Source organism: Pseudomonas salomonii, from assembly GCF_900107155.1.
In the GTDB taxonomy this organism is placed as follows: domain Bacteria; phylum Pseudomonadota; class Gammaproteobacteria; order Pseudomonadales; family Pseudomonadaceae; genus Aquipseudomonas; species Aquipseudomonas salomonii.
On sequence record NZ_FNOX01000005.1, the window covers coordinates 171,360 to 229,030 of the forward strand.

A 57,671-nucleotide genomic window follows, 5' to 3' on the forward strand; every position below is an offset into this window, starting at 1 on the left:
TGCTCAACGCTGATGCCGCACAACTGCGTGACCATCTGCGGCGTGTAGTCATGCACCAGTCGCTTCAACTCGACCAACCCCTCGGTATGTGCCTGGATAAAGTCGCGGTCGATCCAGTCTTCCCACAGCAACAGGTGCAAGATCCCATGGAACAGCGCCACGTCTGTGCCCGGCAGGATCGCCAGGTGCAAGTCGGCCAAATCGCAGGTATCCGTGCGCCGTGGGTCGATCACCAGCACTTTCATTTGCGGACGCCGTGCCTTGGCTTCCTCAAGGCGTCGGAACAGTACCGGATGGGCGTAGGCCATATTGCTGCCGACGATCATCACGCAGTCACTCGACTCCAGGTCCTCATAGCTGCATGGCGGCGCATCCGCACCCAGGCTGCGTTTGTAGCCGACCACCGCCGAAGACATGCACAGCCGCGAATTGCTGTCGATATTGTTGGTGCCCACCAGTGCGCGGGCCAGCTTGTTGAAGCTGTAGTAGTCCTCGGTCAGCAACTGGCCGGAGATGTAAAACGCCACACTGTCCGGCCCATGTTCGGCAAGGGTGTCGGCGAACACATTGGCTGCGTGGTCCAGGGCGTTGTTCCAGTCGGTGCGGGCACGGGCCAGGCCTTTGCCCAGGCGCAGTTCCGGGTACAAGGCGCGGGCCTCCAGGTCGCCGGTCAAGTGCAGGCTGGCGCCCTTGCTGCACAACTTGCCAAAGTTTGCCGGGTGGCTCGGGTCGCCTTGCACACCCAGGATCTGCGTGCCGTCATGCTCAATCAGCACGCCGCAACCCACCCCGCAATAACAGCAGGTGGACGCGGTGGTCTGACGGTTCATCAACCGGCGTCCCGCAGGGCCAGCATCACCCGGCCGTTTTCCACACGGGCGGGGTGATGATGGGCGCAGCCGATGTCCGGCGCCTGAGCTTCGCCTGACGCCAGGTCGATCTGCCAGTTGTGCAGCGGGCAGGCCACGCGTTTGCCGTAGATCAAGCCTTGGGACAGCGGCCCGCCTTTGTGGGGGCAGCGGTCATCGAGTGCGAAAACCTCATCGTCACTGGTACGAAAAATCGCAATATCGCCTTTTGGCCCATTGATGATGCGTGAGCCCAGGGCGTTGATCTCATCGAGGGCGCAGATATCCAGCCAGTTCATAGCGACACCTCCAACTGCTTGACGGGGATGACTTCGAATTCCTTTTTCAGCAGCGGCTGTTCCAGGCGTTCTTTCCACGGGTCTTGTTCGAATGACAGCGAGAATTGCAGGCGTTCGTTGAGGGCTTGGCGCCGGGCCGGGTCTTCCAGTACGGCTTTTTTGATGTGCTCCATGCCCACCCGCTGCAGGTAGTGCACGGTGCGTTCCAGGTAGAAGGCTTCTTCGCGGTACAACTGTAGGAAGGCGCCGTTGTATTCGCGCACTTCCTCGGCAGTTTTTAGCTTGACGAAGAACTCCGCGACTTCAGTTTTGATCCCGCCGTTGCCGCCGATGTACATCTCCCAGCCGGAGTCGACGCCGATAATGCCGACGTCCTTGATGCCCGCTTCCGAGCAGTTGCGTGGGCACCCGGACACCGCCAGCTTGACCTTGTGGGGCGACCACATGTTGAACAGGTCGTGCTCCAGCTCGATGCCCAACTGTGTGGAGTTCTGCGTGCCGAAGCGGCAGAACTCGCTGCCCACGCAGGTCTTCACGGTGCGGATGGATTTGCCATAGGCGTGGCCGGAGGGCATGTCGAGGTCCTTCCACACACCGGGCAAATCCTGTTTCTTGATGCCCAGCAGATCGATGCGCTGGCCGCCGGTGACCTTGACCATCGGCACGTTGTACTTGTCGGCCACGTCGGCAATGCGCCGCAGCTCCGACGGATTGGTCACACCGCCCCACATCCGCGGGACTACGGAGTAGGTGCCGTCTTTCTGAATATTGGCGTGGGCGCGTTCGTTGATCAGGCGCGATTGCGGGTCGTCCTTGGCCTCGCCGGGCCAGGTGGAGATCAGGTAGTAGTTCAGGGCCGGGCGGCAGGTGGCGCAGCCGTTGGGGGTGCGCCAGTTCAGGTAGCTCATGGTGCCGGCGATGGTCAGCAGGTGCTGGTCGCGGATGGCCTGACGGATTTGCCCGTGATTGAGGTCGCTGCAGCCGCAGATGGCTTTTTCGCTTTTGGGTTTGACGTCGGCGGCGCCGCCCACGGTGTTGATCAAAATCTGTTCCACCAACCCCGCGCAGGAGCCGCATGAGCTGGCGGCCTTGGTGTGTTTTTTGACGTCATCGACACTGAACAATCCGTGTTCCTGGATCGCCTTGACGATGGTGCCTTTGCACACGCCGTTGCAGCCGCAGACTTCGGCGTTGTCGGCCATGCTCATGGCTTTGTCCTGGCCTTGGTGGCCGACATCGCCTAAAGCATTTTCGCCAAACATCAGGTGATCACGGATCTCGCCAATTGCGTGGTTCTCACGGATCTGGCGGAAATACCAACCACCGTCGGCGGTATCGCCGTACAGGCACGCGCCGACCAGGATGTCGTCCTTGATCACCAGCTTCTTGTACACGCCGCCAATCGGGTCGGAGAGGGTGATGGTCTCAGTGCCTTCGCCACCCATGAAATCCCCGGCGGAAAACAGGTCGATGCCGGTGACCTTCAGCTTGGTCGAGGTCACCGAGCCTTTGTAAGTGGCAAAGCCCAGTTGGGCCAGGTGATTGGCGCAGACCTTGGCCTGTTCGAACAGCGGCGCCACCAGGCCGTAAGCGATCCCACGGTGGCTGGCGCACTCGCCGATGGCATAGATGCGCGGGTCGTAGGTTTGCAGCGTGTCATTGACCAGAATCCCGCGGTTGCAGGGGATGCCGGATTTCTCTGCCAGTTCGGTGTTGGGGCGGATACCGGCGGCCATCACCACCAGGTCGGCGGGGATGATGTCGCCATTCTTGAACTGCACCGAGCCGACGCGACCATTGCCGGCGTCATGCAGGGCCTGGGTTTGCTCGCACAGGCGAAACACCAGGCCACGGCTTTCCAGTTCGGTTTGCAGCAACTGGCCGCTGGTCTTGTCCAGCTGGCGCTCCAACAGCCATTCGCCGATGTGCACCACGGTCACGTGCATGCCGCGCAACATCAGGCCGTTGGCGGCTTCCAGGCCGAGCAGGCCACCGCCGATGACCACCGCGTGCTTGTGGGTTTTGGCGGTGTCGATCATGGCCTGGGTGTCGGCGATATCGCGGTAGCCGATCACCCCCTGCAAGGTATTGCCGGGGATTGGCAGGATAAACGGCGTCGAGCCGGTGGCAATCAACAGGCGATCGTACTCGGCCTCGCTGCCGTCCTCAGCGATGACGATGCGTCTTACGCGGTCGATCTGCACCACTTTGCGGTTTAGCAACAGCTTGATGTGGTTGTCCAAGTACCAGTCGAGGTCGTTGAGCACGATCTCTTCGAAGGTCTGCTCGCCGGCCAGCACCGGTGACAGCAGGATGCGGTTGTAGTTGGTGTGGGGCTCGGCGCCGAACACCGTGATGTCGTACAGGTCGCTGCTCAGCTTGAGCAATTCTTCAAGGGTGCGAACCCCGGCCATGCCGTTGCCGATCATCACCAATTTGAGTTTTTTCATGTCGTTCTCCGCAATGGCTCGACAAATCGTGCGCAAACAAAAAAGGCGCCCCCACCAGTTACCTGGCGAGGACACCTTTGTCCGGTCCCGTTCTCTCGGGAAGCTCGACCCTTCGACGTTGAAGGGGCGGCTATATGTGAGTTGTTGGTGAAGCTAATGCAGCGGTTGTGCCAAGTCGCCAGGCGCCCGTTTTATTGGGATGGCCATCGTTACTGTGTGGGAAATCGCCCCCTAGTGGTGCAGCAGCCAGTACAACAGCACCAGATTGACCAGCAGCGAGACGGTCGCCAGGGTTTGCCAGACCTTGAGCGGCTCGCGCTCCAGCAAGGGTTTGGGGCGCACGCTCAATTCACGGCGGTCGGCCTGTTCCAGCACCAGCAACCATTCCTCGGCGGTTTCATAGCGCTCTGCGGGCTGTGCGGCCACAGCGCGTTCCAGGCTTAACGGCAACCAGTCCGGTAAATCGGGGCGGTAACGACTGGCGCTGACGGGCTGGGCGAAACGTGGCCGTTGGAAGGCTTCGATTTCACCGTAGGGGTAATGCCCGGTGAGCAGGTAATAGAGCGTGACACCGACACTGTATAAATCCTGTTGCGGCGTAGGACGTTCGCCACTGAAGGCTTCGGGCGCGATAAAACTCGGGGTGCCAGGCAGCAAATGGGCGCGGTCCTCGGAAAGCCCCGGGCAGTAAGCCAGGCCGAAATCCAGCACACGCAACTCGCCATCATCGCCCAGCAGCAGGTTTTCCGGCTTGATGTCACGGTGCAGGATCTGCCGTCGATGCAGCAGGCCCACTGCCCGCAGCAAACGCTCGGCAATGGACTGCCATTGCGCCAGAGGCAGCGGGCCTTGTTGCTGGAACAGTTGGGCGAGGGTCTGCCCCGAATATTCACGCATCACGTAGTACAAATGCTGACGCCCGCTGGCTGCATGCACTTCAGGAAATGCGCGGCCCGCCACTCGGCGCAGAAACCATTCTTCCGACAGCAAGGCTTGGCCGGCATCGGTGTCATCGTCGCGGTTGAGCGGCAAGGTTTTCAACAGCCAAGGTTGCTGCTGGGCATCGCGCACGCGGTACAGCAATGACTGTCGGCTTTGCGCCAGCAGACTTTCAACCTGCCAGCCTTCAAAGCGTTGCCCGGCCTTCAGGGGCGGTGGCAGCGGCCATTGCTGCAACTGCACCAGCGCATCGCCCAGGGTCGCGGCGCCGAGCTGGTCGATACGCACCAGCAGCGCGCTGGCATTGTCCTGGCTGGCGGCCAGGTGCGCGGCATTCACTAGGGTGTTCACCGCCGCGTCGAGATCGGGTTGTTCGCGCAGGGTCGCGCTGATGCTGTGGTCGCCCAACGTGGCCCACACGCCATCGCTGAGCAGCAGGAAGCACTCGCCTTCGCGCAGTTCACCGTCGAGAAAATCCAATACCAGGTGTTGATCCAGGCCGAGGGCGCGCTTGAGCACGTGCTGCATGCCCGGTTGCTCCCACACATGGTCTTGCGTGATGCGCTGCAACTCGCCATCCAGCCAGCGATACACCCGGCAATCACCCACATGCGCCAGGGTGAAGCGTTGGCCGCGAAAGACCAGGGCGCTGAGGGTGGTCAGCAGCGGCTGGCCACCGCCGTTGGCCTGCAACCAGCGGTTCTGCGCCAGTAACAAGCGCTCCAGGGCCTGGGCCACGCCCCAAGTCTGCGGCGTGGCGTAGTAGTCCAGGGCCAGCGCCTGCAAGGTCGAACGGGCGGCCAGGCCACCGTCGGCGCATTGGCTGACACCATCGGCGATGGCGCACAGGTAACCCTTGCTCGCGGCCAGTTCCGGCATGGGCGTGACCACCCGCAGAGCGTCCTGGTTTTGTGCGCGCGGGCCGATGGCGCTGGCCTGGGCAACGCTCAGTTGCAGGCTCATCAGACGCGTGCGGCGGTCACGGCGGCCGAGCCCCACGTCGTTCTCCAGCGACGCTTGACGCCGTGCAGGCCGAACCAGGCCAACACGCCCAGGCTGGCAAACAACCACAAGGCCAACTGATAACTGCCGGTGCTTTGTTTGATTGCGCCCATGCCTGCCGCCAGGGCAAAGCCGCCGATGCCGCCCGCCATGCCGATCAGGCCGGTCATCACGCCGATCTCGCGGCGAAAACGCTGGGGCACCAGCTGGAACACCGCGCCATTACCTGCGCCAAGGCCGAGCATGGTGCAGACGAAAAGCGCCAGTGCGGCGTAGGAACTGGGCAGGTTGAAACCCACGGCGGCGATGCAGATCGCTGCCACGCCATACATGCCGAGCAGGGTGCGGATTCCGCCGAAGCGGTCGGCCAGCGCGCCGCCCAATGGGCGCATCAGGCTGCCGCCAAATACACAGGCGGCGGTGTAGTAACCGGCGGTCACCGGGCTCAGCCCGTATTGATCGTTGAAGTAGCCGGGCAGGGCGCTGGCCAGGCCGATAAAGCCGCCGAACGTCACGCTGTAGAAGAACATGAACCACCAGCTGTCGCGGTCGCCCAGGGCCTTGAAGTAGTCGGCCATGGATTTGGCGTTCGGGCGCTCGGGCGCATTGCGCGCCAACCAGGCGAACACGATCAGCGTCAGCACCAGTGGGATCAGCGCGAAGCCGAACACATTGCTCCAGCCAAATGCGGCGGCCAGCACCGGCGCCAGCAATGCGGCAAACACGGTGCCGGAGTTGCCGGCGCCGGCGATACCCATGGCTTTGCCTTGGTGCTCGGCGGGGTACCACTGGGAGGCCAACGGCAGCGCAACGGCAAAGGAAGCACCGGCCATGCCCAGGAACACGCCCAGCAACAGGGCTTGTTCGTAGCTATGGATGCCGAGTTTCCAGGCGCCGAACAGGGCGGCAATCACAATCACCTGGCCGATCAGCCCGGCGGTCTTGGGCGACAGCTTGTCGGCCAGCATGCCCATCAAAAAGCGCAGCACCGCACCCGCCAGAATCGGCGTGGCCACTACCAGGCCGCGTTGCTGGGTGGTCAGGTGCAGGTCGGCGGCAATCTGCACCGCCAGTGGCCCCAGCAGGTACCAGACCATGAAGCTCAGGTCGAAATACAGGAACGCGGCAAACAGGGTCGGGGTGTGCCCGGATTTCCAGAAGCTTGATTTCATCACGCACCTCAACGGTTGGGGGTCTTGTCAGAAGGCCTGTTGGCCCCATTCGCCGGGGCCAAAACGAAAAAAAACGCCGCCATCGAGTTCGCGAGTGCAAACCGGATGGGCGACGTCTTTGTCGTAGAAGGGGCAACCGCCGTTGGCTACCTGTGTTGAATGCTTAGCAAGAGCTGCGCCAGTTCAGCCGAGCAGTTCGCTCATGGCGATGATCTGCTCGGCCACCTGGATCAGTTTCTGCTGGCGGCTCATGGCCTGGCGGCGCATCAGGGTGTAGGCCTCTTCCTCATTGCAGTGCTTCATTTTCATCAGCATGCCCTTGGCCAACTCGATGCGTTTGCGCTCGGCCAACTGTTGGTCGCGGGCCTGGAGCTGGGCGCGCAAGGCCTGGTCGCTTTCAAAACGGGCCATGGCCACGTCGAGAATCGGCTGCAGGCGCTGGGCCTGAATGCCTTCGACGATGTAGGCGCTGACCCCGGACCGGATCGCCTGGCGCATCACGTTCGGGTCGTGCTCATCGGTGAACATCACGATTGGGCGCGGCTGGTCGCGGCTGACCAGCACCACTTGCTCCAACACATCGCGGCCAGGTGACTCGGTATCGATCAGGATCACGTCCGGGCGCACCGTTTCGACGCGCGCCGGCAGGTCGATGGTCAGGCCGGACTCATCGATCACCTCGAAACCGGCTTCGGTCAAGGCGGCTTTGAGGCGCCCGACCTTGCGCGGGGTGTCGTTGATCAACAGGATTCGTAACATAGTCGTGGTCCTGTCAGCGCAGTGCCTGGCGGCTGGTAAGGTCCGCCAGGGCATGCAGGCGGAAGCTGCGGGCGTAGGCGGCGGGGTCGGAGCCGTCCCAGATTTTGCCGTCGATCAACTGGCTGCTGCGCATGTCTGGGGCGCCGGCCGGGACGCCAACCGCAGCCGCGGCTTGGCGGTACAGGTTCAGTTGCTGCACCTGGCGGGCCACGCCCAGGTAGTCCGGGTCTTCGCGCAGCAGGCCCCAGCGGCGAAACTGAGTCATGAACCACATGCCATCGCAGAGGTAGGGCAGGTTCACTTCGCCATCGGCAAAAAAGCGCAGGGCGTGCGGGTCTTGCCACTGGCTGCCGAGGCCGTCGTCATAAGCTCCCAGCAGGCGCGGTTCGATGCAGTCGAGCGGCGCATCGAGGTACTCGCGGGCGCTGAGCAGTTGTGCGGTGGAGCGGCGGTTTTCCTGGCTTTGTTCGATGAAACGGCTGGCCTCGAGGATCGCCATGACCAGTACGCGGGCGGTGTTCGGGTATTGATCGACGAATGCCTGGGTGCAGCCGAGCACTTTTTCTGGATGGTTCGGCCAGATCGACTGGGTAGTGGCCAGGGTGAACCCCTGGTTTTGCTTGACTGCACTGGCGCACCAGGGCTCCCCGACACAAAAACCGTCAATGCGCCCGGCTTGCAGGTGCGCGATCATCTGCGGCGGCGGCACCACCACACTGTCGACATCTTGCAAAGGGTGAATGCCTTGGCTCGCCAGCCAGTAATACAGCCACATGGCGTGGGTGCCGGTGGGAAATGTCTGTGCGAACGTCAGCTTTGTCCGGCTTTGGTGCACATGGCGGTCGAGTGCCTCAGGAGTGGTCACGCCTTGCTGTTGCAGGCCGTGGGACAGGTTGATGCTCTGGCCGTTCTGGTTGAGGCCCATCAGCACCGCCATATCGGTGGGCGCTACCCCGCCGATGCCCAGGTGCACGGCATAGATCAACCCATACAGGCTGTGGGCGGCGTCCAGTTCACCGCTGACCAGTTTGTCACGCAGGCCGGCCCAGGATGATTGGCGCTTGAGGTTAAGCGTCAACCCGTAAGGTTGGGCAAACCCCTGGGTGGCGGCGACCACCAGCGAAGCGCAGTCGGTGAGTGCCATGAAGCCCAGGTCCAGGCTGCTCTTTTCCGGGGCGTCACTGCCGTTGACCCACGCCAGTGGGGTGTTCACCGGGCTGTTGCCGACCGAGTCGTTCATCAACACCTACCTTTTCTGTCAAAAAAAAAGCATCGCTCCTTCGCATGGCAGTGCAAGCCATTGCCGGGTAACGACGCCTTTGTCTGTAAGCCTGCTCCGACGTTGGTGCGGGCTCTGATGCAGAGTTCATAGCAAGGCACATGCCACGGGTAGACGGGCGTGGGCTGTCGTCACCTTTCCATCAAGATTGAAACTCGAGTGCCTTTCAGTATGGCCGCTTCTTTGCGCCAGACTGCCAGGAACCCCGACGGTGTCTTTCGATTCCGCGATCATCATGCACGAGCATCAAGAGCGACCACCGATGAGTTACCCACGGCTATGCCGCTGGCTGCTGTGCTGTGCAGTGCTGTGGGCCAATGTTTCCGCCTGGGGGCAGAGCTATCAGGCGCGGGATGAAAGCCTGCATACCTTTTTTACCGCGTTGTCGTTGCCCCTGGGGTTGCCGGTTGTCGTCAGCCGTGAAGTGGCGCGTAAACGCCTCACGGGCACTTTCGATCTGGAGGCTGCGCAGCACACGCTGATGACCGTGGCCGAGCAACAGGGCCTGATCTGGTACAGCGATGGGCAGGTGCTGTACGTGTATGGCGCGGGCGAAGCGAAAGGCTCGGCGGTGTCGCTGCGGCACATTCCGGTCGAGCGATTGCGCGGGTTCATGCGCCGCTCGGGGCTGGATGAATCACGTTATCCCCTCAGGGAAAGCGGTGCGCGCACGTTCTATGTGTCCGGGCCCCCCAACTATGTGGATCAGGTGCTGCACCTGGCTCAACTGATGGACAGGCCGCGCTCCGAAGTACGGGTGGGCAAGCAGGCTTTCGGGGTGGTTCAGGTGTTCAACACTCACGTGGCCGACCGTCAGTACGTCATGGGCGACGAGCAGGTCAATGTGCCGGGAATGGCCACGATTATTGAAAACCTGCTGGCCATCGAACAGCAGGATGCCACGCAGCGCCCCCCAGGCCTGCTCGCTGACAAGAGCCTTTTGGTGATGGCTTATCCTGACTCCAACAGTTTATTGATCAAGGGCAAGCCTGATCAGGTCAAGGCGATCGAAGAGCTGGTGGCGGAACTGGACAAGCCCAAGCGGCCGATCGAAGTAGCGCTGTGGCAGATTGATGTCGATCGCCGAGCATTTGACAAGATGGGCGCGGCCTGGGCGCAGGAAACCAGCTTCGGGGCCGCCGTGACACGCGTATTGGAACCTTTGGATGACAGCCGTTTGATGGCACAACTGGGTGTGCTGGAGCGTCGGCGCAAGGCCCGGGTCACTGCATTCCCGGTGATCCTCACCCAGGAGAATGTGCCGGCGGTCTTCCAGGACAACCATACTTTTTACCTGCCCAGGCCCGGCGCCGACAGTGGCGATTGGCGGCCGGTGGGGTATGGTACCGAAGCCAGTGTGCTACCCCGCTTTGCCGCAGCCAATCAGATTGAAATGCAGTTGGTCCTTGAAGATGGCCGTCAACTGGGCAGCGTACACAAGCCCGATTCGGCGGGGGCAGTGGGGCGAGTAGGCATCAGTACGGTGGTGCGGGTGCCCCAAGGCAGGCGCCTGTGGCTGGGAGGTTTTCCTCGTGAGGGCGACGCGAGTCAAGGCCGACGAGCCGAAGTCCGTCTATTTGTGATCCAGGCCCGAGCGGTTGGCGGCGAACCACGGATGTTGGCCGGTGCCGTTGGGCCCCCGCCACTGACACAAAGCCAGCATGCGCGCGTGCAACGCGCATTCGTGCGCGAAGCCCCCGAAGTCCCTGACAGCAACTAACCCTTTGAGCGCCTATTAACGTTTTGACGGGCCTTGGCTGCCGATAGTCGAGAAAAGTCCTACGCACTTCCCGCCGAAAGCTTCGATTTCATAGGGTTTTTCCTAACGTTGTTCTGCTGCCAGCTTTTTATAGTCGCGGGGTTGGCGTATCGGCCGTTTCTGGAAACAAGGAATTCAATGTCAGTAGTCAGGTGCAGAGGTGAATATGACCCTCGTGGATGAAGGGCTGACGGCCGCATGGTTTTTTGCCGGGTGGACCCTGCAGGCAGATGGCCGTTTGACGGGCGAGGGTGTGGATATTCAGCTGCCGCCCAAGGAGTGGCAGGTGCTGCGGTTGCTGCTGGCATCCGATGGTGTGCTGATGACCAAGGATCGTTTACTTGAGCAGGCCTGGTCCCGTGGCGAAGTCGCGGAGGAGTCACTCACCCGTTGTATCTACGAATTGCGCAAGCACTTGAGGAAAGACAAGGGCTTTATCAAGACCATATACGGCAGGGGTTATCGCTTTACCTGTGCCGTCACCGTCCGGCACCACCCAGGGGCGGGGCGCGTGCAGCGCGTCTGTTCGGCCTGTGGCCAGGTGCAACGTGATTAGACGTCTGGGCAAGGGCGTGCTGTTGAGCCTGCTGATGGGCAGTCATCAGGCCTGGGCCAGTTGCTGGGATGACGTTGCCCGTCGCTACGACATCGAGCCGGAGCTGTTGCAGGCCATCGCTGTCGTGGAGTCGGGCGCACGCGGCGGCGCGATGAACCAAAGCAATAGTGATGGCTCGCGGGATATAGGCCTGATGCAAATCAATAGCATGCACTTGCCGCGTCTGGCCAAGCAGGGGATTACCGAAGAAAGGTTGCTGAGCGACCCTTGTTTATCGGTCGAAGTGGGCGCTTCGATCCTGGCCGACTTCATCCAGCGCTTCGGTTACAACTGGACAGCCGTGGGTTCCTATAATGCCGGGCCGGCACCTGGGCGCGAGGCATTGCGCCTGCGGTATGCCGAAAAAATCTGGGCGCAGTATGAGGCGTTGGTTGCACAGCGCCCGTGATGATTGGGCGGCACGCCTCGCACCCGGCGTGCCACCCCGGCTATAATCGCGCCACCTTTCGCCGCCATCCGAGTCTAGCCCGCCCATGTATACCCTGGCCCGCCAGCTGTTGTTCAAACTTTCCCCGGAAACCTCCCACGATCTGTCCCTGGACCTGATCGGTGCCGGTGGCCGCCTGGGGCTCAATGGCCTGGTATGCAAGGCGCCGGCAAAAATGCCGGTGTCGGTGATGGGGCTCGATTTCCCCAACCCGGTCGGGCTGGCTGCCGGCCTGGACAAGAACGGCGCAGCCATCGATGGTTTTGCGCAATTGGGGTTCGGTTTTGTCGAGATCGGCACCGTGACGCCCCGTCCGCAGCCGGGCAACCCGAAGCCACGTATCTTCCGTTTGCCCGAAGCCGAAGCAATCATCAACCGCATGGGCTTCAACAACCTGGGTGTTGATCACTTGCTGTCGCGGGTTCAAGCCGCGAAATACAACGGCATTCTCGGCATCAATATCGGCAAGAACTTCGACACGCCGGTCGAGCGCGCTGTGGATGATTACCTGATCTGCCTGGACAAGGTCTACGCCCACGCCAGCTATGTCACGGTCAACGTCAGTTCGCCCAACACGCCAGGCCTGCGCAGTCTGCAGTTTGGCGATTCCCTCAAGCAATTGCTCGAAGCCTTGCGCCAGCGCCAGGAAGACCTGGCCGTGCGCCATGGCAAGCGTGTGCCGTTGGCGATCAAGATTGCCCCGGACATGAGCGATGAAGAAACCGTGCTGGTTGCCCAGGCCCTGGTGGATTCGGGCATGGATGCGGTGATCGCTACCAACACCACCTTAAGCCGCGTCGGCGTTGAAGGGCTGGCCCATGGTGACGAAGCGGGCGGCCTGTCGGGCGCGCCGGTGCGGGACCAGAGTACCCACATCGTCAAGGTGCTGGCGGCTGAACTGGCGGGGCGTTTGCCGATTATCGCCGTGGGCGGGATTACCGAAGGCAAGCACGCCGCTGAGAAAATCGCTGCCGGCGCAAGCCTGGTGCAACTCTATTCCGGCTTCATCTACAAAGGCCCGGCGTTGATTCGCGAGTCGGTGGATGCCATCGCGGCGTTGCGCTGATAGATCAGCCAATTTCCGCGCATTAAAAAGGGCTCCAAAAGGAGCCCCCTGGGCCGAAGCCCGCCGCCCGGATAGGACGTGCGTGGTTAAGTCGTTACAAAATCTTCAAGGTGGTTGTCGGATTAAGTGCCCCGTGTCAGCCGACGGCGTGAAGTTCGTTGAGTCTGTGGATTCCCGCAGTGCCAGTCATACCGTCCCAGTTGTCGCCGCGTCCTTCTCGCCAGCCGTTGATCCAGGCTTGGCGTACCGACGGTAGAGTAAATGGGCAAAGCTCACGGGATTTACCATGAACGCCATATTGATATCCGCGTAAAAATGCTCTTTCCAACGGATCACGCTTAAGTCTTCTCATAGGGTGTTTCCCTCACTTGTTGACTGTCTAGATATCCTTCGGCCCCGCGTGGGGCCGGGCAGGGTTTTCCTGCCGTTGGTGGGCTCGCTGCCGGCGTGGCGAGCCTATGTGTCGGCGTCGTTACGGCGCCAACCTGTGTTGAGTTCTAACCAATAGGTCACATGGATTCAATGATCGTTTTGTCATAAGCACGTAACGATAACGATGCTATAGCCATAAGCTGGGATGGCTTTTCGCCCCATTTAATAGGCAAACCCAGCTATGATGTGCCCTGCATAGAGGATGGGTTTAATCCTTTAGTGAGAATGCCCGCCCGTTGCAGTCGGTTATTATTCGACGAAGGGTCGGAATATTTCTTTTTGTTGCGATGATTTATTTATCTGCCCCGGCAATAAAGGCTCAAACGCCCGGCAGCCGGGGTGGAACGGCACATTCGTGCCACGCGAGCACTCTTCAAGAAAAGTGCTTGATTGAAAACCGAGCCGGCGATGCGTCGCCCGTTCATTTATTGCTGAAAAGCCTGGAATGCCCCATGTCGGACCGTTTTGAACTCTTCCTCACCTGCCCCAAGGGCCTCGAAGGCCTGCTGATCGAGGAAGCCGTCGGGCTTGGCCTTGAAGACGCGCGCGAGCACACCTCGGCCGTGCGCGGCATGGCCGACATGGAAACCGCCTACCGCCTGTGCCTCTGGTCGCGCCTGGCCAACCGCGTGCTGCTGGTACTCAAGCGCTTCCCGATGAAGGACGCCGAAGACCTCTACCACGGCGTGCTGGATATCGAATGGGCCGACCACATGGTCCCGGACGGCACCCTGGCCGTTGAATTCAGTGGCCACGGCTCGGGCATCGACAACACCCACTTCGGCGCGCTGAAGGTCAAGGATGCGATTGTCGACAAGCTGCGCACCCCGACCGGCGAACGTCCGTCCATCGACAAGATCAACCCGGACCTGCGCATTCACCTGCGCCTGGACCGTGGCGAAGCCATCCTTTCCCTTGACCTGTCCGGCCACAGCCTGCACCAGCGCGGTTATCGTCTGCAGCAGGGCGCCGCACCGTTGAAGGAAAACCTGGCCGCCGCGATCCTGATCCGCGCCGGCTGGCCGCGCATTGCGGCCGAAGGTGGCGCGCTGACGGACCCGATGTGTGGCGTGGGCACCTTCCTGGTGGAAGGCGCAATGATCGCCGCCGACATGGCGCCCAACCTGAATCGTGAACTGTGGGGCTTCACCACCTGGCTCGGTCACGTGCCGGCGCTGTGGAAGAAGCTGCACACCGAGGCCACCGAGCGTGCCGCCATCGGCATGAACAAACCGCCATTGTGGGTACGTGGCTACGAAGCCGACCCGCGCCTTATCCAACCCGCGCGTAACAACATCGAACGCGCAGGCTTAAGCCACTGGATCAAGGTGTACCAGGGCGAAGTCGGCACTTTCGAGCCGCGCCCGGACCAGAACCAGAAAGGCCTGGTGATCTGCAACCCGCCCTACGGCGAGCGCCTGGGTGACGAAGCCAGCCTGTTGTACCTCTACCAGAACCTTGGTGAGCGTCTGCGCCAGGCGTGCATGGGCTGGGAAGCCGCAGTGTTCACCGGCGCGCCGGACCTGGGCAAGCGCATGGGCATCCGCAGCCACAAACAGTATTCGTTCTGGAACGGCGCGTTGCCGTGCAAGTTGCTGCTGATCAAGGTCAACCCCGACCAGTTCGTCACTGGCGAGCGCCGCACTCCGGAACAGCGTCAGGCCGAGCGTGAGCAAGCGGCTTACGATCAGGCCCCGACCGAGCCGGTCGAGCGCCAGTACAACAAGAACGGCAACCCGATCAAGCCGGCTCCAGCCCCGGTGGTTGAGCAGGCGCGCCTCAGCGAAGGCGGGCAGATGTTCGCCAACCGCCTGCAAAAGAACCTCAAGCAGTTGGGCAAATGGGCCAAGCGCGAAGGCGTGGACTGCTACCGTGTGTACGACGCCGATATGCCGGAATACTCCATGGCCATCGACCTGTACCACGATTGGGTGCATGTGCAGGAATATGCCGCGCCCAAATCCATCGACCCGGAAAAAGCTTCTGCGCGTATGTTCGATGCGCTGGCTGCGATTCCCCAGGCGCTGAACGTCGACAAGAGCCGCGTGGTGGTCAAGCGTCGCGAACGTCAGAGCGGCACCAAACAGTACGAACGTCAAAGCGCCCAAGGCAAGTTCACCGAGGTCAGCGAAGGTGGCGTGAAGCTGCTGGTCAACCTCACCGACTACCTGGACACCGGCCTGTTCCTCGACCACCGCCCGATGCGCATGCGCATCCAGAAGGAAGCGGCCGGCAAGCGTTTCCTCAACCTGTATTGCTACACCGCCACCGCGAGTGTGCACGCAGCCAAGGGCGGCGCGCGCAGTACCACCAGCGTTGACTTGTCCAAGACTTACCTGGACTGGGCGCGTCGCAACTTCTCCCTTAATGGTTTCTCTGACAAGAACCGCCTGGAGCAGGGTGATGTGATGGCCTGGCTGGAGGCCAGCCGTGATGAGTTCGACCTGATCTTCATCGACCCGCCGACCTTCTCCAACTCCAAGCGCATGGAAGGCATCTTCGACGTGCAGCGTGACCACGTGCAGTTGCTCGACCTGGCCATGGCGCGCCTGGCGCCCGGCGGCGTGCTGTACTTCTCGAACAACTTCCGCAAGTTCGTGCTGGAGGACAACCTCAGCGAGCGCTACGCGGTCGAGGAAATCAGCGACAAGACCCTGGACCCGGATTTCGCACGTAACGCGAAGATTCACCGGGCGTGGAAAATCACAGCGCGCTGATCGCCACACTCAAGCTGCACCAAAAAGCCGCAAGCCCGGACTATTCCGGGCTTGCGGCTTTTTTGCACTGGTCAAACGCCGGCCTCATGGCTATAACTTAACGCCTAGCCAAAGTGACACCCCCCGCACGCTGGCGTTGTGAGTGTTGCCTATGCCGATGCAAGCCGTTCGCCCGAAAATACTAGGCTTTATCAGTGAGCAGGCGTCGGCTTGGCTGGTGGCATTGGTGGTGTTATTGGCAGGTGGGGCGCTGACGGTCATCGTCGCCTGGGCGACCGCCGACCTCTACCAGCAGCAAGTGCGCCAGCGTTTTCAGTTGATGGTCAACGAGCGCTACACCCGCCTTCAGGAGCGTTTCGAAGACCAGGAGCAACGCCTGGCCAGCCTGCAGCGTTTCTTCGTCAATTCCAGTGACGTGTCCCGCGCCGAGTTCGATGGTTTCGCCAAGCCTTTGCTTCTGCGCGCCCGCGCCTATGCCTGGGCGCCGCGTATATTTCGCGAACAACGCAGTGCTTTTGAACAGGAAGTCTCGCGTCAGCGGGGTACACCTTTCGCCATTCGAGAGTTGAACGCTGCGGGTGAACTGGCGCCTGCACCCGAGCGCGACGAGTATGTGCCGGTGTTGTACAGCCAGACCCAAAGCTTGCTGGGGTCACCCTTGGGGTTCGACCTGTTGGCCCAGCCCCTGCGCCGTTCGGTGCTTGAGCGGGTGCAAAGCAGCGGCCGGCCTGCGGTGTCCCAGCCCATGCAGTTGGTGGGCGTAGAACCGGCTTATGCTGCCGGCGTTTTGCTGGTGGCGCCCGTGAACAAACCCGCCGACACCGAGCCCCATGGTTATGTGATGGCAGTGATCAGCATGCGCCAACTGGTCGCCGATGGTTTGCCCAAGCCCGGCCGCGACAACCTGGTGATGCAGATCGTCGACACCTCCGACACGCAGCAACGTGTGCTGTATGCGTCCAGCAACGCGGTGGGCGACAGCGGCCTGGTCGCCACGCGCCGCCTCACCCTCGGCGACCATGTGTATGCCTTGAGCATTCGCGCCAGCCAGGTGTTCGACCAGGCCAATCACTCCTCGATGCACACCCTCCTGGCCATGGGCGTGCTCCTCAGCCTGCTGCTCAGTGCGTTGCTGTATGTGTTGGTCAGCCAGCGCCAGCGTGCGCTCAAGCTGGTGGAACAACGCACACAGCAGTTGCACCTGCGTGAGCAGGAGCTTCGCGCCGCCCACGGGCAATTGCGCAGTGTGCTGAACGCCGCCACCCATGTTGCGATCATTGCCACTGACCTGCGGGGTGTGATCAACACCTTCAATGCCGGTGCCGAGAAAATGCTCGGGTTCAAGGCCGAGGCGGTGGTGGGGCGACTGACTCTGGAAGGCCTGCATCTGGCCCATGAACTCGAAGCGCGCGCGGCCAGTTTAAGTGTGGCCCTGGGCAAGCGTATTCCGGCGAGCCAGGCGATGCTGGTGGAAAGCCCGGACAACCTGCACGAGGCGCGCGAGTGGACATTATTGCGTGAGAATGGCAGCTACCTGACGGTGAATATGCTCACCACCGTGTTGCTGGACGACTACGGCCTGTGGATCGGGCACTTGGCGATCTACCTGGATGTGACCGAACAAAAACGCGCCTACGAGGCGTTGGCCGCGCGCGACCGTCTACTGAAAAAACTCAGTGCCCACGTGCCTGGCGGGATCTTTCAGTTCACCCTTGAACCCAAGGGGAAAGGGCGTTTCATCTATGCCAGCGATGGTATGCGCGATATCTATGAAATCGACACGGGCGTATTGCAGCAAAACGCGGACAAGGTGTTCGAACGCATTCATCCGCAAGACGTGGAACGGGTGCGCCTGTCGATCCGGCTGTCGGCGCTGCAGTTGAGCCATTGGCGCGAAGAGTATCGGGTGGTGTTGCCGCAACGCGGCCTGCGCTGGATTCGCGGCGAAGCCACGCCGGAGGAGTTAACAGGCGGTGGCACGTTGTGGCATGGCTACGTGTCGGATATCTCCGATCTGAAGCGGGTCGAAGAGGAACTGCGCGCGCTGTCGATTACCGACTCGCTGACGGGCATTCATAACCGCCGTTATTTTCAGGATCGCCTCAAGGCCGAGATGCTCCGGCGCAACCGAACCACGGGCGCATTGTCGTTGATCATGCTCGATATTGATCACTTCAAACGCATCAATGATCAGCACGGGCATGCGGTGGGCGATGGGGTGTTGCAGGAAGTGTGCAAACGCATCGGCCAGCGCCTGCGCCGCACGGATGTGTTTTGTCGTTTGGGCGGTGAAGAGTTTGTGGTGCTGTGCCCGCATACCGATGCCGAGCAGGCTTATTGCCTGGCGATGGAGTTGTGGCAGTCGCTGCGCACCGAACCGATGGAGGTGGTGGGCGTGGTGACCGCCAGCTTTGGTGTGGCCAGCTGGCGGATCAATGAAGGGATTGACGGGCTGCTGCTGCGCGCAGACTCGGCGGTGTATGTGGCCAAGCAAGCGGGCCGCGACCGGGTGGAAGCCGAACGCTTGCGCGTCTGAAGGTGGGCGCTGTGTGGCCTTTAGAGCACTGGCGCTGCGGCTGTCAGCTTCGGCTGGCGATACAAATCCAGCAGCACCTGATCGAGCACCGACGAAGCACCCCATGGCTTCGAGTCGTTGAGGATTGCCACCACCACCCAGGTGTTGCCGTTGTTATCGCGGCTGAACCCCGCAATGGCGCGCACGGTGTTCAAGGTGCCGGTCTTGACGTGAGCCTCACCGCGCAGGGCCGTGGTTTTCAGGCGTTTGCGCATGGTGCCGTCGGTGCCGGCAATCGGCAGCGAACTGATGTATTCCGCCGAGTACGGGCCTTTCCACGCCGCTTGCAGCATGGCCGCCATTTCGCGGGCGCTGACGCGTTCGGCGCGGGACAGGCCGGAGCCGTTCTCCATCACCAGGTGCGGCGCGGTGATGCCTTTTTTCGCCAGCCACTGGCGCACCACACGTTGCGCAGCCTTGGCATCATCGCCATCGGCGTCGTTACGGAACTGCGCGCCCAGGCTCAGGAACAACTGCTGGGCCATGGTGTTGTTACTGTATTTGTTGATGTCGCGGATGATTTCCGCCAGGTCCGGCGAGAACGCACGGGCCAGCACTTTAGCGTCTTTGGGCACCGGCGCCTGGATATCACGGCCCTGGATGGTGCCGCCCAACTCCTGCCAGATCGCACGCACGGCGCCGGCGGTGTAGGTGGCGTGGTCGAGCAGCGACAGGTAAGTCTGGGAGCTGCAGCCATCGCCCAACTGGCCGCTGACCGTCACGGTGACGCTGCCATCGGCGGCGGTGACCGGGCTGTAGCGCACGTCCCCGGTGCATTGCTTGGCGTTGGAGACTTTGACCTGGTTGTCGATGCGGATACTCGCAATCGGCGGCTCGACCGACACGATCACCCGGCCCGAGTCATTGCGGGTGACAAAGCGCAGGGCCTTGAGGTTGACCAGCAGGGCGTCCGGCTTGACCAGGAACGGCTTGTTCTCGTCGTTGCCGTCGTCATTGAATTCAGGCAATTGCGGCTGGTTGAAGAAGCTGCGGTCCAGCACCAGGTCGCCGGTGACTTGCTGCACGCCATTGGCGCGCAGGTCACGCATCAACAGCCAGAGTTTTTCCATATTCAGCTTGGGGTCGCCGCCGCCCTTGAGGTAGAGGTTGCCGCGCAACACGCCACCGCTGAGGGTGCCGTCGGTGTAGAACTCGGTCTTCCATTGATGGTTGGGGCCGAGCATTTCCAGGGCTGCGTAGGTGGTGACCAGCTTCATGGTGGAGGCCGGGTTTACCGAAACATCCGCGTTGAACACGGTCGGCGTGCCAGGCCCGGTGAGGGGCAGCATCACCAGCGACAGCGAAGTATTGGGTATTTTGGCTTTCTGCAGTGCCTGCTGAACATTCGGCGGCAGGCTGTTGTTGATCGGCGCGGCGGTGACGGAAAAGGCCAGTGGTAGAAGAAAACCGGCAAGGAGTACTGAACGAAAAGAGTTGATCATAAGGAATAAAACCCTACTGCTGAGAAGGGTGAAAAAGGTGAGGGGTATGGAAGAAAATCCCTCATTGGTCACGAAAGTGTCGGCATTATGCCCCAAGGTGCATCCAGTTGTAGCTGAACGATAGCGGGTATTTCGGGTTTTTTTGCAGACCAATGCCCGCCCGTCCCATAGAGTCGGGCAAAGGTCGGCTTAAACTGCTAAAGTGCCGGCCGTTATTACTTATGAGGATTGTTCCAATGGCGACTAACCGTTCCCAGCGTCTGCGCAAAAAACTGTGCGTTGATGAATTTCAAGAGCTGGGTTTCGAACTGAACCTGGACTTCAAAGAAGACCTGAGTGAAGAAGCTACCGATGCTTTCCTCGAAGCATTCATCAAAGAAGCCATGGAAGCCAACGGTCTGGGCTATGTCGGCGGCGATGACTTCGGTCTGGTTTGCCTCCAGAAGCGTGGCTCGGTCAACGAAGAGCAACGTGCAGCTGTTGAAAGCTGGCTCAAAGGCCGCAGCGAGCTGAAAAGCGCTGAAGTCAGCCCACTGCTGGACGTGTGGTATCCGGAAAAGCCGATCAACGCGGCTAAGTGATACTAAAAAAACGGCGACCTTAGGGTCGCCGTTTTTTTATGCCTTGCGCCAATTCAGAATCAGCAGCGTCAACACCCCCGCCACAATCCCCCAGAACGCCGAGCCGATGGAAAACAGGGTCAAGCCAGACGCGGTGACCATAAAGGTGATCAGCGCCGCTTCCCGTTCCTTGGGCTCATTCATGGCGATACTCAAGCCGTTGATGATCGAGCCAAACAGCGCCAGGGCCGCAATCGACAGCACCAGTTCCTTGGGCAGTGCAGCGAACAACGCCGCCAAGGTTGCGCCGAACACCCCGGCAATCCCGTAGAACACCCCGCACCACACGGCAGCGGTGTAGCGCTTGTTGCGGTCTTCATGGGCGTGTGGCCCGGTGCAGATCGCCGCGCTGATCGCGGCCAGGTTGATGCCGTGGGAGCCGAACGGCGCCAGTACCAGCGAGGCCAGGCCGGTGGCGGTGATCAGGGGCGAGGCGGGCACGGTGTAGCCGTCGGCGCGCAGCACGGCAACGCCGGGCATGTTCTGCGAGGTCATCGCCACCACGAACAACGGGATGCCGATGCTGATGGTCGCGGCCAGCGAGAAGTGCGGCGTGGTCCACACCGGTGTGGCCACTTCCAGGTGAAAACCGCTGAAATCCAGCAAGCCCATCAGCCCCGACAACAGGGTGCCGATGACCAGCGCGGCCAGCACGGCATAACGCGGCGACAAGCGCTTGATGATCAGATAGGTGAAAAACATCCCCAGCACCAACCCGGTGCGATGTTGCGCGGCGACGAAAATCTCGCTGCCGATCTTGAACAGAATCCCCGCCAGCAGCGCCGCCGCCAACGAGGCGGGAATGCGCTTGACCAGTTTTTCAAAGCTGCCGGTCAGCCCGCACAGCGTCACCAGCACGGCGCAAGTGATATACGCGCCGATGGCCTCGCCGTAGCTCACGCCGCCCAGGCTGGTGATCAGCAGCGCGGCGCCGGGCGTAGACCAGGCAATGGTGATCGGCGTGCGATAGCGCAACGACAGGCCGATGCTGCACACCGCCATGCCGATAGAGATCGCCCAGATCCACGAAGAAATCTGCGCGGTGGTCAAGCCGGCGGCCTGGCCGGCCTGGAACATCAGCACCAGGGAGCTGGTGTAGCCGGTCATCATGGCGATGAAGCCGGCGACGACGGCCGACGCAGAAGTGTCGGCCAACGGGCGCAAAGGCGCTTGGGTGGCGTCGGTCATGGAGAGGTGTTCCTTTTACCTGGGAAAAAGCGAATTCAAGCCTAAACTCAAACGTAACCACTCATTGCAATACAGCCGCCACCACAAATAGCCGTACAGTGTGTTGGCGCATTGGGTTGTGTACAATGTGCCCTGTTTTTAGGTGATACTTGCCAGCAACACGCTGTTGACGTATTACCGTTAATTCGCCGCCGTTCTCCAAACCCGAGTGCCCATGAACGAACAGTTGCAACCTCTCAAGAAACAACCGCGAGCCGGCAAGGCCGGTCGCAGCGGAACCCAGGACGATATCGTCTACGCGCATATCTTCGAGGCGATCCTCGAACAACGCCTGGCGCCCGGTACCAAATTGAGTGAAGAAGCACTGGGCGAAATCTTCGGCGTCAGCCGCACCATCATCCGCCGCGCGCTCTCGCGCCTGGCCCATGAAGGTGTGGTACTGCTGCGGCCCAATCGCGGTGCGGTGGTGGCAAGCCCGAGTGTCGAAGAAGCCCGTCAGGTATTTCTCGCCCGGCGGCTGGTGGAGCGGGCGATCACTGAGCTTGCGGTGCAGCACGCCACGGCCGAGCAATTGGCCGAACTGCGCCAGATGGTCAACGATGAGCGCGACAGCTTCTCACGGGGTGATCGTGGTGCCGGTATCCGCCTCTCCGGCGAATTCCACTTGAAGCTCGCCGAAGCCGCGAAGAATGCGCCGCTGATCAGTTTCCAGCGCAGCCTGGTGTCGCAAACCTCGTTGATCATCGCCCAGTACGAAAGCGGCAACCGCTCGCACTGTTCCTACGATGAGCACACCCAGTTGATCGACGCGATCGAAGCACGCGACGCGACCCTGGCGGTGAATTTGATGATGCATCACATGGATCACATCGACAGCAAGCTCAACCTCGACGAGGAAAGCGCGTCGGATGATTTGCACGCGGTGTTCTCGCATTTGTTGCAGACCAAGAAGCCAGGGCGTTCTTCAGTCAAACTGTAATTTTCCAGGTTCGCCTGGGACTAAAAGTGTGGGAGCTGGCCAGCTCCCACACAAGCCAGCTCCCACATTTTTTTGTGGTGTGGCTCAGATCAGCGTTGATGCACCAGATTGCCGGCCGCGTAGGTCTGTAGAATCGTCCGGTCATCCCCCAACGTCATCAACACAAACAACGTCTCGGCAATGTTATTGGCCTGCTTCAAGCGATAGCTGAGCAGCGGCGTAGCGTTGTAGTCCAGCACCAAAAAGTCCGCATCCGTGCCCGGCTGCAACGTGCCGATCTTGTCTTCCAGGCGCAGTGCCCGCGCACCGCCCAAGGTGGCCAGGTACAGCGACTTGAACGGGCTCAACCGCGCACCCTGCAACTGCATGACCTTGTAGGCTTCATTCAGGGTTTGCAGCAGCGAGAAGCTGGTGCCGCCGCCCACGTCGGTGCCCAGGCCCACATTCAGCTTGTGCTTCTCGGCCATCGGCAAGTTGAACAGGCCGCTGCCAAGGAAGAGGTTCGAGGTCGGGCAGAACGCCACGGCCGAACCGGTCTCGGCCAACCGTGCGCACTCGTCATCACACAGGTGGACGCCGTGGGCAAACACCGAGCGCTCGCCCAGCAGTTTGTAGTGGTCGTACACGTCCAGGTAGCCGTTGCGCTCCGGGAACAGCTCTTTTACCCACTCGACTTCCTGTTTGTTCTCGCTGATGTGCGTCTGCATGTACAGGTCCGGGTATTCGCCCAGCAGTTGCCCGGCCAGCGCCAGTTGCTCCGGCGTGCTGGTCGGCGCAAAACGTGGCGTGACGGCATAGTGCAAACGGCCCTTGCCGTGCCAGCGTTCGATCAGCGCCTTGCTTTCCTGGTAGCCGGATTCGGCGGTGTCGGTCAGGTAGTCCGGCGCGTTGCGGTCCATCATCACTTTGCCGGCGATCATGCGCAGGTCGAGTTTCTCGGCGGCTTCAAAGAATGCATTCACCGACTGCGGGTGCACGCTGCCGAACACCAATGCTGTGGTGGTGCCGTTGCGCAGCAACTCCTTGATGAAGATATCCGCGACTTCTTCGGCGTGGGCCTTGTCGGCGAACTGGCTTTCACATGGGAAGGTGTAGGTGTTGAGCCAATCCAGCAACTGCTCGCCATAGGCACCGACCATGCCGGTTTGCGGCAGGTGAATGTGGGTGTCGATCAGGCCGGGCGTGATCAGCGCATCCTGATAATGGGTCACGTCGATGTCGGCGGGCAGGGTTGGCAGCAAATCGCTGGCGTGGCCCAGGGCGCTGATCTGGCCGTTATCGATCACCAGCAGGCCGTCTTCGAAATACTCATAGGACGCTTCGATCCCCACTTGGGCGGGGTCGGCGATGCTGTGCAAAATGGCGGCACGGTAGGCTTTGCGAGTCAAAGGCATGGTGATCTCAATGGTTTAGATAGCTTGGCTGCGACGCGAGGCGGGCAGCAGTTTGGCAATAGGTTCGGCGCTCGCACTGTGCTGGCCGAAATTCGCGTTATAGGTGGCGATGATTTCGCCGGCGATGGAGATGGCAATTTCCACCGGCAGTTTGCCCTTCACCTCGGTGAGGCCCATGGGGCAGCGCATGCGTTGCAGGTGGGCGGTGTCGAAGCCGCGATCGCGCAGGCGGTGTTCGAACTTGACCCGTTTGGTTTTTGAACCGATCAGGCCGAAATAGGCGAAGTCATTGCGCTTGAGCAGCGCGGCCGTCAGTTCCAGGTCCAGCGCGTGATTGTGGGTCATCACGATGCAGTAACTGCCCACCGGCAGGTCGGCAATTTCGTCGACCGGCTCTTCGCTGATGATTTTACGCACGCCCTGAGGGATGTGTTCCGGAAACTCTTGATCACGCGAATCAATCCAGCGCACCCGGCACGGCAGGCTCGCCAATAACGGCACCAGCGCGCGGCCGACATGGCCGGCGCCAAATACCGCGATCTGCGCCTGCACCTGGCCCATGGGTTCGAACAGCAACACCGTCACGCCGCCGCAGCACTGGCCCAGGCTGGCGCCGAGGCTGAAGCGCTCCAGATGGGTGTTCTGCTGGCCACGCACCAGCATGTCGCGGGCGATCTGCATCGCTTTGTATTCCAGGTGCCCGCCGCCGATGGTGTCGAAGGTGTGCGCGGCGCTGATCACCATTTTTGAGCCAGCGTTGCGCGGCGTGGAGCCAAGCTCTTCGATGATGGTCACCAGCACGCAGGGTTCACCCTGGTTCTGCAGGTCGGCGAGGGCGCTGATCCAGTTGTTCATAGTCACCTCCAGTCAGATCGTTCCCACGCTCCGCGTGGGAATGCATACCGTGACGCTCTGCGTCACAACAGCGGACGCAGAGCGTCCAAGGCGGCATTCCCACGCAGAGCGTGGGAACGATCAAGCCAGTTCAGTCTCAACGGCTTTTGCAGCGCTCAACTGCCGCATCTGCTCACAGCCCCACAACACCCGCTCAGGCGTCGCCGGCGCATCAATCTGCGGCTGATGGCGATAGTCGCCCAAACTCGCCACGGCATCCTTGATCGCACACCACGACGCAATCCCGAGCATGAACGGCGGCTCGCCCACGGCCTTGGAATGGAACACCGTGTCTTCCGGGTTCTTGCGGTTTTCCACCAGCTTCACACGCAAATCCAGCGGCATGTCCGCCACGGCCGGGATCTTGTAGCTGGCCGGGCCGTTGGTCATCAGCTTGCCCTTGTTGTTCCACACCAGCTCTTCCATGGTCAGCCAGCCCATGCCCTGGATAAAGCCGCCTTCGACCTGGCCGATGTCGATGGCCGGGTTCAGCGAGGCGCCCACGTCGTGGAGGATGTCGGTGCGCAACATCTTGTATTCGCCGGTGAGGGTGTCGACGATCACTTCGCAGCACGCCGCGCCGAACGCGAAGTAATAGAACGGCCGACCCCGCGCCTGGCTGCGGTCGTAAAAGATTTTCGGGGTCTTGTAAAAACCGGTGCTCGACAGCGAAACCTGAGCGAAATACGCCTGCTGGATCAGCGCCTCAAAGGTCAGGATCTGATCGCGCACGCGCACGTGGCCATTGTGGAACTCAACGTCCGCTTCACTCACGTCGTACTTGCGCGCAGCAAACTCCACCAGGCGCTGCTTGATGGTTTCGGCAGCGTTCTGCGCGGCCTTGCCGTTCAAGTCGGCACCGCTGGAGGCGGCGGTAGGCGAGGTGTTGGGCACCTTGTCGGTGTTGGTGGCGGTGATCTGCACGCGGTCGATCTCGACCTGGAATATTTCAGCCACCACCTGCGCGACCTTGATGTTCAAACCCTGGCCCATCTCGGTGCCGCCGTGGTTCAGGTGGATGCTGCCGTCGGTGTAAATGTGGATCAGCGCACCGGCCTGGTTGAGGAAACTGGCGGTAAACGAAATACCGAATTTCACTGGCGTCAGTGCCAGGCCTTTTTTCAGAATCGGGCTGTGGGCGTTGTACAGGCGGATCGCTTCGCGGCGCTCGGCGTACTGGCTGCTGGCCTCAAGCTCGGCGGTCATTTCCTCGAGCATGTTGTGCTCGACGGTCTGGTAGTAGTGGGTGACGTTGCGTTCGGTCTTGCCGTAGTAATTGACCTTGCGCACCGCCAACGGGTCCAGCGCCAGATGGCGCGCAATGGCGTCCATGACTTCCTCGATGGCAACCATGCCTTGCGGGCCGCCAAACCCACGATACGCGGTGTTGGACGCGGTGTTGGTCTTGCAGCGGTGGCCGTTGACGGTGGCGTCGCCCAGGTAATACGAGTTGTCGGAGTGGAACATCGCGCGGTCGACAATCGAGTTGGACAGGTCCGGCGAACAACCGCAGTTGCCCGCCAGGTCCAGATTGATGCCGTGCAGGCGGCCGTTGTCGTCAAAGCCCACGTCGTATTCGATATAGAACGGGTGGCGCTTGCCGGTCATCAGCATGTCTTCGACACGCGGCAGGCGCATCTTGGTCGGCTGGCCGGTCAGGCGTGCAACCACCGCGCACAGACACGCGGGGCTTGCGGCCTGGGTTTCCTTGCCGCCAAAACCACCGCCCATGCGGCGCATATCCACGACGATTTTATTCATCGACACGTCGAGTACTTCGGCTACCAGCTTTTGCACTTCGGTGGGGTTTTGCGTGGAGCAGTAGACGATCATGCCGCCGTCTTCGGTGGGCATGACCGAGGAAATCTGGGTTTCCAGGTAGAAGTGTTCCTGGCCGCCGATATGCAGGGTGCCCTGGATACGGTTTTTCGCGGTGGCCAGTGCGCCCGCCGAATCACCGCGTTGGTGGGTGTGACTGTCGAGCACAAAGTGCTTGTTGCGAAAGGCCTCCACCACATCCAGCACCGGTTCCAGGTCTTCGTATTCGATCACCGCCGCCATGGCCGCTTTGCGCGCGGTTTCCAGGTCGCGGGCGGCCACCGCCAGTACCACTTGGCCGACAAACTGCACGGTGTCGATGGCCAGCAACGGGTCGCCGGGCATCAGCGGGCCGATGTCTTTAAGGCCCGGCACATCTTCGTGGGTGATGGCGATGCGCACGCCGTCAAAGGCGTAGCAGGGCGCGGTGTCGATGCTGATGATGCGTGCGTGGGCGCGGTCGGACATGCGCGCATACAGGTGCAACTGGTTAGGAAACTCCAGGCGATCATCGATGTACTGCGCTTCACCGCTGACGTGCTTGGCGGCGCTGTCATGCTTGACGCTGCGGCCGACCCCGGAGGTCAGGTCCTGGGCAAACAGCTCGGCGAGTTCGGCCTGGGTTTTAACGACGGCGTGATGGTTAGACATAAGCGGTCACCCGAGTCTCGATGTGCGGTGTTTGCAGTTCGATGAAGTATTTGCGCAGCAGGTTCTGTGCGCTGAGCAGGCGGTATTCCTTGCTGGCGCGGAAGTCCGACAGCGGGGTGAAATCCTGGGCGAGGGCGGCGCAGGCTTTCTCCACCGTGGCGGCGTTCCAGGTCGCGCCCACCAATACGGTTTCGCAGCTGTTCGCGCGTTTGGGCGTGGCGGCCATGCCGCCGAACGCCACGCGGGCGTCGCTGATCACACCGTTGTCGATCTTCAGGTTGAAGGCCGCGCACACGGCGGAAATATCATCGTCCAGGCGCTTGGAAACCTTGTAAGCCCGGAACAGCGTGTGGCCCTTGGGCACGATGATCTTCTCGATAAACTCACTGTCCTGGCGGGCGGTGACGCGGTAGTCGATAAAGTAATCTTCCAGCGCCAAGGTGCGACGGGTGTCGCCCTTGCACAGCACGATCTGCGCGCCGAGGGCGATCAGCAGTGGCGGCGAATCGCCGATGGGCGAGGCGTTGCCGATATTGCCGCCCAGGGTGCCCTGGTTGCGGATCTGCAGCGAGGCGAAGCGGTGCAACAAATCGCCGAAGTCCGGGTATTCGTGGTGCAGCGCGCTGTAGCAGTCGGACAGCGGTGTGGCCGCGCCGATTTCCAGGCGGTCGTCGAACGACTCGATGCGCTTCATCTCTTCAATGTTACCGACGTAGATCATCACCGGCAGCACGCGGTGAAACTGCGTGACTTCCAGCGCCAGATCAGTGCCGCCCGCCAGCAAGCGCGCCTGCGGGTAGGCGTCGTAGAGGTCGGCCAGGTCGGCCACGGTGAGCGGCACCAGGCAGCGTTTGTCGCCGCTGTTGAGTTCACCGGTTTGCGTGGGCGCGATGGCTTTGAGGCGGGCGATGGTCTCGGCCTGGCGGCTGTCGAACTGATCCACCGGCTTGTTGCAGCAGGCCTGTTCGGCGGCGGCCAGAATCGGGCGGTAACCGGTGCAACGGCACAGGTTGCCGGCCAGCGCTTCATGGGCTTTCTGGCTGTCGGGGGCGTCGCTGTTCTTTTGCAGGGCAAACAGCGACATCACAAAGCCTGGGGTGCAAAAGCCGCATTGCGAGCCGTGGCACTCGACCATGGCCTGTTGCACGCTGTGCAGTTGGCCTTGATGCTTGAGGTCTTCGACGCTGATCAGTTGTTTGCCGTGCAATGACGACACAAACGTCAGGCAGGAATTGAGGCTGCGATAGCGGATCTGCTCCGCACCTTGAGTGTCGGTGTGCAATTCGCCGACTACCACGGTGCATGCACCGCAATCGCCGCTGGCGCAGCCTTCCTTGGTACCGGATTTGCCCAAATGCTCGCGCAAATAGTTGAGCACGGTCAGGTTGGGGTCCAGGGCGTGCTCGCTACGGAGTTCCTGGTTAAGTAAAAACTGGATCACGGAAGGCCTCGCAGACTCATTATTGTTGTTAACCGCTTTGCGCCGAATCTAGTCATGTCTGACTTTTCGGTCAACGATTTTCTGACCAGAAGGTCAAGAAATTGCGATCGCAACCCTTTCAATTATGGTCCAGTCTTCTGGAACCGGTGTTTTTGCTGGCTTTTGGCTTTTCAGCGCTGCTTATTTCATGCCACATTCGCGCCTGTGGGCGTAGCGCCATCAGCCAGCCAATGCGCTACACTGCCGCGCTTGTACCGATAGCAGATTTTGAAGGGAAAACATGACGTTCAAGGCGCCGGACAGTCTCGCCGAGCAAATTGCTCACCACCTCGCCGAACGTATCATTCGCGGCGATCTCAAGCCTGGGGAGCGGATCCAGGAACAGAAAGTCACGCTGGCACTCAATGTCAGCCGTGGCTCCGTGCGTGAAGCTTTGCTGATTCTCGAGCGCCGCCACCTGATCGCGATCCTGCCGCGCCGTGGCGCCCACGTCACCGAACTCACCGCGCACAAGGTGCAGAGCCTGTGCACGCTGATGGGCGAGTTGTACATATTGCTCGGCAATTCGGTGGCTGAGGGCTGGAAGGTTCAGGCCGACATGGCGCCGTTCCTGCAGATCCAGCAACGGTTGGTGGCCAGTTTCGAGCGTCAGGACATCCGTGCCTTCGTCGAAGAAAGCTTCAGTGTGATGCGCGCCGCGTACCCCTTCGCCAACAACCCGTACTTGCAGGAAACCGTCGAAAACCTGCAGCCGGCGATGAACCGTGCCTATTACCTGGCCCTGGACCAGCGCAAGGCGGAGATGAGTGAGTACCTGACGCTGTTCGAGCACCTGCTCGCGGCGGTGCTCGCCCGTGACCTGCCGCAGATCCGCCAGGTGCTGTCGGCCTATTGCGAGCGCAGCAGCTCGCTGGTCATCGCTGCGTTGGCAGGCGCCTAAGCGTGCGGCTCAAGTGCATCAAACTGGCGGGGTTCAAATCCTTCGTCGACCCGACCACGGTGAACTTCCCCAGTAACATGGCGGCGGTGGTCGGGCCCAATGGTTGCGGCAAGTCGAACATTATCGATGCCGTACGTTGGGTGATGGGCGAGAGCTCGGCAAAAAACCTGCGTGGCGAGTCGATGACCGACGTCATCTTCAACGGCTCCACCAGCCGCAAGCCGGTGAGCCAGGCCAGCATCGAACTGGTGTTCGATAACTCCGATGGCACCTTGATCGGTGAATATGCGGCCTACGCGGAAATCTCGATCCGCCGCAAAGTGACGCGCGACAGCCAGAACAGTTACTTCCTCAACGGCACCAAATGCCGTCGACGCGATATCACCGATATTTTCCTTGGCACAGGCTTAGGCCCGCGCAGCTACTCGATCATCGAGCAGGGCATGATCTCCAAGCTGATCGAAGCCAAGCCCGAAGACCTGCGCAACTTTATCGAAGAAGCGGCCGGCATCTCCAAGTACAAGGAGCGCCGCCGCGAGACCGAAAACCGTATCCGCCGCACCCACGAAAACCTCGCCCGCCTGACCGACCTGCGTGAAGAGCTGGAGCGTCAACTCGAACGCCTGCACCGCCAGGCCCAGGCCGCCGAGAAGTACCAGGAATACAAGGGCGAAGAGCGCCAGCTCAAGGCGCAGCTCTCGGCCCTGCGCTGGCAGGCGCTCAATGATCAGGTCGGCCAGCGCGAAGCGATCATCGGCACCCAGGAAATCAGCTTTGAAGCGCTGGTGGCCGAACAGCGTAATGCCGACGCCAGCATCGAGCGCTTGCGTGACGGTCACCATGACCTGTCCGAGCGCTTCAATCTGGTGCAGGGGCGGTTCTACTCGGTAGGCGGCGATATTGCCCGGGTCGAGCAAAGCATCCAGCACGGCCAGCAGCGCCTGCGCCAGTTGCAGGATGATTTGAAAGAAGCCGAACGCGCGCGGCTGGAAACCGAGTCGCACCTGGGCCACGACCGCACCTTGCTGCTGACGTTGGGCGAAGAGCTGGACATGCTCACGCCCGAGCAGGAAATCACCAGCGCCGCCGCCGAAGAGGCCGCCGCCGCCCTCGAAGAAGCCGAAACCACCATGCACGGCTGGCAGGAACAGTGGGACACGTTCAACCTGAAATCCGCCGAGCCGCGCCGCCAGGCTGAGGTGCAGCAATCGCGCATCCAGCAACTGGAAACCAGCATGGAGCGCCTGGCCGAACGCCAGCGCCGCATGCAGGAGGAGCGCGCGTTGCTCGCCGCCGACCCGGAAGACGCGGCGATCATGGCGCTGAGCGAGCAACTGGCCGAAAGCGAAATGACCCTCGAAGAACTCGAGGCCAGCGAAGAACAACAAGTGGAGCGCCTGGAGCAATTGCGTCAGCAACTGCAACAGGCGACCCAGGCCCAGCAGCAGGCCCAGGGCGATTTGCAGCGGCTCAACGGGCGCTTGGCGTCGCTTGAAGCCTTGCAGCAGGCCGCGCTGGACCCAGGCACCGGCACCGCCGAATGGCTGCGTGACCAGCACCTGGCCGAGCGTCCGCGCCTGGCCGAAGGCTTAAAAGTTGAAGCGGGCTGGGAGCTGGCGGTCGAGACCGTGTTGGGCGCCGACCTGCAAGCCGTACTGGTGGACGATTTTGGCGGTTTCGACCTGGCCGGCTTTGCCCAGGGCGATTTGCGTTTGCTCAGCCCCGCAGCCGATGGCACGCGAGTGCCCGGCAGTTTGCTCGACAAGGTGGAGGCGGCGATTGATCTGTCGCCATGGCTGGGCCAGGTCAAACCGGTTGAATCATTGGAGCAGGCCCTGGCCCAGCGCGGCCAATTGGGCGCCGGCGAAAGCCTGATCAGCCGAGACGGTTATTGGGTGGGCCGGCATTTCCTGCGCGTGCGTCGCGCCAGTGAGGCCGAGAGCGGCGTATTGGCCCGAGGCCAGGAAATCGTCAACCTGAGCGCCGAACGCGAAGAGCGCGAGGCCACCCTTGAAAGCCTGGAAACCGAACTGCAAACCCTGCGTGCCACTCAGCGCCAACAAGAGACCGGCCGCGAACACCTGCGCCGCCTGTTGCAGGACGAAGCGCGCCAGCAAGGCGAATTGAAAGCGCAGTTGTCGGCGAGCAAGGCCAAGGCCGAGCAACTGACCCTGCGCCGCACCCGCCTTGACGAAGAAGTGGCCGAGATGGGCGAGCAGCGCGCCCTCGAACACGAACAGATCGGCGAGGCGCGCCTGCACTTGCAGGAAGCCCTCGACAGCATGGCGCTGGATACCGAGCAGCGCGAACTGCTGCTGGCCCAGCGCGACAGCTTGCGTGAACGCCTTGATCGCGTGCGCCAGGAAGCCCGTCAGCACAAAGATCACGCCCATCAGTTGGCAGTGCGCCTGGGCTCGTTGCAGGCCCAGCACACCTCCACGCGCCAGGCCCTTGAGCGTTTGGAGATGCAGTCCGAACGCCTGACCGAAAAGCGTGAGCAACTGAGCCTCAACCTGGAGGAGGGCGAAGCGCCGCTGGAAGAATTGCGCCTCAAGCTCGAAGAATTGCTCGACAAGCGCATGACCGTCGACGAAGAACTCAAGACCGCGCAAATCGCCCTGGAAGACGCCGACCGCGAACTGCGCGACGCCGAGAAGCGCCGGACTCAGGCCGAGCAGCAATCCCAGCTGATTCGCGGCCAGCTCGAACAACAGCGCATGGAGTGGCAAGCCCTGACCGTGCGCCGCAAGACCCTGCAAGACCAGCTGCTCGAAGACGGCTACGACCTGCACGGCGTGCTCACTACCTTGACCGCCCAGGCCAACGAAAAAGACGCCGAAGAAGAACTTGAGCGCATCGCCGCGCGTATCCAGCGCCTCGGCGCGATCAACCTCGCAGCCATCGACGAATACCAGCAACAGTCCGAACGTAAACGTTATCTGGACGCCCAGGACGCCGACCTGGTCGAAGCACTGGACACGCTCGAGAACGTGATTCGCAAGATCGACAAGGAAACCCGTAACCGCTTCAAAGATACCTTTGATCAGATTAATGGCGGTTTACAGGCGTTATTCCCGAAAGTTTTCGGTGGAGGCAGCGCCTACTTGGAACTGACGGGCGAAGATCTACTCGATACAGGGGTGACGATCATGGCGCGGCCGCCGGGCAAGAAGAACAGCACTATCCATTTGTTGTCCGGTGGCGAAAAGGCCCTGACCGCATTGGCCCTGGTATTTGCGATCTTCAAGTTGAACCCGGCGCCGTTTTGCATGCTCGACGAAGTTGACGCGCCGCTGGATGACGCTAACGTTGGACGCTACGCTCGGTTGGTTAAAGAGATGTCCCAGACCGTGCAGTTCATCTATATCACCCACAACAAGATCGCCATGGAAATGGCCGATCAGTTGATGGGCGTGACGATGCACGAGCCGGGTTGTTCGCGATTGGTGGCGGTGGATGTCGAAGAAGCGATGGCGATGGTGGAATCCTGAGCCGGGCCTGGAAAGGATTTTGGTAGGGCGATGTAAGGCGATTTACCGGTCTGGCAAAAGTGGCAAATGGACATATTTGTTCAAGGCATTTTGACAGACGGTGTAAAGTTATCTTGGGTCGTGCTAGTTTAATGTCAAATTTTCGTATGCGTGGGCAAAACGTCAGTCAGAACATAGAGTTGGCGCCACGTTTTAAAGCGGTTTGGACGTTGCTAAACCCCTTATTTTTCAGCATTTTTTATTAGAGGCACGGGATTACATGGAAATCGGTCTGCGCGAGTGGCTGATCGTCATCGGCATTATTGTCATTGCCGGTATTCTTTTTGATGGCTGGCGCCGCATGCGCGGTGGCAAGGGTAAGCTCAAATTCCGTCTGGACCGTAACCTGTCCAACTTGCCCGACGACGACGGCAGCGCCGAGCTGCTGGGGCCGCCCCGTGTGCTGGATACCCATAAAGAACCGCAACTGGACGAGCATGACTTGCCGTCGATGAGCGCGCCGGTGCGTGAAGCCCGCGAGCCGTCGTCCAAGCGAGGCAAGCGCGCCAGTGCCGCTGTGGCCGAGCCGCATCAGGGCGACCTGAACCTCGACGTCGACGAAGGCCCGAGCTTCAGCAGCCGTGATGATGACTTCCCCGATGAAAACGTCGGCAAGCCTGCAGCGCGCCAGTCGGTAAACGATCAGCCGGCCGCCGAAGAGGTTTTGGTGATCAGCGTGATCTGCCGCGACGCCGCCGGCTTCAAAGGCCCGGCACTCCTGCAGAACATTCTCGAAAGCGGCCTGCGTTTTGGCGAGATGGATATTTTCCACCGCCACGAAAGCATGGCCGGTAACGGCGAAGTGCTGTTCTCCATGGCCAACGCGGTCAAGCCGGGCACTTTCGACCTGGACGATATCGACCTGTTCAGCACCCCGGCGGTGAGCTTCTTCCTTGGTCTGCCAGGCCCGCGTCACCCGAAACAAGCGTTCGACGTGATGGTGGCCGCAGCCCGCAAGCTGTCCCAGGAACTCAACGGCGAGCTCAAGGACGACCAACGCAGCGTTCTGACTGCCCAGACCATCGAGCATTACCGTCAGCGCATCGTCGAGTTCGAGCGTCGCGCCCTGACACAAAAACGCTGAGGATTGGTCTTCAGCGTTGTCAGTAGAATAAGCGCACTAACATATTGAGCAGCTTCGGCTGCTCTTTTGCTTTATGAGAGAACACCCATGACCGCCGCCCACACCCGCATCCTCGAACTGCGCGCTGAACTGGATCAGCACAATTACCGTTACCACGTTCTCGACGAGCCCAGCATTCCGGACGCCGAGTACGACCGGCTGTTCCATGAGCTCAAGGCCCTGGAGGCCGAGCACCCGGAACTGGTGACGCGTGATTCACCGACGCAGCGGGTCGGCAGTGCGGCGCTCTCGGCGTTCACCCAGGTCAAGCACGAGATACCGATGCTCAGCCTGGGCAACGCCTTCGATGAAACCACCATGCTCGAATTTGATCGCCGGGTGACCGAAGGTCTCGACCTGCCGGTGGGTGATCTGTTTGGCGGCGGTGCAGCGGTGCAATACAGCTGCGAGCCCAAGCTGGACGGCCTGGCAGTCAGCCTGCTGTATCAGGACGGCGAGCTGGTGCGCGGCGCCACGCGCGGCGATGGCACCACTGGCGAAGACATCAGCGTCAATGTGCGCACCGTGCGCAATATCCCGTTGAAACTGCACGGCAGCGGTTGGCCGGCAACCCTGGAAGTGCGCGGCGAAGTGTTCATGTCCAAGGCCGGCTTCGAGCGGCTGAACGCCTCGCAACTGGAAGTGGGCGGCAAGACCTTCGCCAACCCGCGTAATGCCGCCGCCGGCAGCCTGCGTCAGTTGGACTCGAAGATCACCGCCAGCCGTCCGCTGGAGTTCTGTTGCTATGGCGTGACCACCGACATCAGCGACACCCATATCGGCAACCTGCAACAACTTCAGAAGTGGGGCATGCCCATCAGCCATGAGCTGAAGTTGGCCAAGGGCATTCAGGATTGCCTGGCGTATTACCGCGATATCGGCGAGCGGCGTAACAGCCTGCCGTATGAGATCGACGGCGTGGTGTTCAAGGTCAACAGCATTGCTTCCCAGAGGGAGTTGGGTTTCCGCGCCCGTGAACCACGCTGGGCCATCGCGCATAAATTCCCGGCCATGGAAGAGCTGACCGAATTGCTCGACGTGGAATTCCAGGTGGGCCGCACCGGCGCTGTAACCCCGGTGGCGCGCTTGAAGCCGGTCAAGGTCGCCGGTGTAACGGTGTCCAACGCAACCTTGCACAACATGGACGAAGTCGCGCGCCTGGGCCTGATGATCGGCGACACGGTGATCATCCGTCGCGCCGGTGATGTGATCCCGCAAGTCGTCTCGGTGGTCACCGAGCGCCGCCCGGAAAACGCCCGCGCCGTGCAAATCCCCGAAAGCTGCCCGGTGTGCGGCTCCCATGTGGAGCGTACGCAACTGGTCAAGCGCAGCAAGGGCAAGGAAACCGTCAGCGAAGGCGCGGTTTACCGCTGCGTCGGGCGCCTGGCCTGTGGCGCGCAGCTCAAGCAGGCGATCATCCATTTTGTGTCGCGCCGCGCCATGGACATTGACGGCCTGGGCGACAAAACCATCGAGCAACTGGTGGATGAAAAACTTATCGGCTCGCCAGCTGACCTCTACAAACTCAAATACGAGCAGATCATCGACCTGGAAGGCTTTGCCGATATTTCCAGCAAGAAGCTGATCACCGCCATCGAAAACAGCAAGACCCCGACCCTGGCGCGGTTTATCTACGCCTTGGGCATACCGGATGTGGGCGAGGAGACCGCCAAGGTGCTCGCGCGCTCGCTGGCGTCCCTTGAGCGCGTGCAGCAGGCCTTGCCCGAAGTGCTGACGTACTTGCCGGAAGTGGGCCTGGAAGTTGCCCACGAGATTCACAGCTTCTTTGAAGACAGCCATAACCAGGACGTGATTGGCGCGCTGCTGTCGCCGGATGAATGCGGCCTGCAATTGCAGGATCAGGGCGACCTGAGCGCCGAATTCGCCGCCAGCACCACCCTGGGCGGCTTGCTCGACAAGCTGCATGTACCCAGCGTAGGGCCTGGCGCCGCGCAAAAACTCGCCGACAAGTTCGTCAGCCTCGAAGGCGTGATCAAGGCCGACTGGCTGGATATGCGCCAGGCGCTGCCCGAGAAGCAGGCCAAGGCGGTGCGCGAGTTTTTTGATAACCCGGACAATGCCAGCCATGCCCTGGCCATTGAGCAGCAGCTCAAAGACTTCGGTATGCATTGGCAGAGCGAGAAGAAGGTCGTCGAAGGCTTGCCGGAAGCGGGGCATACCTGGGTGCTGACCGGCTCCCTGGAGCTGATGAGCCGCGACGTGGCCAAGGACAAGCTCGAAAGCCTGGGCGCCAAGGTGGCCGGTTCCGTCTCGGCCAAGACCCACTGCGTGGTCGCCGGGCCGGGCGCGGGCTCCAAGCTGGCCAAGGCCGCCGAGCTGGGCCTTAAGGTGCTGGACGAAGAGGCCTTCGTCGCCTTCCTGGCCGAACACAACATCACTGTCTGACGATCGTTCCCACGCTCAGCGTGGGAATGCAGCCCCGGACGCTCTGCGTCTGCTCTCGAACGTCGTGACGCAGAGCGTCACCGCAGGCATTCCCACGCAGAGCGTGGGAACGATCCTTCACGGTAAATGATCTAGTCTTGGTCACCCAGGGAGAGATCACCATGTTCCGCTACTTCGAGCAACTCAGTACGCGCATCGCCGCACCGTTCATGGCCGGATCCTCGCGCAGCAGCAAGGTGTGGCAATGCCGCTGCGGCCAGTCGCTGTTTTTTCGCAACAGCCAGTGCCTGGTCTGTTCTGCGCTGTTGGGCTATCAACCCCAGCAAAGCCGGCTGTCGTCGCTACAGCCCGGCCCAGTCGCCGGCACATGGCTACAGGACGATAACCTCGACGCCGGCGCCTTCCGTCGCTGCGCCAACCTCGACACCCCAGCCGCCTGCAACTGGCTGATTCCGGCCCACAGCACCGCGCCGCTGTGCGTGGCGTGTAGCCTCAACCGCACCATCCCTGACCTGTCGATCCCGGAAAACCCCGAACGCTGGCGCAAAGTCGAAACCGCCAAGCGCCGGTTGGTGGCGCAACTGATCAGCCTGGGCCTGCAAGTGGTGCCCAAAAGTGTTGACGAAGACAGCGGCCTGGCCTTCGATTTCGTCGGCATCGACCTTGAAGGCAACGCACCCACCACCGGCCACGCCAACGGCCTGGTCACCCTCGATATCAAGGAAGCCGACGACGCCCACCGCGAGAAAGTCCGTGTGCAAATGCGCGAGCCGTATCGCACGTTACTTGGTCATTTTCGCCACGAAGTCGGCCATTATTACTGGGACCGGCTGATCGCCAACAGCCATTGGCTTGAACCGTTTCGTAGCCTGTTCGGCGATGAGCGCGCCAGTTACGCCGAGGCGCTCGACCAGCATTACCAAAACGGCCCACGCCCCGACTGGCAGCAAACCTGCGTCAGCGCCTACGCGACCATGCACCCCTGGGAAGACTGGGCCGAAACCTGGGCTCACTACCTGCACATGATGGACGCCGTCGATACCGCGCTGGGCTTTGGCATGAGCGCCCGCGAGATGGACCTGGATTACCAGCCGTTCCCGCTGGCGACGCTCTTTGAGCCCGAACACCCTGGCGGCCCGGCCTTCCTGTCGTTCGTCAACGCCTGGATCGAACTGGCCGGCATGCTCAACGAACTGTCACGCAGCATGGGCCAGCCGGATTTCTACCCCTTTGTGTTGCCGCCTGCGGTGATCGCCAAGCTGCACTTCATTCACTTGGTGATTCAGGAGGAGGGCGGCAGGGCCGATGAAGTGGTGCAAGCACAGTAATCCGCCCGATGTGGGAGCTGGCTTGCCTGCGATTGCGCTGTGTCAGTCAACGAATGCCCCCAACTGATACACCGCAATCGCGGGCAAGCCCGGCTCCCACAGGGTTCTGCGGGGTTATCGAGGTGGTGGACAAGTGCTTGAGCCCCTTCATATTTTTAATCGGGAACAACGGTTGTAACTTCCGATGAGATCGGTACAATGGCGCGGCTTGCCGAGAGGCCAGCGTCGTTATGGTGACCCCATCGGTCCCCCCGCAACGATTACCCGTGAACCTGGTCAGAGCCGGAAGGCAGCAGCCACAGCGGGAACATTGTGTGCCGGGGTGTGGCTGGTGGGGTTGCCTCCATAATGCTCTTCCTTGTTTTCAACCTTCCTGTTTCAAATCAAACACTCTTTCACTCGCTCATCTGCCATTTTTTGCGCAGCGTGACGGCTTTGTGCTGGAAAACTTTCAGTTGCCTGCTAGCGTCATTCTTGTAAGCGACCCTGTGCTGGAGTAGTGAAGATGTGATGGCACTCCTTTGATCCATTAAGGTGATTGCCATGCCTGCACTTCTCAGTGCTTCAGTCGGTACCCCAGGCGAGGCGCGTAATGTGCCTGCTGATGTTCAGTACATTCAGCGCCTGTTTAACCTGATTACACCCCACCCCGCTTCGCGGCTGGTGGAAGATGGCAAGTGCGGTCCGCTTTTATTACAGCGCATCAACGACTATCAGGTGAATCGTCTCAAGTTCAGTAACCCCGATGGGGTGATTGACCCGGCAGGTCGCACGTTCAGCAGCCTGGTCGAAGACGCGAGCAAGGCCAACCCAGGCGCGCCACCCCGTCGGCAGTTAGTCACCCAGGCCACGTGTGACGGTCGTATCACCCTCACCGATGCTGACTTTCAGAGCGCCGCCACAGCATTGGGTAATGGTGTTTCAGTGAACCTGATCAAGGCGTTCGCCACGGTGGAGTCCGGTGGACGTTCCGGGTTCGGGCCGGCCAAAATGCCGGTGATCGCCTACGAGGGCCATATCTTTCGCAAGTACACGCAACAAAAGTACGACAGAGCCTACCCGTTTCTCTCATACCCTTATCTGGAAAAGGCTGGCCCGCAATGGTGGGCTAACAACAGGGATCAAACCAAGGCCTGGCAGACGCTGGCCGATGCATTCGAGTTGGACCAGGAGGCGGCGCTGATGTCGGCGTCCTACGGCATGTTTCAGGTCATGGGCTTCAACTTTGCGGCGTGCGGATTCAAAAACGTGTTTGATTTTGTTGCGGCGATGAAACTCAATGCCGGCCAGCAATTGATGGCGTTCGTTGGTTTTTGCCGCAAGAATCCGGCCTTGCTCAACGCCATGAAGAATAAGGACTATGCCGGCATGGCGCGCAATTACAACGGCAAAGACTATGGCGACTACGATCGGCGGATTCAGCGCGCCTACGAGGCGCTGGAAAGGAAAAAGTAGCGGTGTATGACGGGTGTTTCACACCGTGCAAAGCGCCCACTGGACAACCCAAAATCATCTTGTTAGTTTCCGCCAGCCATTTGTTTCAATTCATGACAAGTTTGCTGCGCTGATATTGAAGTGCTATCACTTCTTTAATTAACAAGGATGTCTGTGATGAAAAGCCTGCCAGGGTTGCCCCGTCTTATCAGTGCTTCAGTGGGCGCGCCGGGTAAAGCGCGCAATTTGCCCGCCGATGTTCAGTGCATTCAGTATTTATTTAATTTGATCATTCCCAAGATGGGCTTTGCGCTGGCCGAAAACGGTAAGTGCGATGGGCAATTGGTGCAGTGCATCAGCCAGTATCAGTTCCGGCATCTCAAATATGCGCACCCCGATGGCGTGATCGACCCCACCGGCCGAACCTTCAACAGCCTGATCGAAGAAGCGGTGAAGGTGCCGGTAAAAGCCTTCCCGGCGATGCGCATTCCCAGCTTTCTCAACGCGTTTGGCAATAACGGCGGTGATGCGGTTCAGGCCACGGTCAATGTGTACCTGGAGCGCATGCGCGCCATGATCGAAGCCGAGCGGCGCAACCGGCAATTGATGCTCCAGGCCACGTGCGATGGCGGCATGACGCTGACCGATACCGACTTTCAGAGCGCTGCCACCCAGTTGGGCAGCGGCATTTCGGTGAATATCATCAAGGCGTTCGCTACGGTCGAATCCGGCGGGCGTTCCGGGTTCGGGCCGGCCAAGTTGCCGGTGATTGCCTTTGAAGGCCACTTGTTTCGCAAGTACACCAAGCACATCTATGACCAGGCGCACCCGCTGCTGTCTTACATCTACGTGAGAAAGGCCGGACCGCAGTGGCAGGTCAACAACAAGGACCAGACCAAGGCCTGGGAGACCATGGCTACCGCGTTTGCGCTGGATCAGGAGGCGGCATTGATGTCGGCGTCCTGGGGCATGTTTCAAATCATGGGGTTCAACTACACCTCCTGCGGTTACAAGACGGTGTTTGAATTCGTTGCCGCCCTGAAGATCAATGCCGGTAACCAATTAAAAGCGTTTATCGGTTTTTGCAGCCAGAGCCCGGCCCTGATCAAGGCCATGAAAGATAAAGACTACGTGGCCATGGCGCGTAACTATAACGGCAAGGATTACGGCGACTACGACAGCCGTATCAAAAAGGCCTACGAAGCATTGGAAGGGAAGAAATAAGATGAGCCGTTTTCTAGCGATGAGCGTGTTGTCGTTTTGCGCCTTGGCGCCAACCTTGGCAGGTGCCGCCGAGCTGCATTCCGGCCAATACGAAGGGCTGATGCTGGCGGTCACGCCTGAGCATCAGGTCGAAGGCTACTACGCAGAAGAGCTGGGCGAGGGTGTGACCCGCAGTTGCACGTTCTACCTGCAGGGCCAGCCTGGAGCGCTCACCACCTGGCTCGACAAGGCGTACCCCGGCAGCGTGGCAGCGTCCTCCGACGGCGTGACCTTGACGGTAGAACAGGGGCGCGAGCATCCCGGTTGTATCAGCGTGTTGATGCCGGAAATCGCCACCGGCCTGGACCTCACCCAAACCGCCAGCAAGCAATGGATCGGCCTGGTGACCGTGACGGCCGACAAGGCTTACCTGCTGAAAAAACCAGGCGCTGAAGCCGCCAAGCGCGCGTATATCGTCAAGGACGATGTGGTCGGCGTTCTGGGGTTCAAGGACGGCTGGGCCAAAGTCGAATTCACCAATGCCAAAGACCATACCTACACCGGCTGGATCAGCCAAAACCAGTACGCACGCTTGGTTGCGCCGCAAGCCGACTAGCCGAACGTCTCCCGCAGCAGCCCGGCAAACGCATCCCGCGCCAGGTGGCGCTGGGTGTCTGTGTGCCAGAACAGCAGGTTGTCCACGGCCTGCAATTCCTCGAACCGGTAGGAGGCCAGTTGGTTGGCCTGCTCATAGCGGGCCAGGATGCCTTCCGGCGCCAACGCCACGCCAATCCCTGCACTGACGCAACCAATGATGGTGCCCCAACTGGCATAGCTGGCGATGCTTGGTTTGAAGGCGTGCGGTTTGATCCAGTTCTCCAGCGCCGCGCGATACGGACAACCGGGCGGCCACACCAGCAAGGTGCGGCCCGCCAAGTCTTCGGCACTGTTGATCGGCGCGCTGGAGGCGCTGGCGATCAGCACCAGGCGTTCGCTGTAGACCACGCTGTGTTCGAGCTTGGCGCGCTTGCCGCCCGAGGCCACCAGTGCCACATCGAGGCGATGGTGTTGCAGGTCGTCGAGCAGTTGCGCCCAGGCGCCGGTGACCAGCTCCAGGCTGACTTCCGGGTAGCGCCGGTGGTATTCGGCCAGCAGCGGCGGCAGGCGGCCACTGGCGCTGGATTCCACCGCGCCGATGCGCAGCGTGCCGCGTGGAATCGCGTTGGCATCCACTGCGCGTTTGGATTCGTCCACCAGCGCCAGGATGCGTTCACAGTAATCGAGAAAGATTTCCCCGGCGGCACTGATGGCCAGCCCACGGCCTGCGCGAATAAACAGCGGCGTACCCAACTCGCTTTCCAGCTGCTTGATGCGTGTGGTGATGTTGGATGGCACGCAGTGCAATTGCAGCGCGGCCTGGGCCACGCTGCCGGTTTGGGCCACGGCGCGCACCATTTTCAGTTGGGCCAGTTCCATTGCTCAGTTCCAATGATTTCAGAAGTCAGAAACGCTTAATTGTCCTGCGCCTTGCGCGGCTCAAGACTGACGGTATTCCCTCTCAGTCTCTGGATGCCGTCGATGAATGCCCCGTCACCCGTAAAGCTTACGCTAGTCATCGCTGGCGTGATTCTCTGTTGGGCCTATTCGCCGATTGGCGTGCACATGGGGCTGCACAGCTACAGCCCCGGCCAATTGGCGCTGCTGAGGTTTCTGATCGCCTCGGTGTTCATGGGCGGCATCGCCCTGGCGGCAGGCATCGGCCGGCCGCGTGTGCGAGATTTGCCGTGGTTGCTGGTGTTGGGGTTTTTCGGCGTGTTCCTGCACCACACCAGCCTCAACTACGGGCAACAATGGGTGACGGCGGCGGCATCGAGTGTGCTGGCGCAGTCGGCGCCGCTGTTCAGTGTGGTGATCGCGTTTTTCTGTTTGAAAGAACGGGTCAGCGCCTGGCGGTGGGGCTGCGTCTTGCTCGGCTTGTTCGGTGTGCTGGTGGTGATCTGGGGCGATCATGGCGTCGGTGATATCGACCCGCGCGGCTTGCTGATCCTGCTGGCTGCCGTGTCGTGGAGCGTGTATTTCGCCATCCAGAAGCATTACGCCCATCGCTATAGCCCACTGACCATGGCGTGCTACATGGTGTGGGCGGGCACCTTGATGCTGTGCGTGAACCTGCCGGGCTTGCCGGCTGCCGTGGCCCAGGCGCCGTTGCCGGAGAACCTGTCGGTGCTGGTATTGGGGATTTTCCCCAGCGCCCTGGCGTACCTGGCCTGGGGCTATGTGCTCAAGCACGTGGACGTCAGCCGCGCCACGGTGGCGATGTACCTGATACCGCCGGTGGCCATGCTGATGGCTTCGACCCTGCTGGGCGAGCACATTGCCCTGCAAGTGATACTGGGCGCGGTGATCGTGCTGGCCAGTGTCGCCGCCATCAGCCTTGAAGGGCGCTGGCGCTCAATCGCTCAGGCTGAACGCGCGCAGCCGGTGGCCGTCGAGGTCCTCGGCGACAAAGGTGTAGCCGAAGTCCAGGTGGGTCGGTGACTGGATGATGGTCGCGCCGCGCTCGACCCACTGAGCGTGCAGGGCGTCCACGGCGGCTGGGTCCGGCAGCGAGAACCCTACTTCGCTGCCGCCGCCGGTGAGGTGGGCTGCGGGCTCCACGGTATGACGCGACCACAGCCCCAGCTTGACGCCGTTGTCGAGAATGAACAGGGCGAACGTCGGGTTCAGTTCCACAGGCGGCTTGCCCAGCAGGCGGCTATAGAAATTGGCGCTGGTGGCCGGGCTGTCGACGTAGAGCAGGAAGTAATGGGCGACGGTGTGCATGCAGGCTCCTTGGGAACGGGCGGTTAAGTGAGCCCAGTCTAAGGCGCGGCCCTGTCAGTTTTTGTCAGGAGCGTTTCTTGTCAGGAGAGCTTTTGTCAGGAGTGCGCAGCGGTCGCGCATTCTCCCCGGTGTAGAGTTTGATCAGGTCGTCGATCTCGCCCGACATTTTCATCCGCAGCAGCGTGCGCAAGATCTGTTGCACCGGCACGTTCGGGTCATTGCGCACGATGCAGCCCAGGTTTTGTTCATCGATCACCGCGACGTTGTGCAGTCGCAGGCTTGGGGGCACTTTCAGGTTGAAACGGTCCAGGGTCCATTCGTTGATCACGGCGTATTCGAAACGCGCGGCCACCAGCTTGTGCAGCACCAATTCCTCGCTGCGCGAATCGTCGCGGGTCAGTTGGCCGCTGGCGAACAGCGGTTCGAGCACGGCATAGCGGTAGTTGAGCACCGTGCCAATGGCCTGGGGTGCCAACGTGGCCACCTGTACAGGCGGCGCGTGGGCACTGGCCAACACATTGCGCTGCACCATCAACGGCACGCTCCAGGTGTAGTCGCCGGACAGGTTGTCGAGCCAATCCTGGGCGACATAGCAGCGCACATCGACCTCTGCACGTGCCATGGCGCCGGCGATTCGCGCCCGGGCCAGCACATGGAACTCGGCCGGGCGCCCGATCTGGGTGGCCAGGCTCAACATCAAGTCATACAAAATGCCCTGGGTGGGCCGGTCACCTTCCAGCTGGGCCATGGGCATTGCCCAGCTATCGGAAACCGCAAAACGCAACGGTGCGGGCGCCGCCAGGCAAGCAACGGAAATCATCCATAAAGCGCCCAGGACTACGCGCATACACTCTCCGGGTTCAGGCCTTTGGCGGGCCAGTCAGGCAAGCTTAGTCAGATTAGACGAGCGTGCCGGATGCAATTTCCCCCTTGCTCCGCTAGCATTACCGGCTTCCGCTTCCCAGTTGCGACGGTTTTCGATGAGTTATCAGGTTCTTGCACGTAAATGGCGCCCGCGCTCGTTCCGCGAAATGGTCGGCCAGACCCATGTGCTCAAGGCTCTGATCAATGCCTTGGACAGCCAACGGCTGCACCACGCCTACCTGTTCACCGGTACTCGCGGGGTCGGCAAGACCACTATCGCGCGCATTATTGCCAAGTGCCTGAACTGTGAAACCGGCATCACGTCGACACCCTGCGGCACTTGTTCGGTATGCCGCGAGATCGACGAGGGGCGTTTTGTCGACCTGATCGAGATCGACGCCGCGAGCCGCACCAAGGTCGAAGACACCCGCGAGCTGCTCGACAACGTGCAGTACGCGCCGAGCCGTGGGCGCTTCAAGGTCTACCTGATCGACGAAGTGCACATGCTCTCCAGCCATTCCTTCAACGCGCTGTTGAAAACCCTGGAAGAGCCGCCGCCCTACGTTAAGTTCATCCTGGCCACCACCGACCCGCAGAAACTTCCTGCAACGATCTTGTCGCGGTGCCTGCAGTTTTCCCTGAAAAACATGACGCCTGAGCGCGTGGTCGAGCATTTGACCCATGTGCTGGGCGTCGAGAACGTACCGTTCGAAGACGACGCGTTGTGGCTGCTTGGCCGCGCTGCCGATGGCTCGATGCGTGATGCCATGAGCCTCACCGACCAGGCCATCGCCTTTGGTGAAGGCAAAGTCATGGCCGCGGATGTGCGCGCCATGCTTGGCACGCTGGACCACGGCCAGGTGTTCGACGTGCTGCATGCGCTGATCGAAGGTGACGCCAAGGCGCTGCTCGAAGCCGTGCGCCACTTGTCGGAGCAAGGCCCGGACTGGAACGGCGTGCTCTCGGAAATCCTCAATGTGCTGCACCGCGTGGCCATCGCCCAGGCGTTGCCCGAAGGTGTCGACAACGGCCATGGCGACCGCGACCGCGTATTGGCGCTGGCCCAGGCGTTGCCGGCCGAAGACGTACAGTTTTATTACCAGATGGGCCTGATCGGTCGCCGGGATCTGCCCCTGGCGCCAGACCCGCGCGGCGGCTTTGAAATGGTCTTGCTGCGGATGCTGGCCTTCCGGCCCGCCGACTCGGCAGACGCACCGAGACAGCCGCTAAAGCCAGTGGGGATCAGCCAGGCCACAGTTGATTCCGCCAAACCAGTGGCTGGCGCGGCGGTAGTCGCGCCAGTAGTTGCTGCACCTGAACCTGCGCCGGTTGCTCCGGCGCCAGAACCAGTGGTTACCGCGCCGGTGGTCGAACCTGCGCCCGTGGTTGAGCCTGAGCCTGCTCCCGCGCCGGTGGTTGACCTGCCCTGGAACGATCCGGTCGACGCAGAAGCTGAACCTGAAGTCGAGCAAGTACCCGCCGTGGAACCCGTGCTGGAAACCACCGGCGAGCAGCCCGAGCTGACGCCGATGCCCACGCCGACCCCGGACAGCGCGGTGCCGGACGCGCCGGAATGGGTGTCGGCGCCGGTTGCCGAGCCGACCGTTGCGCAGGTGGACGCCGCTACGCCGGGTATCGACCTCGATGACGAGCCGCCGCTGGACGAAGATTACATCGAGCCGGACATGGATTCGGCCTACAGCTACCTGGACGACCTGGCCAGCGAGCACACCGCCGAGCCGGCCCCCGAGCCCGAAGCGGAACCCGCTGCCGCCCCGGCCACCGGCCTGGCGTTGCAATGGTTGGAATTGTTTCCTAAATTGCCAATCTCCGGCATGACCGGCAGCATCGCCGCCAACTGCACCTTGATCGCCATCGAGGGCGACCACTGGCTGTTGCACCTGGACCCGGCCCACAGCGCCTTGTTCAACGCGACCCAGCAACGCCGACTCAACGATGCGCTGAACCAGTACCATGAACGCACGCTGACCATCGCCATCGAACTGATCAAGCCGGAGCAGGAAACCCCGGCCCAGGCGGCGACCCGTAAGCGCATCAACCGTCAGCGTGAGGCCGAAGACTCGATCCATGGCGACCCGCTCATCCAGCAGTTGATGCAACAGTTCGGTGCGGTGGTGCGTCACGATACTATTGAACCTGTCGAAGCCCCGGTGCCCCAAGCGTCATAAAACCGGGCTACTAATTGATTGATCCACGTACTTTGAGGTGATTCCCATGATGAAAGGTGGCATGGCCGGCCTGATGAAGCAGGCGCAGCAGATGCAGGAAAAGATGGCCAAGATGCAGGAAGAACTGGCCAACGCCGAAGTCACCGGTAAAGCCGGTGGCGATATGGTCAGCGTGGTGATGACCGGTCGTCACGACATCAAGCGCGTAAGCATCGACCCAAGCGTGTTGCCAGGCGTGGGCGAAGATGACCTGGAAATGCTCGAAGCGCTGTTCGCCGCGGCCGTCAACGACGCCGTGCGCAAGATCGAAGCCAACAGCCAGGAAAAAATGGGTGGCGTGACTGCCGGCATGCAACTGCCGCCGGGCATGAAGCTGCCGTTCTGATTGTGCAGCGTTAGCTAGACTCAAATGCCAGGCATCGCGCCTGGCATTTTTGTTTGTGGTGTGATCGTTCCCACGCTCTGCGTGGGAATGCCGCCCCAAGACGCTGCGCGTCTAATATGAACCCTGACACGGCACGCAGGGTCTGCACCCTATACCGAAAGATTCGTTAAAGGAGCCCCTCATGCCTCAAGAACCCATTCTTAACCAGCGTATTGTCCTGGTCTCGCGCCCGCAGGGCGCGCCGACCCCGGAAAACTTTCGCCTGGAACGTGTGAACCTGCCGGAGTTGGCCGATGGCCAGGTGCTGCTCAAAACCTTGTACCTGTCCCTCGACCCCTACATGCGTGGACGCATGAGTGACGCGCCGTCCTACGCAGCTCCGGTGGAAATCGACGAAGTGATGACCGGTGGTGCCGTCAGCCGAATCGAACAATCGCGTAACCCGAAGTTCGGTGTAGGCGACCTGGTAGTAGGTTCCACCGGCTGGCAGAGCCATAGCATATCTGACGGGCACAACCTGATCCCGGTGCCCAAAGGCCTGGCCAGCCCCTCGATGGCGCTGGGTGTATTGGGTATGCCCGGCATGACCGCGTACATGGGCCTGATGGATATCGGCCAGCCCAAGGCCGGGGAAACCCTGGTGGTGGCGGCTGCCTCCGGCGCGGTGGGCTCGGTGGTCGGGCAGGTTGCCAAGCTCAAAGGCTTGCGCGTGGTGGGGGTTGCCGGCGGTGCGGACAAGTGCCGTTATGTGGTCGACGAGCTGGGTTTTGACGCCTGTATCGACCACAAGAGCGCCGATTTTGCCCAACAGCTGGCGTTGGCCTGTTTCAAAGGCGTGGACATCTACTTTGAAAACGTTGGCGGCAAAGTCTTCGACGCCGTGCTGCCGCTGCTCAACCCCAAGGCGCGCATTCCGCTGTGCGGCTTGATCGCCGGCTACAACGCCCATGAAGCGCCCAGCGGCCCTGATCGGCTGCCGGCACTGCAACGCACCTTGTTGACCAAGCGCGTGCGCATCCAGGGCTTTATCGTGTTCGATGACTATGGCGATCGCCAGCCGGAATTCCTCAGCGCCATGGCGCCATGGGTGCGCGACGGCAAGATCAAGTTCCGCGAAGACGTGGTCGATGGCCTGGAACAGGCACCCGAAGCCTTTATCGGTTTGCTCGAGGGGCGCAACTTCGGCAAGTTGGTGGTGCGCGTCGCGCAGGATTGAGCATTTGACGCTAATCCGAGGCGCGGGTATAAACCGCGTCTCGTTGTTTTGTCGGACCCTTCGCCCATGAGCTTCAGCCCCCTGATTCGCCAACTGATCGACGCCTTGCGCACTTTGCCGGGCGTGGGCCAGAAAACCGCCCAGCGTATGGCGCTGCAACTGCTGGAGCGTGATCGCAGCGGCGGCACGCGGTTGGCCCAGGCCTTGAGCCAGGCCATGACCGGCGTGGGCCACTGCCGCCAGTGCCGCACCCTGACCGAAGAAGACCTTTGCCCGCAATGCGCCGACCCGCGCCGCGACGACACGCTGCTGTGTGTAGTGGAAGGGCCGATGGACGTGTATGCCGTCGAGCAGACGGGCTATCGCGGGCGCTACTTCGTGCTCAAGGGGCATCTTTCGCCGCTGGACGGCCTGGGGCCGGAAGCCATCGGCATCCCGCAACTGGTGACGCGCATTGAAGAGCAGGGCACGTTTACCGAGGTGATCCTGGCGACCAACCCGACGGTGGAAGGCGAGGCGACCGCGCATTACATCGCCCAACTGCTGACCAACAAAGGCTTGATCACCTCGCGTATCGCCCATGGCGTGCCGTTGGGTGGCGAGCTGGAATTGGTGGATGGCGGCACGTTGGCGCACTCGTTTGCCGGTCGCAAGCCGATCGCGCTTTAAATAACCACACTGTTCAAAAATGTGGGAGCGGGCTTGCTCGCGAATGCGGTGGGTCAGTTAATAAATCGGTGACTGACACTCCGCATTCGCGAGCAAGCCCGCTCCCACAGTGGTTTTGTGTTGCTACGGATATCTTGATAGCCAAGCAAGCGCTTGGTAAGTTCTCTCCACCTCACCGTGGAGCTTGCCGATGTCTGCCTATCAGGACTACTTCGACCCCAGCCACCAATTGGTCCGCGACAGCGTGCGCCGTTTTGTCGAGCGCGAGATGTTGCCGGGCATCGAGCAATGGGAGGAGGCCGAGAGCTTCCCTCGCGAGCTGTACCTCAAGGCGGGCGCGGCGGGGATTCTGGGCATCGGCTACCCCGAAAGCCTGGGCGGCAGCCACGAAGGCGACCTGTTCGCCAAGGTCGCCGCCAGCGAAGAGTTGATGCGTTGCGGTTCGGGTGGCGTGGTCGCGGGTCTGGGTTCGCTGGATATCGGCCTGCCGCCTGTCGTCAAATGGGCGCGGCCGCAGCTACGTGAGCGGGTTGCGCCTCACGTGCTGGCCGGTGAAAAGATCATCGCTCTGGCCGTCACCGAACCCGGTGGCGGCTCCGATGTGGCCAACCTGCAAACCCGCGCTGTTCGAGATGGCGACTATTACCGCGTCAGCGGCAGCAAAACCTTTATCACCAGCGGCATCCGCGCCGACTTCTATACGGTCGCCGTGCGCACCGGCGGGCCGGGCTTCGGCGGCATCAGCCTGTTGCTGATCGAAAAACACACGCCAGGGTTCACCGTCGGCCAACCGTTGAAGAAAATGGGCTGGTGGGCATCGGACACGGCTGAGCTGTTCTTCGACGATTGCCGAGTACCTGTGGGCAACTTGATCGGCGTCGAGAACATGGGCTTTGCCTGCATCATGGGCAACTTTCAGAGCGAACGCCTGGCGCTGGCGCTGATGGCGAACATGACCGCGCAGTTGGCCCTGGAAGAAAGCCTCAAGTGGGCGAGCCAGCGCGAAGCCTTCGGCAAACCTATCGGCAAATTCCAGGTGCTCAAGCATCGGCTGGCGGAAATGGCCACCGCAGTGGAAGTCTCCCGCGAGTTCACCTATCGCCAGGCGGCGAAGATGGCGGCCGGCAAGAGTGTGATCAAGGAGATTTCCATGGCCAAGAACCTGGCCACGGATACGGCGGATCGGGTGACCTATGACGCGGTGCAGATATTGGGTGGACAGGGCTATATGCGTGGCAGCCTGGTGGAGCGGCTGTATCGGGATAACCGCATTCTGTCGATTGGCGGTGGCACGCGTGAGGTGATGAACGAGATCATCAGCAAGCAGATGGGGTTGTGATGTGGGGTGTCCTTGAGGGCCTCTTCGCGAGCAAGCCCGCTCCCACACTTGGATTGCATTTCAAAATGCGGGAGCGGGCTTGCCCGCGATGAGGCCAGTCCAGGCAGCGATTAAACTTCGGTCAACCCAAACTGCGTCAGGCAAAACGTCGCAATGCCCATATCCTGCAGGCGTTGCGAGCCACCCAGCTCCGGCAGGTCAATGATCGCCGCCGCTTCGAAGATTTTCGCGCCCATACGCCGCACCAGGTTTGCCGCGGCAATCAAGGTGCCGCCGGTAGCGATCAGGTCATCGAACATCAGCACCGAGTCGCCGTCGCACAGGCTGTCGGCGTGCACTTCGAGGAAGGCCTCGCCGTATTCGGTCTGGTAACCCTCGGCCAGCACGTCAGCCGGCAGCTTGCCCTGTTTGCGGAACAGGATCAGCGGTTTGTTCAACTGGTAGGCGATGATCGAGCCGATCAGGAAGCCACGGGCATCCATCGCGCCGATGTGGGTAAAGTCGGCCTCGACGTAACGCTGGGCAAAGCTGTCGGCCACCAGGCGCAGGGCGCGGGGCGATTGGAACAACGGGGTAATGTCACGAAAGATCACCCCAGGCTTGGGGAAGTCGATGACGGGGCGGATCAGGGATTTGATGTCGAACGAATCGAAGGTCATCGTCGAAGAGTCCTGGGAGCGGAAAACGGACTCGAAGTATACCTGCGGCCTTGCCGATTGGCGCGGCCGCAAGCGTGCGCTTCAGACTTCCAGCGAGCCCCCGGCCAGCGCGCAGAGCTGGATCGGGTCGAGGATATGCACTTCCTTGCCTTCGGCGGCAATCAGCTCGTTTTGCTGGAAACGGGTAAACACGCGGGACACGGTTTCCACCGCCAGGCCCAGGTAATTGCCGATTTCATTGCGCGACATGCTCAGGCGGAACTGGTTGGCCGAGAACCCTCGGGCGCGGAAGCGCGCCGACAGGTTGACCAAAAACGTGGCGATGCGCTCGTCGGCGGTTTTTTTCGACAGCAGCAACATCATCTGTTGGTCGTCACGGATCTCGCGGCTCATCACCCGCATCAACTGGCGGCGCAGTTGCGGCAGTTGCAGGGCCAATTCATCCAGGCGCTCGAAAGGGATTTCGCACACCGAGGTCGTCTCCAGGGCCTGGGCCGACACCGGGTGAATCTCGGTGTCCATGCCAGACAACCCGACCAGCTCGCTGGGCAGGTGGAAGCCGGTGATCTGTTCCTCGCCGCCGTCGCTCAGGCTGAAGGTCTTCAGCGCGCCCGAACGTACTGCATAGACAGAATCGAATTTGTCGCCCTGGCGAAACAGAAACTCGCCTTTTTTCAGCGGGCGACCGCGTTTAACGATTTCGTCCAGCGCTTCCATGTCTTCCAAATTCAACGAAAGTGGCAGGCAGAGGGGGGCCAGGCTGCAATCCTTGCAGTGAGCCTGGCTGTGAGCGCGCAGTTTAACTGGCTCGGACATTTCTTAAATCCTTGTGGGAAAACACACATAAGACGTAAGGGTAACGCACCGAGGGTGGCTGAGGCCAGCGTGTACAAAAAAGCAGCAACGGTATAAAGCTCTTTGTATCGGTGCCGATACACAGGTGTCTCTCTATGAGCTGGAGCTCAGATCATGTCAGTCAGCACTGTCTCAAATCCATCGATCAACGTTGCAGCGGTATCGGTCTGGAAGGCCGCCGATGCGGCCAAGGATAAAGACGCCGCGCCCAAGGCCACCACCGAGGACAAACCCGCTGAACCTAATGCGGCTGAAGGTGTGAAGGTGGTCATTTCCGGCGCGGGGATGGGCATGGCTTCGGCTGAGAAATCCTCCAATAGCGATATTGACGAGAGCAGCCTGAGTGATAGTGCCAAGACCCTGCTCAAAATGATCCGCGAGCTGAAAAAGCAACTGGCCGAGAAGATGGCCGAACTGTCTGCGGCCATGGCGGACACCTCCCTGACGCCAGAGGCGCAGCGCGCCCGTGTCGCCAACATACAGGGCGATGTGGCGATGTTGCAGGCAGCTCTGGTGACGGCCCAGACGCAACTGGGCAAGGTCTTGAAGTCGGAACCGCCTCAGGCTCAGATGGAAGCCATGAGCCTGATGGCGAAATAAAGCCCTTTAGATCACCCGCGAGAATCGTTGCCTGTTCTGGTGCTCCAGGTAGGCATCGAACACCATGCACACCGAGCGCACCAGCAAGCGCCCGGCCGGTAACACGCGAATGCCGTGGGCATCCAGTTCGATCAGGCCATCGGCGGCCATTGTCTCCAACTGTGGCCATAGTTCGTCGAAATAGCCGCGAAAATCGATGTTGAAAGCCTGTTCGATCCGCTCGAATGCCAGGCTGAAATTGCAGATCAACTGCTGAATCACTTCCCGGCGCAAACGATCATCCGTGGTGCAGACCAGGCCACGGCTGGTGGCCAGTTGCGCCCCGGCCAGGGCGTTCTGGTAGTGATTGAGGTCACTGCTGTTCTGGCAATACAGGTCGCCGATCTGGCTGATCGCTGAAACCCCCAGCCCAATCAAATCGCAATGCCCGTGGGTGGTGTAGCCCTGGAAGTTACGCTGCAGCGTGCCTTCTTCCTGGGCCACGGCCAGTTCGTCATCCGGCAGGGCAAAGTGGTCCATGCCGATGTAGCGGTAGCCGGCACGGGTCAACTGTTCGATGGTGGTTTGCAGCATCAGCAGTTTTTCGGATGGGGAGGGCAGGTCGTCGGTGTTGATGCGCCGCTGCGGCATAAAGCGCTCGGGCAGATGCGCGTAGTTGAATACCGACAGGCGATCCGGTTGCAGGTTAATCACTTCTTCGACGGTGCGCGCAAAATTCAGCGGCGTTTGCTTGGGCAGGCCGTAGATCAGGTCGATATTGATCGAGCGAAATTGCAAGGTGCGCGCCGCATCGATGACTGCACGGGTTTCTTCCAGGCTTTGCAGGCGGTTGACCGCACGCTGCACCTCGGGGTCCAGATCCTGCAGGCCGATGCTTACGCGGTTAAAGCCCAGTTCGCGCAGCAACCCCATGGTCGCCCAGTCGGCTTCACGTGGGTCGATCTCGATGCCATAGTCACCGGAATCATCATCGAGCAAGTTGAAGTGCTGGCGCAGGCGCGTCATCACCTGGCGCAGTTCGTCGTGGCTGAGAAAGGTCGGGGTGCCGCCGCCGAAGTGCAGTTGCTCCACGGGCTGTTTCGGGTCGAGGTGGCAGGCCACCAGCTGGATTTCCTGTTCCAGGCGTTGCAGGTAGGCCTGGGCACGGCCACGGTCCTTGGTGATGACCTTGTTGCAGGCGCAGTAGTAGCAGATGTTTGCGCAAAACGGCACATGCACATACAGCGACAAGGGCCGCACGGCCTTGCGGCTGTCACGCAGGGCGTGGAGCAGGTCGAAGGTGCCGACCTGGCTGTCGAATTGTACGGCGGTGGGGTAGGAGGTGTAGCGCGGCCCCGCCAAGTCGTAGCGGTGAATCAGATCTGTGTCCCAACGAATGGCGTCGAGCATGCGGGCGGTCCCCCGGATTGGCTAGTGGGCCGAGTCTAGGGGCGCGCCGCAGGTGCCATCTTGATTTGCATCAACGGGGAGCGGCGCTATGCCACATGGCGATTTAATGGCCCATTAGCCAGTGTTGATGCGGGCCTGGCAGCGTCCATACCCCAAACACAATCACCAGCACGCCACCGGCCACACGCACGCTGCGTTTGCGCAGCAGCGCCGTGACGCGTTCTGCCGCCAAGCCAGTGGCCAGCAGTACGGGCCAAGTTCCAAGCCCGAAGGCCAGCATCAGCAAAGCACTGTCCAGCGCATTACCCTGGCTCGCCGCCCACAGCAGCGTGCTATAGACCAAACCGCAAGGCAACCAGCCCCACAGCGCGCCCAGCAGCAGTGCGCGTGGCAGGCTGGACACCGGCAGCAAACGGTTGGCGAGCGGCTGTATAGAGCGCCACAGGCCACGCCCCAGGCTTTCGATACGGGTGAGTCCGCTCCACCAGCCCGCCAGGTACAAGCCCATGCTGATCAGCAACAACCCGGCGAGCACGCGCATGAACATTGCCGCCGGGCTGTTGGCCACTGCCCAGCCGGCCAGGCCGATCAGTAACCCGGCGGCGGCGTAGCTGAGGATGCGCCCCAGGTTGTAGGCGAGCAGCAGGCGAAAACGGCGGCTGCGTTGTTCTTTGGGGATTGCCAGGGTCAGCGCGCCCATCAGCCCGCCGCACATGCCCAGGCAATGGCCGCCGCCCAGGAGCCCGAGGATCAAGGCCGAAACCAGCAGTGGCGCCAGCTCAAGCATGGGGCGGGTCTTTGGGCGGTTGTTCGGCCCGGTTGGCTTCGTCGACGCCCGCCAGGTGGTTCGGGTCCTGGTCGTCGAACAGCACGCTGTGGGCCGGGCCGTCGAGGTCGTCGTACTGACCGCTGTCCACCGCCCAGAAGAAAATGTAAATGGCCACGCCGACTAACAGCAGCGCCGCCGGAATCATCACGTAAAGAGCTGGCATCGGTACTCCAGGCCCACGCGGCTCAAGCCGGCAGCGGGCGGGTTACTAGGGTGGCGCTGTTTACTTGCGGGCTCGGCAGGCGAGTCAGGCGCAAGGCGTTGAGCACCACGGTCAACGAGCTGAGCGACATGCCGATCGCGGCCCAGATCGGCGTGATCCAGCCGAGGGCGGCAAACGGCAGCATAAGGCCATTGTACAACCCGGCCCACAGCAGGTTTTCGATGATTACCCGCCGTGTACGTCGCGCCAGGGTAAACGCCTGCACCAGCGCGTCGAGGCGGTTGGACAGCAGCACGGCATCGGCGCTGGTTTTTGCCAGGTCGGTGGCCGAGCCCATCGCCACGCTGATATCGGCGGCGGCGAGCACGGGCACATCGTTGACGCCGTCGCCGAGCATCAACACTTTGCGGCCTTGCTGGTGCAGCTGTTGCAGCACCTGCAGTTTGTCGTCGGGGCGCAAGCCGCCTTTGGCCTCGTCGATCCCCAGCTCCAGCGCCACACTGGCGACCATCGGCGAGCTGTCGCCCGACAGGAGCAGCGTGCGCCAGCCTCGCGCTTTGCACGCGGCCAGCAGGGCGGGCGCATCGCTGCGCAGGCGATCATCGAGCACGAACCAGGCGAGGGCGCCTTCATGATCGCCCAGCAGCAACCATTGGCCTGCTTCGTCCGGCGAGGCGGGAATCGCGCAGCCGCTCAATTGGCATACAAAACCCGGTTGGCCGATGCGCAATTGACGCTCGCCCACGCGACCTTCCAGGCCTAAGCCGGGAAAGCTCAGGACTTCCTCGGCAGCCAGCGGCGCACGCCCGAAGGCGCGGGCAATCGGGTGCTCGGAGCGGTTTTCCAGCGCGGCGGCAAGGCCCAGGCAGTCATCGCTGTTCAACGAGCTTAGAGGACGGATGGCACGCAGGGCCAGGCGGCCTTCGGTGAGGGTACCGGTTTTGTCGAAAATCACTGTGTCGATCTGGTTCAGGCCTTCCAGCACATGGCCGCGGGTCAGCAGCAACCCGAGTGTGTGCAGTGTGCCGGTGGCGGCGGTGAGCGCGGTCGGTGTGGCCAGGGACAACGCGCAGGGGCAGGTCGCCACGAGCATCGCCAGCACAATCCAGAACGCCCGTGATGCGTCCAGCTCCCACCACAGCAGGCCGATCAGCGCGGCCGCGATCAGCGAGCCCAACAGGAACCACTGCGCAGCGCGGTCGGCGATTTGCGCCAGGCGCGGTTTCTCGGCCTGGGCGCGTTCCAGCAGGCGCACGATGGCGGACAGGCGGGTGTCATGGCCCAAGGCGCGCACCTCGACGGTCAGCGCCCCTTCGACGTTGAGTGTGCCGGCGGTGACCGTATCGCCGACGTTGCGCGGCTGCGGCAGGTACTCGCCGGTGAGCAGGGACTCGTCAATGCTCGACTGGCCGTCGAGAATCACTCCATCGGCCGCCAGCACGGCACCTGGGTGCACCAGCACGCGGTCGCCCACGGCCAGTTCGCTGAGCAGGATGCGCTCGCTCTGACCGTCATCTTTAAGCCGTAGGCACGAAGCAGGCAGCAGGTTGACCAGCTGCGCGGTGGCGGCGGCGGTGCGTTCCCGCGCCCGGCGTTCCAGATAGCGCCCGGCGAGCAGGAACAGCGCGAACATGCCCACCGCGTCGAAGTACAACTCGCCAGTGCCGGTAATGGCGGTCCAGATGCCCGCCAGGTACGCCCCGCCAATCGCCAGGGACACCGACACATCCATGGTCAGGTGGCGCGTGCGCAGGTCGCGCAGTGCACCTTTAAAGAACGGCGCACAGCTGTAGAACACGATGGGTGTGGTCAGAAACATCGCTACCCAGCGCAGGATCACGTGCAGCTCCGGGCTCAGGTCGATATTGAATTCCGGCCAGGTGGCCATGGTCGCCATCATCGCCTGGAACCACAGCAGCCCCGCCACGCCCAGTTGGCGCAAGGCTCGGCGGTTTTCGCTGGCCAATTGCTCGGCGGCGCGATCGGCCTGGTAAGGGTGGGCGGCATAGCCGATATGGCGCAGTTCGCTGAGCACCTGGCTCAGCGGCAATTGGCCGTCGGCCCAGCGCACGTGCAGGCGGTGGTTGGACAGGTTCAGTCGCGCCTCGGCCACCGCGGGCAGGCTGCGCAGGTGTTTCTCGATCAGCCAGCCGCAGGCGGCGCAGCTGATGCCTTCCATCAACAGGGTGGCTTCGGCCAGATCGCCCTCGTGACGCACAAAGGGTTTTTGCACGTCGGCGCGGTCGTACAGCGCCAGTTCGTCGACCAGTTGCACCGGCAGCGCCTCGGGGTTGGCCGAGGCTTCGCTGCGGTGTTGGTAATAGCTTTGCAACCCGCCGGCCACAATCGCTTCGGCCACCGCCTGGCAGCCTGGGCAGCACAGTTCGCGGCGCGCGCCGAGGATGTCGGCAGTAAACCGGCTGCCGGGCGGGACGGGCAGGGCGCAGTGGTAGCAGGGGGTTGGGCTGGTCATGGTTCAATTCCACAGATCGTTCCCACGCTCTGCGTGGGAACGATCAAGCTACTTTTTCAGGTCTTCGGCACCCTGCAACGGCTCATCGCCCAACAGCAAGTCCTTGTCGTGGCTGACCTCTTCTTCTTCGAACAGGCGCCAGGTCTTGTCGCCTTCCACGCCGAGCAGTTCCACAAAGCGCCGACCCTCTACCTTGTCGGTGACCTGGCCGATGTAGCGGCCGGGCTCGCTGTCGCTGCGGGTCAGGTTGATCTTGCGATCCTTTTCCGGCTGGGTCGGGGAAATCAGGTTCAGCTCTAGGGTATTGGGGTTGCTGTAGCCGGTCAGTTGCAGCTCGACTTCACCGGTGAGTTCGTCCAGGTGCAGCTTGCCGCGCAATTGCAGGGTCTGGGCCAGTCGCTCACGGTCCAGGGAGCGGTTGATGCCTTTGCCGGCCTCGTAGTAATTGTCGTTGACCAGGTTGTCCGGGTTCTTCACCGCAATGGTC

The 57,671-nt window shown here is 61.5% G+C and carries 47 protein-coding genes and 1 other RNA gene (2 of these 48 cut by a window edge); 24 read left to right on the plus strand and 24 right to left on the minus strand.

Annotated features, from left to right (window positions below; all coding sequences use genetic code 11):
• The 7 genes from BLV67_RS13265 to BLV67_RS13295 all read right to left on the minus strand — a co-directional run.
• On the minus strand, positions 1-830 hold the 5' end (the start) of the coding sequence (locus BLV67_RS13265) for a nitrate reductase (RefSeq protein WP_069788009.1). 1,879 nt of this gene lie to the left of the window's left edge; only the first 830 of its 2,709 coding nucleotides appear in the window; its start codon is at positions 828-830; the stop codon falls past the left edge of the window.
• On the minus strand, positions 830-1,147 hold the full coding sequence (nirD, locus tag BLV67_RS13270) for a nitrite reductase small subunit NirD (RefSeq protein WP_017134764.1): 318 nt from the start codon (positions 1,145-1,147) through the stop codon (positions 830-832). The genes BLV67_RS13265 and nirD overlap by 1 nt, the downstream gene beginning before the upstream one ends.
• The gene (gene nirB / locus BLV67_RS13275; protein WP_065929877.1) at positions 1,144-3,597 is read right to left on the minus strand and encodes a nitrite reductase large subunit NirB; all 2,454 of its coding nucleotides are present in this window, start codon (positions 3,595-3,597) and stop codon (positions 1,144-1,146) included. Before nirB ends, nirD begins: the two co-directional genes overlap by 4 nt.
• 231 nt (positions 3,598-3,828) lie before the next feature.
• Positions 3,829-5,499: a bifunctional protein-serine/threonine kinase/phosphatase gene (locus BLV67_RS13280; protein ID WP_069788029.1), complete on the minus strand. Its 1,671-nt coding sequence runs from the start codon at positions 5,497-5,499 to the stop codon at positions 3,829-3,831.
• Positions 5,499-6,710, minus strand: coding sequence for a nitrate/nitrite transporter (locus BLV67_RS13285; protein WP_065929875.1), 1,212 nt, complete (start codon positions 6,708-6,710; stop codon positions 5,499-5,501). Before BLV67_RS13285 ends, BLV67_RS13280 begins: the two co-directional genes overlap by 1 nt.
• Before the next feature lie 183 nt (positions 6,711-6,893).
• Complete coding sequence (locus tag BLV67_RS13290) at positions 6,894-7,469, minus strand: ANTAR domain-containing response regulator (RefSeq protein ID WP_069788010.1); 576 nt, start codon at positions 7,467-7,469, stop codon at positions 6,894-6,896.
• A 13-nt stretch (positions 7,470-7,482) separates the two neighbouring features.
• Positions 7,483-8,709 (minus strand): CmpA/NrtA family ABC transporter substrate-binding protein, encoded by a 1,227-nt coding sequence (locus BLV67_RS13295; protein ID WP_065929873.1) that lies wholly within the window; start codon positions 8,707-8,709, stop codon positions 7,483-7,485.
• Positions 8,710-9,010: 301 nt separating this feature from the next.
• On the opposite strand from BLV67_RS13295, the gene sctC reads away from it, so the two are divergent.
• From sctC to BLV67_RS13315, 4 genes are all read left to right on the plus strand, one after another.
• Positions 9,011-10,468: a type III secretion system outer membrane ring subunit SctC gene (sctC, locus tag BLV67_RS13300; RefSeq protein ID WP_069788011.1), complete on the plus strand. Its 1,458-nt coding sequence runs from the start codon at positions 9,011-9,013 to the stop codon at positions 10,466-10,468.
• 205 nt (positions 10,469-10,673) lie between these two features.
• On the plus strand, positions 10,674-11,063 hold the full coding sequence (locus tag BLV67_RS13305; protein WP_065929871.1) for a winged helix-turn-helix domain-containing protein: 390 nt from the start codon (positions 10,674-10,676) through the stop codon (positions 11,061-11,063).
• Positions 11,064-11,097: 34 nt separating this feature from the next.
• On the plus strand, positions 11,098-11,511 hold the full coding sequence (locus tag BLV67_RS13310; protein ID WP_065929938.1) for a transglycosylase SLT domain-containing protein: 414 nt from the start codon (positions 11,098-11,100) through the stop codon (positions 11,509-11,511).
• Positions 11,512-11,596: 85 nt separating this feature from the next.
• Entirely contained in the window at positions 11,597-12,616 is a 1,020-nt protein-coding gene (locus BLV67_RS13315) for a quinone-dependent dihydroorotate dehydrogenase (RefSeq protein WP_065929870.1), read from the plus strand.
• A gap of 136 nt (positions 12,617-12,752) precedes the next feature.
• Here the strand turns inward: BLV67_RS13315 and rmf are convergent, their stop codons facing one another.
• A complete protein-coding gene (gene rmf, locus BLV67_RS13320) occupies positions 12,753-12,968 on the minus strand; it encodes a ribosome modulation factor (RefSeq protein ID WP_002553055.1) in 216 nt (71 codons plus the stop codon).
• Positions 12,969-13,500: 532 nt separating this feature from the next.
• On the opposite strand from rmf, the gene rlmKL reads away from it, so the two are divergent.
• Positions 13,501-15,765, plus strand: a complete 2,265-nt coding sequence (rlmKL, locus tag BLV67_RS13325; RefSeq protein ID WP_056861554.1) for a bifunctional 23S rRNA (guanine(2069)-N(7))-methyltransferase RlmK/23S rRNA (guanine(2445)-N(2))-methyltransferase RlmL — start codon at positions 13,501-13,503, stop codon at positions 15,763-15,765.
• A gap of 151 nt (positions 15,766-15,916) precedes the next feature.
• A complete protein-coding gene (locus BLV67_RS13330; protein WP_069788012.1) occupies positions 15,917-18,301 on the plus strand; it encodes a sensor domain-containing diguanylate cyclase in 2,385 nt (794 codons plus the stop codon).
• 20 nt (positions 18,302-18,321) lie between these two features.
• On the opposite strand, the gene dacB is transcribed toward BLV67_RS13330, so the two are convergent.
• Complete coding sequence (dacB, locus tag BLV67_RS13335) at positions 18,322-19,782, minus strand: D-alanyl-D-alanine carboxypeptidase/D-alanyl-D-alanine endopeptidase (protein WP_069788013.1); 1,461 nt, start codon at positions 19,780-19,782, stop codon at positions 18,322-18,324.
• Between the two features lie 236 nt (positions 19,783-20,018).
• Here dacB and BLV67_RS13340 point away from each other — a divergent pair, with 236 nt between their 5' ends.
• Positions 20,019-20,363 (plus strand): YggL family protein, encoded by a 345-nt coding sequence (locus BLV67_RS13340; protein ID WP_017134776.1) that lies wholly within the window; start codon positions 20,019-20,021, stop codon positions 20,361-20,363.
• Between the two features lie 36 nt (positions 20,364-20,399).
• Here the strand turns inward: BLV67_RS13340 and BLV67_RS13345 are convergent, their stop codons facing one another.
• Complete coding sequence (locus BLV67_RS13345; protein ID WP_017134777.1) at positions 20,400-21,590, minus strand: benzoate/H(+) symporter BenE family transporter; 1,191 nt, start codon at positions 21,588-21,590, stop codon at positions 20,400-20,402.
• 214 nt (positions 21,591-21,804) lie between these two features.
• Here BLV67_RS13345 and BLV67_RS13350 point away from each other — a divergent pair, with 214 nt between their 5' ends.
• Complete coding sequence (locus BLV67_RS13350; RefSeq protein ID WP_017134778.1) at positions 21,805-22,569, plus strand: GntR family transcriptional regulator; 765 nt, start codon at positions 21,805-21,807, stop codon at positions 22,567-22,569.
• An 89-nt stretch (positions 22,570-22,658) separates the two neighbouring features.
• Here the strand turns inward: BLV67_RS13350 and guaD are convergent, their stop codons facing one another.
• From guaD to xdhA, 4 genes are all read right to left on the minus strand, one after another.
• Positions 22,659-23,963 carry a guanine deaminase gene (gene guaD / locus BLV67_RS13355; protein ID WP_069788014.1) on the minus strand — a complete coding sequence of 435 codons (1,305 nt, stop codon included), beginning with the start codon at positions 23,961-23,963 and terminating at the stop codon, positions 22,659-22,661.
• A gap of 15 nt (positions 23,964-23,978) precedes the next feature.
• Positions 23,979-24,818: a xanthine dehydrogenase accessory protein XdhC gene (gene xdhC, locus BLV67_RS13360; RefSeq protein ID WP_056861550.1), complete on the minus strand. Its 840-nt coding sequence runs from the start codon at positions 24,816-24,818 to the stop codon at positions 23,979-23,981.
• A 120-nt stretch (positions 24,819-24,938) separates the two neighbouring features.
• Complete coding sequence (xdhB, locus tag BLV67_RS13365) at positions 24,939-27,326, minus strand: xanthine dehydrogenase molybdopterin binding subunit (protein WP_065929865.1); 2,388 nt, start codon at positions 27,324-27,326, stop codon at positions 24,939-24,941.
• Positions 27,319-28,767: a xanthine dehydrogenase small subunit gene (gene xdhA / locus BLV67_RS13370; protein WP_069788015.1), complete on the minus strand. Its 1,449-nt coding sequence runs from the start codon at positions 28,765-28,767 to the stop codon at positions 27,319-27,321. Before xdhA ends, xdhB begins: the two co-directional genes overlap by 8 nt.
• Positions 28,768-29,047: 280 nt before the next feature.
• On the opposite strand from xdhA, the gene BLV67_RS13375 reads away from it, so the two are divergent.
• From BLV67_RS13375 to BLV67_RS13415, 9 genes are all read left to right on the plus strand, one after another.
• Positions 29,048-29,707, plus strand: a complete 660-nt coding sequence (locus BLV67_RS13375; RefSeq protein WP_065929863.1) for a GntR family transcriptional regulator — start codon at positions 29,048-29,050, stop codon at positions 29,705-29,707.
• Between the two features lie 2 nt (positions 29,708-29,709).
• A complete protein-coding gene (smc, locus tag BLV67_RS13380; RefSeq protein WP_065929862.1) occupies positions 29,710-33,198 on the plus strand; it encodes a chromosome segregation protein SMC in 3,489 nt (1,162 codons plus the stop codon).
• A gap of 259 nt (positions 33,199-33,457) precedes the next feature.
• Positions 33,458-34,321: a cell division protein ZipA gene (zipA, locus tag BLV67_RS13385; protein WP_056861545.1), complete on the plus strand. Its 864-nt coding sequence runs from the start codon at positions 33,458-33,460 to the stop codon at positions 34,319-34,321.
• 87 nt (positions 34,322-34,408) lie between these two features.
• Complete coding sequence (gene ligA, locus BLV67_RS13390; protein ID WP_069788016.1) at positions 34,409-36,766, plus strand: NAD-dependent DNA ligase LigA; 2,358 nt, start codon at positions 34,409-34,411, stop codon at positions 36,764-36,766.
• A 161-nt stretch (positions 36,767-36,927) separates the two neighbouring features.
• A complete protein-coding gene (locus tag BLV67_RS13395; RefSeq protein WP_069788017.1) occupies positions 36,928-38,094 on the plus strand; it encodes a zinc-binding metallopeptidase family protein in 1,167 nt (388 codons plus the stop codon).
• Between the two features lie 240 nt (positions 38,095-38,334).
• Positions 38,335-38,431: signal recognition particle sRNA small type (ffs, locus tag BLV67_RS13400), an RNA gene on the plus strand.
• Positions 38,432-38,637: 206 nt separating this feature from the next.
• Complete coding sequence (locus BLV67_RS13405; protein ID WP_425272307.1) at positions 38,638-39,549, plus strand: N-acetylmuramidase family protein; 912 nt, start codon at positions 38,638-38,640, stop codon at positions 39,547-39,549.
• A 156-nt stretch (positions 39,550-39,705) separates the two neighbouring features.
• Positions 39,706-40,752 (plus strand): N-acetylmuramidase family protein, encoded by a 1,047-nt coding sequence (locus BLV67_RS13410; protein ID WP_058422082.1) that lies wholly within the window; start codon positions 39,706-39,708, stop codon positions 40,750-40,752.
• 1 nt (position 40,753) lies between these two features.
• Positions 40,754-41,347: an SH3 domain-containing protein gene (locus BLV67_RS13415; protein WP_069788019.1), complete on the plus strand. Its 594-nt coding sequence runs from the start codon at positions 40,754-40,756 to the stop codon at positions 41,345-41,347.
• Here the strand turns inward: BLV67_RS13415 and BLV67_RS13420 are convergent.
• Positions 41,344-42,207: a LysR family transcriptional regulator gene (locus BLV67_RS13420; protein ID WP_069788020.1), complete on the minus strand. Its 864-nt coding sequence runs from the start codon at positions 42,205-42,207 to the stop codon at positions 41,344-41,346. The genes BLV67_RS13415 and BLV67_RS13420 overlap by 4 nt on opposite strands.
• Positions 42,208-42,309: 102 nt before the next feature.
• Here BLV67_RS13420 and BLV67_RS13425 point away from each other — a divergent pair, with 102 nt between their 5' ends.
• The gene (locus tag BLV67_RS13425) at positions 42,310-43,269 is read left to right on the plus strand and encodes a DMT family transporter (protein WP_069788021.1); all 960 of its coding nucleotides are present in this window, start codon (positions 42,310-42,312) and stop codon (positions 43,267-43,269) included.
• On the opposite strand, the gene BLV67_RS13430 is transcribed toward BLV67_RS13425, so the two are convergent.
• Together BLV67_RS13430 and BLV67_RS13435 are read right to left on the minus strand one after the other, a co-directional pair.
• On the minus strand, positions 43,183-43,554 hold the full coding sequence (locus tag BLV67_RS13430) for a VOC family protein (RefSeq protein ID WP_065929855.1): 372 nt from the start codon (positions 43,552-43,554) through the stop codon (positions 43,183-43,185). The genes BLV67_RS13425 and BLV67_RS13430 overlap by 87 nt on opposite strands.
• A gap of 64 nt (positions 43,555-43,618) precedes the next feature.
• Entirely contained in the window at positions 43,619-44,401 is a 783-nt protein-coding gene (locus BLV67_RS13435) for a type 2 periplasmic-binding domain-containing protein (RefSeq protein WP_069788022.1), read from the minus strand.
• 133 nt (positions 44,402-44,534) lie between these two features.
• Here BLV67_RS13435 and dnaX point away from each other — a divergent pair, with 133 nt between their 5' ends.
• The 5 genes from dnaX (at position 44,535) to BLV67_RS13460 (ending at position 50,216) form a co-directional block, all read left to right on the plus strand.
• A complete protein-coding gene (dnaX, locus tag BLV67_RS13440; protein WP_069788023.1) occupies positions 44,535-46,607 on the plus strand; it encodes a DNA polymerase III subunit gamma/tau in 2,073 nt (690 codons plus the stop codon).
• A gap of 46 nt (positions 46,608-46,653) precedes the next feature.
• Positions 46,654-46,992: a YbaB/EbfC family nucleoid-associated protein gene (locus BLV67_RS13445; protein ID WP_003175481.1), complete on the plus strand. Its 339-nt coding sequence runs from the start codon at positions 46,654-46,656 to the stop codon at positions 46,990-46,992.
• Between the two features lie 181 nt (positions 46,993-47,173).
• Entirely contained in the window at positions 47,174-48,208 is a 1,035-nt protein-coding gene (locus tag BLV67_RS13450; protein WP_069788024.1) for an NADP-dependent oxidoreductase, read from the plus strand.
• 66 nt (positions 48,209-48,274) lie between these two features.
• On the plus strand, positions 48,275-48,877 hold the full coding sequence (recR, locus tag BLV67_RS13455; RefSeq protein WP_017134798.1) for a recombination mediator RecR: 603 nt from the start codon (positions 48,275-48,277) through the stop codon (positions 48,875-48,877).
• A gap of 190 nt (positions 48,878-49,067) precedes the next feature.
• Entirely contained in the window at positions 49,068-50,216 is a 1,149-nt protein-coding gene (locus BLV67_RS13460; RefSeq protein WP_069788025.1) for an acyl-CoA dehydrogenase family protein, read from the plus strand.
• 110 nt (positions 50,217-50,326) lie between these two features.
• On the opposite strand, the gene BLV67_RS13465 is transcribed toward BLV67_RS13460, so the two are convergent.
• Positions 50,327-50,875, minus strand: a complete 549-nt coding sequence (locus BLV67_RS13465) for an adenine phosphoribosyltransferase (RefSeq protein WP_056861532.1) — start codon at positions 50,873-50,875, stop codon at positions 50,327-50,329.
• A gap of 81 nt (positions 50,876-50,956) precedes the next feature.
• Positions 50,957-51,691 (minus strand): fumarate/nitrate reduction transcriptional regulator Fnr, encoded by a 735-nt coding sequence (fnr, locus tag BLV67_RS13470; protein WP_056861531.1) that lies wholly within the window; start codon positions 51,689-51,691, stop codon positions 50,957-50,959.
• A gap of 153 nt (positions 51,692-51,844) precedes the next feature.
• Here fnr and BLV67_RS13475 point away from each other — a divergent pair, with 153 nt between their 5' ends.
• The gene (locus BLV67_RS13475) at positions 51,845-52,330 is read left to right on the plus strand and encodes a hypothetical protein (RefSeq protein ID WP_069788026.1); all 486 of its coding nucleotides are present in this window, start codon (positions 51,845-51,847) and stop codon (positions 52,328-52,330) included.
• 6 nt (positions 52,331-52,336) lie between these two features.
• On the opposite strand, the gene hemN is transcribed toward BLV67_RS13475, so the two are convergent.
• The 5 genes from hemN to BLV67_RS13500 form a co-directional block, all read right to left on the minus strand.
• Positions 52,337-53,719 carry an oxygen-independent coproporphyrinogen III oxidase gene (gene hemN, locus BLV67_RS13480; protein ID WP_065929848.1) on the minus strand — a complete coding sequence of 461 codons (1,383 nt, stop codon included), beginning with the start codon at positions 53,717-53,719 and terminating at the stop codon, positions 52,337-52,339.
• A gap of 103 nt (positions 53,720-53,822) precedes the next feature.
• Positions 53,823-54,506 carry a sulfite exporter TauE/SafE family protein gene (locus BLV67_RS13485; protein ID WP_065929847.1) on the minus strand — a complete coding sequence of 228 codons (684 nt, stop codon included), beginning with the start codon at positions 54,504-54,506 and terminating at the stop codon, positions 53,823-53,825.
• Positions 54,499-54,711 (minus strand): cbb3-type cytochrome oxidase assembly protein CcoS, encoded by a 213-nt coding sequence (ccoS, locus tag BLV67_RS13490; RefSeq protein WP_017134806.1) that lies wholly within the window; start codon positions 54,709-54,711, stop codon positions 54,499-54,501. The genes BLV67_RS13485 and ccoS overlap by 8 nt, the downstream gene beginning before the upstream one ends.
• Before the next feature lie 22 nt (positions 54,712-54,733).
• Positions 54,734-57,184: a heavy metal translocating P-type ATPase gene (locus tag BLV67_RS13495; protein ID WP_074854474.1), complete on the minus strand. Its 2,451-nt coding sequence runs from the start codon at positions 57,182-57,184 to the stop codon at positions 54,734-54,736.
• Positions 57,185-57,232: 48 nt separating this feature from the next.
• Positions 57,233-57,671: the 3' portion of a FixH family protein gene (locus BLV67_RS13500; protein ID WP_056861526.1), read on the minus strand. It continues 101 nt past the right edge of the window; 439 of the gene's 540 nt are visible here — the last part of the coding sequence; its start codon lies beyond the right edge, outside the window; the stop codon is at positions 57,233-57,235.

Bases quoted from the DNA above. Each gene is read 5' to 3' on its own strand.
- nirD (WP_017134764.1), bottom strand. From the start codon at position 1,147: ATGAACTGGCTGGATATCTGCGCCCTCGATGAGATCAACGCCCTGGGC.
- nirB (WP_065929877.1), bottom strand. From the start codon at position 3,597: ATGAAAAAACTCAAATTGGTGATGATCGGCAACGGCATGGCCGGGGTT.
- BLV67_RS13280 (WP_069788029.1), bottom strand. From the start codon at position 5,499: ATGAGCCTGCAACTGAGCGTTGCCCAGGCCAGCGCCATCGGCCCGCGC.
- BLV67_RS13285 (WP_065929875.1), bottom strand. From the start codon at position 6,710: ATGAAATCAAGCTTCTGGAAATCCGGGCACACCCCGACCCTGTTTGCC.
- BLV67_RS13290 (WP_069788010.1), bottom strand. From the start codon at position 7,469: ATGTTACGAATCCTGTTGATCAACGACACCCCGCGCAAGGTCGGGCGC.
- BLV67_RS13295 (WP_065929873.1), bottom strand. From the start codon at position 8,709: ATGAACGACTCGGTCGGCAACAGCCCGGTGAACACCCCACTGGCGTGG.
- sctC (WP_069788011.1), top strand. From the start codon at position 9,011: ATGAGTTACCCACGGCTATGCCGCTGGCTGCTGTGCTGTGCAGTGCTG.
- BLV67_RS13305 (WP_065929871.1), top strand. From the start codon at position 10,674: ATGACCCTCGTGGATGAAGGGCTGACGGCCGCATGGTTTTTTGCCGGG.
- BLV67_RS13310 (WP_065929938.1), top strand. From the start codon at position 11,098: ATGGGCAGTCATCAGGCCTGGGCCAGTTGCTGGGATGACGTTGCCCGT.
- BLV67_RS13315 (WP_065929870.1), top strand. From the start codon at position 11,597: ATGTATACCCTGGCCCGCCAGCTGTTGTTCAAACTTTCCCCGGAAACC.
- rmf (WP_002553055.1), bottom strand. From the start codon at position 12,968: ATGAGAAGACTTAAGCGTGATCCGTTGGAAAGAGCATTTTTACGCGGA.
- rlmKL (WP_056861554.1), top strand. From the start codon at position 13,501: ATGTCGGACCGTTTTGAACTCTTCCTCACCTGCCCCAAGGGCCTCGAA.
- BLV67_RS13330 (WP_069788012.1), top strand. From the start codon at position 15,917: ATGCCGATGCAAGCCGTTCGCCCGAAAATACTAGGCTTTATCAGTGAG.
- dacB (WP_069788013.1), bottom strand. From the start codon at position 19,782: ATGATCAACTCTTTTCGTTCAGTACTCCTTGCCGGTTTTCTTCTACCA.
- BLV67_RS13340 (WP_017134776.1), top strand. From the start codon at position 20,019: ATGGCGACTAACCGTTCCCAGCGTCTGCGCAAAAAACTGTGCGTTGAT.
- BLV67_RS13345 (WP_017134777.1), bottom strand. From the start codon at position 21,590: ATGACCGACGCCACCCAAGCGCCTTTGCGCCCGTTGGCCGACACTTCT.
- BLV67_RS13350 (WP_017134778.1), top strand. From the start codon at position 21,805: ATGAACGAACAGTTGCAACCTCTCAAGAAACAACCGCGAGCCGGCAAG.
- guaD (WP_069788014.1), bottom strand. From the start codon at position 23,963: ATGCCTTTGACTCGCAAAGCCTACCGTGCCGCCATTTTGCACAGCATC.
- xdhC (WP_056861550.1), bottom strand. From the start codon at position 24,818: ATGAACAACTGGATCAGCGCCCTCGCCGACCTGCAGAACCAGGGTGAA.
- xdhB (WP_065929865.1), bottom strand. From the start codon at position 27,326: ATGTCTAACCATCACGCCGTCGTTAAAACCCAGGCCGAACTCGCCGAG.
- BLV67_RS13375 (WP_065929863.1), top strand. From the start codon at position 29,048: ATGACGTTCAAGGCGCCGGACAGTCTCGCCGAGCAAATTGCTCACCAC.
- zipA (WP_056861545.1), top strand. From the start codon at position 33,458: ATGGAAATCGGTCTGCGCGAGTGGCTGATCGTCATCGGCATTATTGTC.
- ligA (WP_069788016.1), top strand. From the start codon at position 34,409: ATGACCGCCGCCCACACCCGCATCCTCGAACTGCGCGCTGAACTGGAT.
- BLV67_RS13395 (WP_069788017.1), top strand. From the start codon at position 36,928: ATGTTCCGCTACTTCGAGCAACTCAGTACGCGCATCGCCGCACCGTTC.
- BLV67_RS13405 (WP_425272307.1), top strand. From the start codon at position 38,638: ATGCCTGCACTTCTCAGTGCTTCAGTCGGTACCCCAGGCGAGGCGCGT.
- BLV67_RS13410 (WP_058422082.1), top strand. From the start codon at position 39,706: ATGAAAAGCCTGCCAGGGTTGCCCCGTCTTATCAGTGCTTCAGTGGGC.
- BLV67_RS13415 (WP_069788019.1), top strand. From the start codon at position 40,754: ATGAGCCGTTTTCTAGCGATGAGCGTGTTGTCGTTTTGCGCCTTGGCG.
- BLV67_RS13420 (WP_069788020.1), bottom strand. From the start codon at position 42,207: ATGGAACTGGCCCAACTGAAAATGGTGCGCGCCGTGGCCCAAACCGGC.
- BLV67_RS13425 (WP_069788021.1), top strand. From the start codon at position 42,310: ATGAATGCCCCGTCACCCGTAAAGCTTACGCTAGTCATCGCTGGCGTG.
- BLV67_RS13430 (WP_065929855.1), bottom strand. From the start codon at position 43,554: ATGCACACCGTCGCCCATTACTTCCTGCTCTACGTCGACAGCCCGGCC.
- BLV67_RS13435 (WP_069788022.1), bottom strand. From the start codon at position 44,401: ATGCGCGTAGTCCTGGGCGCTTTATGGATGATTTCCGTTGCTTGCCTG.
- dnaX (WP_069788023.1), top strand. From the start codon at position 44,535: ATGAGTTATCAGGTTCTTGCACGTAAATGGCGCCCGCGCTCGTTCCGC.
- BLV67_RS13445 (WP_003175481.1), top strand. From the start codon at position 46,654: ATGATGAAAGGTGGCATGGCCGGCCTGATGAAGCAGGCGCAGCAGATG.
- BLV67_RS13450 (WP_069788024.1), top strand. From the start codon at position 47,174: ATGCCTCAAGAACCCATTCTTAACCAGCGTATTGTCCTGGTCTCGCGC.
- recR (WP_017134798.1), top strand. From the start codon at position 48,275: ATGAGCTTCAGCCCCCTGATTCGCCAACTGATCGACGCCTTGCGCACT.
- BLV67_RS13460 (WP_069788025.1), top strand. From the start codon at position 49,068: ATGTCTGCCTATCAGGACTACTTCGACCCCAGCCACCAATTGGTCCGC.
- BLV67_RS13465 (WP_056861532.1), bottom strand. From the start codon at position 50,875: ATGACCTTCGATTCGTTCGACATCAAATCCCTGATCCGCCCCGTCATC.
- fnr (WP_056861531.1), bottom strand. From the start codon at position 51,691: ATGTCCGAGCCAGTTAAACTGCGCGCTCACAGCCAGGCTCACTGCAAG.
- BLV67_RS13475 (WP_069788026.1), top strand. From the start codon at position 51,845: ATGTCAGTCAGCACTGTCTCAAATCCATCGATCAACGTTGCAGCGGTA.
- hemN (WP_065929848.1), bottom strand. From the start codon at position 53,719: ATGCTCGACGCCATTCGTTGGGACACAGATCTGATTCACCGCTACGAC.
- BLV67_RS13485 (WP_065929847.1), bottom strand. From the start codon at position 54,506: ATGCTTGAGCTGGCGCCACTGCTGGTTTCGGCCTTGATCCTCGGGCTC.
- ccoS (WP_017134806.1), bottom strand. From the start codon at position 54,711: ATGCCAGCTCTTTACGTGATGATTCCGGCGGCGCTGCTGTTAGTCGGC.
- BLV67_RS13495 (WP_074854474.1), bottom strand. From the start codon at position 57,184: ATGACCAGCCCAACCCCCTGCTACCACTGCGCCCTGCCCGTCCCGCCC.